General features: G+C 53.5%; 46 protein-coding genes and 1 pseudogene (2 of these 47 only partly in view). 28 read left to right on the top strand and 19 right to left on the bottom strand.

Going from position 1 to position 57,671, the window contains the following annotated elements:
- Positions 1 to 110, bottom strand: the 5' end (the start) of a protein-coding gene (locus ABV298_RS30625) for a two-component regulator propeller domain-containing protein (protein ID WP_353719915.1). The gene continues 562 nt to the left of window position 1, outside the view; 110 of the gene's 672 nt are visible here — the first part of the coding sequence; the start codon lies at positions 108 to 110; the stop codon falls past the left edge of the window.
- A gap of 303 nt (positions 111 to 413) precedes the next feature.
- On the opposite strand from ABV298_RS30625, the gene ABV298_RS30620 reads away from it, so the two are divergent.
- The 7 genes from ABV298_RS30620 (at position 414) to ABV298_RS30590 (ending at position 13,279) form a co-directional block, all read left to right on the top strand.
- Entirely contained in the window at positions 414 to 3,629 is a 3,216-nt protein-coding gene (locus ABV298_RS30620) for a TonB-dependent receptor (protein WP_353719914.1), read from the top strand.
- Between the two features lie 14 nt (positions 3,630 to 3,643).
- Complete coding sequence (locus ABV298_RS30615) at positions 3,644 to 5,458, top strand: RagB/SusD family nutrient uptake outer membrane protein (protein WP_353719913.1); 1,815 nt, start codon at positions 3,644 to 3,646, stop codon at positions 5,456 to 5,458.
- A 51-nt stretch (positions 5,459 to 5,509) separates the two neighbouring features.
- On the top strand, positions 5,510 to 6,520 hold the full coding sequence (locus ABV298_RS30610) for a glycoside hydrolase family 43 protein (RefSeq protein ID WP_353723275.1): 1,011 nt from the start codon (positions 5,510 to 5,512) through the stop codon (positions 6,518 to 6,520).
- Positions 6,521 to 6,634: 114 nt separating this feature from the next.
- Positions 6,635 to 7,723, top strand: coding sequence for a Gfo/Idh/MocA family oxidoreductase (locus tag ABV298_RS30605; RefSeq protein WP_353719912.1), 1,089 nt, complete (start codon positions 6,635 to 6,637; stop codon positions 7,721 to 7,723).
- A 93-nt stretch (positions 7,724 to 7,816) separates the two neighbouring features.
- A complete protein-coding gene (locus tag ABV298_RS30600) occupies positions 7,817 to 9,736 on the top strand; it encodes an alpha/beta hydrolase-fold protein (RefSeq protein ID WP_353719911.1) in 1,920 nt (639 codons plus the stop codon).
- 84 nt (positions 9,737 to 9,820) lie between these two features.
- On the top strand, positions 9,821 to 10,849 hold the full coding sequence (locus ABV298_RS30595; RefSeq protein WP_353723274.1) for an endo-1,4-beta-xylanase: 1,029 nt from the start codon (positions 9,821 to 9,823) through the stop codon (positions 10,847 to 10,849).
- Positions 10,850 to 11,284: 435 nt separating this feature from the next.
- Positions 11,285 to 13,279, top strand: a complete 1,995-nt coding sequence (locus tag ABV298_RS30590; protein WP_353719910.1) for a tetratricopeptide repeat-containing sensor histidine kinase — start codon at positions 11,285 to 11,287, stop codon at positions 13,277 to 13,279.
- Positions 13,280 to 13,306: 27 nt separating this feature from the next.
- Here the strand turns inward: ABV298_RS30590 and ABV298_RS30585 are convergent, their stop codons facing one another.
- Together ABV298_RS30585 and cphA are read right to left on the bottom strand one after the other, a co-directional pair.
- A complete protein-coding gene (locus ABV298_RS30585) occupies positions 13,307 to 14,173 on the bottom strand; it encodes a cyanophycinase (protein ID WP_353719909.1) in 867 nt (288 codons plus the stop codon).
- Position 14,174: 1 nt separating this feature from the next.
- Complete coding sequence (gene cphA / locus ABV298_RS30580) at positions 14,175 to 16,826, bottom strand: cyanophycin synthetase (protein WP_353719908.1); 2,652 nt, start codon at positions 16,824 to 16,826, stop codon at positions 14,175 to 14,177.
- Between the two features lie 331 nt (positions 16,827 to 17,157).
- Between cphA and ABV298_RS30575 the strand changes: the two genes are divergently transcribed.
- A complete protein-coding gene (locus tag ABV298_RS30575) occupies positions 17,158 to 18,072 on the top strand; it encodes an isoaspartyl peptidase/L-asparaginase (RefSeq protein ID WP_353719907.1) in 915 nt (304 codons plus the stop codon).
- 137 nt (positions 18,073 to 18,209) lie between these two features.
- Here the strand turns inward: ABV298_RS30575 and ABV298_RS30570 are convergent, their stop codons facing one another.
- The 3 genes from ABV298_RS30570 to ABV298_RS30560 all read right to left on the bottom strand — a co-directional run bounded on the left by ABV298_RS30570 (position 18,210) and on the right by ABV298_RS30560 (position 20,012).
- Positions 18,210 to 19,172 carry a manganese catalase family protein gene (locus tag ABV298_RS30570; protein WP_353719906.1) on the bottom strand — a complete coding sequence of 321 codons (963 nt, stop codon included), beginning with the start codon at positions 19,170 to 19,172 and terminating at the stop codon, positions 18,210 to 18,212.
- A 29-nt stretch (positions 19,173 to 19,201) separates the two neighbouring features.
- The gene (locus ABV298_RS30565; RefSeq protein WP_353719905.1) at positions 19,202 to 19,441 is read right to left on the bottom strand and encodes a hypothetical protein; all 240 of its coding nucleotides are present in this window, start codon (positions 19,439 to 19,441) and stop codon (positions 19,202 to 19,204) included.
- Between the two features lie 118 nt (positions 19,442 to 19,559).
- Positions 19,560 to 20,012, bottom strand: coding sequence for a hypothetical protein (locus ABV298_RS30560; protein ID WP_353719904.1), 453 nt, complete (start codon positions 20,010 to 20,012; stop codon positions 19,560 to 19,562).
- Positions 20,013 to 20,244: 232 nt separating this feature from the next.
- Between ABV298_RS30560 and ABV298_RS30555 the strand changes: the two genes are divergently transcribed.
- Genes ABV298_RS30555 through ABV298_RS30545 form a run of 3 tightly spaced genes read left to right on the top strand, consistent with a single transcriptional unit; the run spans position 20,245 to position 21,959 of the window.
- Positions 20,245 to 20,439: a hypothetical protein gene (locus ABV298_RS30555; protein WP_353719903.1), complete on the top strand. Its 195-nt coding sequence runs from the start codon at positions 20,245 to 20,247 to the stop codon at positions 20,437 to 20,439.
- Positions 20,440 to 20,449: 10 nt separating this feature from the next.
- The gene (locus tag ABV298_RS30550) at positions 20,450 to 21,280 is read left to right on the top strand and encodes a tetratricopeptide repeat protein (protein ID WP_353719902.1); all 831 of its coding nucleotides are present in this window, start codon (positions 20,450 to 20,452) and stop codon (positions 21,278 to 21,280) included.
- 19 nt (positions 21,281 to 21,299) lie between these two features.
- The gene (locus tag ABV298_RS30545) at positions 21,300 to 21,959 is read left to right on the top strand and encodes an OmpA family protein (RefSeq protein ID WP_353719901.1); all 660 of its coding nucleotides are present in this window, start codon (positions 21,300 to 21,302) and stop codon (positions 21,957 to 21,959) included.
- 121 nt (positions 21,960 to 22,080) lie between these two features.
- Here ABV298_RS30545 and ABV298_RS30540 read toward each other — a convergent pair whose 3' ends face one another.
- Complete coding sequence (locus ABV298_RS30540; RefSeq protein WP_353719900.1) at positions 22,081 to 22,869, bottom strand: SDR family oxidoreductase; 789 nt, start codon at positions 22,867 to 22,869, stop codon at positions 22,081 to 22,083.
- 128 nt (positions 22,870 to 22,997) lie between these two features.
- Between ABV298_RS30540 and ABV298_RS30535 the strand changes: the two genes are divergently transcribed.
- A complete protein-coding gene (locus tag ABV298_RS30535) occupies positions 22,998 to 23,372 on the top strand; it encodes a helix-turn-helix domain-containing protein (protein WP_353719899.1) in 375 nt (124 codons plus the stop codon).
- Between the two features lie 59 nt (positions 23,373 to 23,431).
- On the opposite strand, the gene ABV298_RS30530 is transcribed toward ABV298_RS30535, so the two are convergent.
- The 8 genes from ABV298_RS30530 to ABV298_RS30495 all read right to left on the bottom strand — a co-directional run bounded on the left by ABV298_RS30530 (position 23,432) and on the right by ABV298_RS30495 (position 36,104).
- Positions 23,432 to 24,664, bottom strand: a complete 1,233-nt coding sequence (locus tag ABV298_RS30530) for a polysaccharide deacetylase family protein (protein ID WP_353719898.1) — start codon at positions 24,662 to 24,664, stop codon at positions 23,432 to 23,434.
- 30 nt (positions 24,665 to 24,694) lie between these two features.
- Positions 24,695 to 26,047 (bottom strand): neutral/alkaline non-lysosomal ceramidase N-terminal domain-containing protein, encoded by a 1,353-nt coding sequence (locus ABV298_RS30525; protein ID WP_353719897.1) that lies wholly within the window; start codon positions 26,045 to 26,047, stop codon positions 24,695 to 24,697.
- 6 nt (positions 26,048 to 26,053) lie between these two features.
- Positions 26,054 to 29,065: a PVC-type heme-binding CxxCH protein gene (locus ABV298_RS30520; RefSeq protein WP_353719896.1), complete on the bottom strand. Its 3,012-nt coding sequence runs from the start codon at positions 29,063 to 29,065 to the stop codon at positions 26,054 to 26,056.
- A gap of 69 nt (positions 29,066 to 29,134) precedes the next feature.
- A complete protein-coding gene (locus ABV298_RS30515; RefSeq protein WP_353719895.1) occupies positions 29,135 to 30,781 on the bottom strand; it encodes a RagB/SusD family nutrient uptake outer membrane protein in 1,647 nt (548 codons plus the stop codon).
- 13 nt (positions 30,782 to 30,794) lie between these two features.
- Positions 30,795 to 32,225 (bottom strand): SusC/RagA family TonB-linked outer membrane protein, encoded by a 1,431-nt coding sequence (locus tag ABV298_RS30510; RefSeq protein WP_353723273.1) that lies wholly within the window; start codon positions 32,223 to 32,225, stop codon positions 30,795 to 30,797.
- Positions 32,222 to 34,138, bottom strand: coding sequence for a SusC/RagA family TonB-linked outer membrane protein (locus ABV298_RS30505; protein ID WP_353719894.1), 1,917 nt, complete (start codon positions 34,136 to 34,138; stop codon positions 32,222 to 32,224). Before ABV298_RS30505 ends, ABV298_RS30510 begins: the two co-directional genes overlap by 4 nt.
- A gap of 212 nt (positions 34,139 to 34,350) precedes the next feature.
- Entirely contained in the window at positions 34,351 to 35,454 is a 1,104-nt protein-coding gene (locus ABV298_RS30500; RefSeq protein ID WP_353719893.1) for a FecR domain-containing protein, read from the bottom strand.
- Between the two features lie 107 nt (positions 35,455 to 35,561).
- Complete coding sequence (locus tag ABV298_RS30495; protein ID WP_353719892.1) at positions 35,562 to 36,104, bottom strand: sigma-70 family RNA polymerase sigma factor; 543 nt, start codon at positions 36,102 to 36,104, stop codon at positions 35,562 to 35,564.
- Positions 36,105 to 36,390: 286 nt separating this feature from the next.
- On the opposite strand from ABV298_RS30495, the gene ABV298_RS30490 reads away from it, so the two are divergent.
- On the top strand, positions 36,391 to 37,152 hold the full coding sequence (locus ABV298_RS30490; protein ID WP_353719891.1) for an alpha/beta hydrolase: 762 nt from the start codon (positions 36,391 to 36,393) through the stop codon (positions 37,150 to 37,152).
- Between the two features lie 165 nt (positions 37,153 to 37,317).
- On the opposite strand, the gene ABV298_RS30485 is transcribed toward ABV298_RS30490, so the two are convergent.
- The gene (locus ABV298_RS30485; protein WP_353719890.1) at positions 37,318 to 37,830 is read right to left on the bottom strand and encodes an O-acetyl-ADP-ribose deacetylase; all 513 of its coding nucleotides are present in this window, start codon (positions 37,828 to 37,830) and stop codon (positions 37,318 to 37,320) included.
- A 634-nt stretch (positions 37,831 to 38,464) separates the two neighbouring features.
- Between ABV298_RS30485 and ABV298_RS30480 the strand changes: the two genes are divergently transcribed.
- The 4 genes from ABV298_RS30480 (at position 38,465) to ABV298_RS30465 (ending at position 41,176) form a co-directional block, all read left to right on the top strand.
- A complete protein-coding gene (locus ABV298_RS30480) occupies positions 38,465 to 39,391 on the top strand; it encodes a hypothetical protein (protein ID WP_353719889.1) in 927 nt (308 codons plus the stop codon).
- Complete coding sequence (locus ABV298_RS30475; RefSeq protein WP_353719888.1) at positions 39,318 to 40,112, top strand: AraC family transcriptional regulator; 795 nt, start codon at positions 39,318 to 39,320, stop codon at positions 40,110 to 40,112. Before ABV298_RS30480 ends, ABV298_RS30475 begins: the two co-directional genes overlap by 74 nt.
- 151 nt (positions 40,113 to 40,263) lie before the next feature.
- On the top strand, positions 40,264 to 40,560 hold the full coding sequence (locus ABV298_RS30470) for a hypothetical protein (RefSeq protein ID WP_353719887.1): 297 nt from the start codon (positions 40,264 to 40,266) through the stop codon (positions 40,558 to 40,560).
- A complete protein-coding gene (locus ABV298_RS30465) occupies positions 40,472 to 41,176 on the top strand; it encodes a S41 family peptidase (protein ID WP_353719886.1) in 705 nt (234 codons plus the stop codon). The genes ABV298_RS30470 and ABV298_RS30465 overlap by 89 nt, the downstream gene beginning before the upstream one ends.
- A 97-nt stretch (positions 41,177 to 41,273) precedes the next feature.
- Here ABV298_RS30465 and ABV298_RS30460 read toward each other — a convergent pair whose 3' ends face one another.
- Positions 41,274 to 41,840, bottom strand: coding sequence for a dihydrofolate reductase family protein (locus tag ABV298_RS30460; protein WP_353719885.1), 567 nt, complete (start codon positions 41,838 to 41,840; stop codon positions 41,274 to 41,276).
- A gap of 130 nt (positions 41,841 to 41,970) precedes the next feature.
- Between ABV298_RS30460 and ABV298_RS30455 the strand changes: the two genes are divergently transcribed.
- Positions 41,971 to 42,954 carry a helix-turn-helix domain-containing protein gene (locus ABV298_RS30455; protein ID WP_353719884.1) on the top strand — a complete coding sequence of 328 codons (984 nt, stop codon included), beginning with the start codon at positions 41,971 to 41,973 and terminating at the stop codon, positions 42,952 to 42,954.
- Positions 42,955 to 43,201: 247 nt separating this feature from the next.
- Complete coding sequence (locus ABV298_RS30450) at positions 43,202 to 44,062, top strand: hypothetical protein (protein ID WP_353719883.1); 861 nt, start codon at positions 43,202 to 43,204, stop codon at positions 44,060 to 44,062.
- A gap of 30 nt (positions 44,063 to 44,092) precedes the next feature.
- On the opposite strand, the gene ABV298_RS30445 is transcribed toward ABV298_RS30450, so the two are convergent.
- Together ABV298_RS30445 and ABV298_RS30440 are read right to left on the bottom strand one after the other, a co-directional pair.
- Complete coding sequence (locus tag ABV298_RS30445; protein ID WP_353719882.1) at positions 44,093 to 44,545, bottom strand: VOC family protein; 453 nt, start codon at positions 44,543 to 44,545, stop codon at positions 44,093 to 44,095.
- 364 nt (positions 44,546 to 44,909) lie between these two features.
- A complete protein-coding gene (locus ABV298_RS30440) occupies positions 44,910 to 45,479 on the bottom strand; it encodes a DUF4136 domain-containing protein (protein ID WP_353719881.1) in 570 nt (189 codons plus the stop codon).
- 306 nt (positions 45,480 to 45,785) lie between these two features.
- Between ABV298_RS30440 and ABV298_RS30435 the strand changes: the two genes are divergently transcribed.
- From ABV298_RS30435 to ABV298_RS30395, 9 genes and pseudogenes are all read left to right on the top strand, one after another.
- Positions 45,786 to 46,361 carry a dihydrofolate reductase family protein gene (locus tag ABV298_RS30435; protein ID WP_353719880.1) on the top strand — a complete coding sequence of 192 codons (576 nt, stop codon included), beginning with the start codon at positions 45,786 to 45,788 and terminating at the stop codon, positions 46,359 to 46,361.
- Positions 46,362 to 46,449: 88 nt separating this feature from the next.
- A complete protein-coding gene (locus tag ABV298_RS30430; protein ID WP_353719879.1) occupies positions 46,450 to 46,809 on the top strand; it encodes a nuclear transport factor 2 family protein in 360 nt (119 codons plus the stop codon).
- 170 nt (positions 46,810 to 46,979) lie between these two features.
- Complete coding sequence (locus tag ABV298_RS30425; protein ID WP_353719878.1) at positions 46,980 to 48,896, top strand: choice-of-anchor tandem repeat GloVer-containing protein; 1,917 nt, start codon at positions 46,980 to 46,982, stop codon at positions 48,894 to 48,896.
- A complete protein-coding gene (locus ABV298_RS30420) occupies positions 48,844 to 50,202 on the top strand; it encodes a T9SS type A sorting domain-containing protein (protein WP_353719877.1) in 1,359 nt (452 codons plus the stop codon). Before ABV298_RS30425 ends, ABV298_RS30420 begins: the two co-directional genes overlap by 53 nt.
- A 117-nt stretch (positions 50,203 to 50,319) precedes the next feature.
- Entirely contained in the window at positions 50,320 to 50,790 is a 471-nt protein-coding gene (locus tag ABV298_RS30415) for a hypothetical protein (RefSeq protein WP_353719876.1), read from the top strand.
- Between the two features lie 355 nt (positions 50,791 to 51,145).
- Positions 51,146 to 51,700, top strand: coding sequence for an RNA polymerase sigma-70 factor (locus tag ABV298_RS30410; protein WP_353719875.1), 555 nt, complete (start codon positions 51,146 to 51,148; stop codon positions 51,698 to 51,700).
- A gap of 183 nt (positions 51,701 to 51,883) precedes the next feature.
- A pseudogene (locus ABV298_RS30405) lies at positions 51,884 to 53,048 on the top strand (FecR domain-containing protein).
- Between the two features lie 120 nt (positions 53,049 to 53,168).
- Positions 53,169 to 56,645 (top strand): TonB-dependent receptor, encoded by a 3,477-nt coding sequence (locus ABV298_RS30400; protein ID WP_353719874.1) that lies wholly within the window; start codon positions 53,169 to 53,171, stop codon positions 56,643 to 56,645.
- 35 nt (positions 56,646 to 56,680) lie between these two features.
- Positions 56,681 to 57,671, top strand: the 5' portion of a protein-coding gene (locus tag ABV298_RS30395; protein WP_353719873.1) for a RagB/SusD family nutrient uptake outer membrane protein. 758 nt of this gene lie beyond the right edge of the window; the window shows 991 of its 1,749 coding nt (coding positions 1–991); it begins with the start codon at positions 56,681 to 56,683; its stop codon lies off the right edge, out of view.

Here is a 57,671-nt window from a genome sequence, read left to right as displayed (position 1 = left end):
ATGGCGGTAAACTTGGGCAGCTCGGTTTGAGCGCAACCTGCCCAGTACACGCACAGGAACATGAGCGTCAGGCAAACGGTCGGGAGGGAAAATGCGTTGATCTTTTTCAAGGTGATCCTTCGATTGGCATTGCGTTACTTACACGACGACGGAAATACATCTCTTACCGGTCCGGATTACCTGTTTAATCCAACTTCATCCCGAAATCCGGCACTTTTAAGGTGTTTTTGAACATTTGTCCCCATCATTTGAACAAACGTTCTCACAGCCTGGGCGGGCACTGCGCTACTTTTGCCAGCATTCAAGTACTAAAAATTATTAGAATCATCATGTTCTAAAAATATATTGTCAAAATGACAAATAAAAATTTTCAACAAAAACCCTGCAAGCCTATGCGCTACTTTCTACGAAACATGAGATCCGGCCCCGGAATACCAGGGACGGCCGGACGGAGCCTGATGCTGCTGCTGGCGCTCGCTTCGGCGGGCATTTACAACGCCGCCGGCCGGGACATAATGCCGGATACTACTGTATTGGTGGCCGATGTGGAAGTCACCGGAAAGGTTACCGGCGAAACCGGCGAAGGTCTGCCCGGCGCGAATGTCCTGATCAAAGGCTCCACCCGGGGCACGGTTACCGACGCGAATGGCAATTTTAAAATATTGCTTCCGGATAACGGGAACGCCACGCTGGTGTTTTCGCTGGTAGGATATGCTTCGAAAGAGGTATTGGTGGGAACGCAGAAGATCGTCAATGTGTCCCTGGCCGTCGACCATAAGGTGCTGGAAGAAGTGGTGGTAGTCGGCTATGGCACGCAGCGCAAGCGCGATGTAACGGGCTCGGTAGTGTCTGTCAGCGAGGCGACTCTCAAGGAAGTACCGGCACCGAACCTGATAAACCAGCTCAAAGGACGTGCGGCGGGCGTTTCTATCGTCAGCAACGGGTCTACGCCCGGCTCACAGGGACAGATCAGGGTCCGCGGCAACCGGACGCTGACTACCAGCTCGGGTTCCAGCGATGGCCTGGACGGCCCGCTTGTGGTGGTGGACGGCATCCCGTTCGGGGGACTGAACGACATCAACCCGGATGACATCGCGAACCTCGAAGTTCTGAAAGACGCTTCGGCTACGGCCATTTATGGTTCGCGAGGTGCGGGAGGGGTGATCCTGATCACCACCAAACGCGGGAAAACCGGCTTGCCGGTTTTCAGCTACGACGGGTATCACGGCCAGACGCGCATCATGGGCAAGTTCAACGTGATGAATGGCCAGGAATATGCCCAATTCAAACAGGATGCGGCCAAATACAACCGCAGCAGCCCGGGTACATCGGGTTACCTGCTTACGCCGAAAGAACAGGAGGCATTGGCCGCCGGTATTTCCACCGACTGGCAGGACCTGATTTACAAGCCGGGCTACATGTCCAATCACCAGCTGGGCATGCAGGGCGGAACCGAGAATACCCAGTATTCGCTGGGGTTGGGCTATTTCAACGAAACGGGGATTATTCCCGGCCAGAACTTCCAGCGCTTCAATATCCGGGCTACGATCGACCAGAAGATAGGCAAATTCGTTAAAATCGGCCTTAACACGCTGAATACATTAACCTACCAGAATACGCCGGGTGGCGGTGGTGTGCCGGGCGGGTTAGTACGGCTGACGCCCCTCGCCGCGCCTTACAATGCGGACGGCAGCGTGAATATGTTCCCGGCCGAAGGCTCCATCGATGCTGCCGGGGTGAGCCCGCTCACCATTTTGACAAAAAAGGACTCGTTTCTTGGACGGACGCGGTCGTTGAGGACCTTCAACAGCCTTTACGCTGAGGTGAACATTCTGCCCGGGCTTAAATACCGGTTCAATGCGGGGCTTAATTTTAGCCAGTCGAATTACAACGGGTATAATGGGCCGCTCACCTATTTCAATTCGGCCACGGTGCAGTCGTCGTCTACAGCCGAGATCAGCAATACCGAGTACTGGGACGTAAACCTGCAACACTTGTTGTATTTCGACAAGACTTTTGCAGATAAACACAAACTGGGCTTCACCGCGCTTTATGAAATTACGAAAAACCATTCGCTAGGAAGCCGCTTTACGGTAACGGGTGTCCCCGCGGATTATATCAAAACTTCCAACTTTTCGCTTGCGTCGGGTCAACCCGTCGCCAGCTCGGATTTTGGCAATTCATTTTCCGAAACAGGCCTGCTGTCCTATATGGGTAGACTGAATTACAGCTTCGCCGATAAGTACCTGGTAACGTTGACCCTGCGAAGGGACGGCTCCTCGACTTTGTCGCCGGGTAACCAGTATTTCAACTACCCGGCCATCGGCCTGGGCTGGAATGTCATCGAAGAAGGCTTTATGAAGGCGGTGCCGGTTATTTCAAACCTGAAAATCCGGGGCGGCTGGGGAATTTCGGGCAACCGGAACGTAGGCGCCTATTCGACGCTCGGCGCGTTGTCGCCGGGTTATTACAACTTCGGCACCGGCACCGCGGGCCAGCAGCTGGCTTACACCGTCACGAGCCTCCCCGCGACCAACCTGAGCTGGCAATCGACTGCTCAGGTGGATATCGGGATCGATTTCGGGCTTTTCAATAACCGCATTACCGGTTCGGTAGACTGGTACCACCAGAAAACGAAGGACATTCTGCTTTCGGTACCGCTTCCGCCGAGCAACGGTGCGGGCTCTACGCTGAAAAATTTGGGTAAAACAGAAGGGAAAGGGCTGGAAACCACTTTCACGTTCGAAGTGGTGCGAAAACCGAAGGGTTTCCATTGGAGCATCGATCTGACCTACTTCTTCAATCGCGAGAAAATCACCCAGCTCACCACGCCTGAAGAAAAAGCCAATCTGGGAGCGGGATGGTTTGTGGGACAGCCGCTTTCGGTGATTTACGATTATAAAAAACTGGGAATCTGGCAGCTCAGCGATGCCGAGGACGGTACGCTGGCAAAACAAACATCGCCCGTGCAGTTTCCGGGGCAGATCAGGGTGGAGGACGTGAATGGGGACGGGAAGATCGATGCAGGCGACCGCCAGATCCTGGGCAACTTTCAGCCGAAATGGGAGGGAGGGCTTACCAACCGGTTCAATTTTAAAAATTTCGATGCGTCGATTGTGACCTATGCACGGATGGGCATGAAAGTGGTCGTGCCGTACCTTACCGGGAACTCCACGGGTTCGGGCGGTTTCGCATTCTTTAACCAAAGCCGCGTAAACCAGGTGAAAGTGGATTACTGGACCGAAACGAACCCCACCAATGCGTTCCCCGCGCCGGACGCCAACAGCGCCGTGGCCAACTTCGGCTCGACACTGGGATATTACGACGGCTCTTTCATCAAATGCCGGAGCATTAACCTCGGCTACACATTTCCGGGCGATGTGGTTAAAAAGATCGGCGCTGCTTCGGCCAGGATTTACGTCAATGTGACCAACCCTTTTATTATCTATTCGCCGCTGGTGAAGGATAACCTGGCGATCGATCCGGAGGGAAACAGCTATGCGAGCGGACAGTCGACGCTGAACCCGCAAGGAGCTAGCGAGCGCGGAACGCCGGAGCGACAGATCGCCGTGAACCTCAACAATCCCCCGGTGCGGCAGTTTACATTGGGTGTCAACCTTAAATTCTAACCCTGAAAATGACTATGAAATTGATCAAAACGCTGGCGACCCTGTCGGTTCTGGCGATCAGCAGCACAGGCTGCGAAAAAATACTGGAAGAACATCCGCAGTCGCAGATTGTACCGTCCTATTTCAACAGCCCGGCAGGGGTGCTCGGAGGCATCGCAGGTGTGTACAACGATATCCGGAGCCAATGGGGCACCGAAGGATTTACCGTGGAAATGCAGGCGGGGACCGACGAATTTATCCAGGGACTGAGCGCCGGCACGCCTATTCCATATACCTACAATGGCTTGAACGGCAGTAATTTCGGCTCCGCGTGGGGCGTTGCGTTTCAGGATATCAACACGCTGAACGGCGTGCTTCAATACGGCCAAACCATCGAATTGCCCGAAGCTACACGCAAGCAATACCTGGCACAGGCTAAGTTTCTAAGGGCATTCTGGTATTTCTATCTGGTCCAAACCTGGGGGGACGTTCCGTTACATACTGAGTTTATTACGGAGCCCTCACAGGCGGCATCGCGCCAGCCGGCAGCGCAGGTATACGAGCTGATTATCAAAGACCTCACCGAGGCTGCGGCCGATTTGCCCAATCAGCCCACGGCCCCTTTCCTGGGCAAAGCCGCAACCAAGCCGGTGGCGCAATTCCTGCTGGCCAGGGCCTACCTGACCCGCGGATGGCTCAACAACACCGCTTCCGATTTCAAGCAGGCAGCCACTATTTGCGACGATATCATCGCCAACAAATCGGCCTATGGCCTCGACTTGTGGCAGGACTATGGCGATGCTTTTGTGCCTGCCAACGACTACGGCAAGGAAACCATGTTTGTCAGTGATCACGTGCTGGACCCGAAATACGGTTATTACAATGTGGGCGGGGCTGCCGGCGGAGGTGCGGCGCAAAACTTGACGCCCTGGTTCACCAATTGGAATTATCCCAACAACAGCGGTATCAACTCGTTTAAAAATGCGGCGGGCGCTTTTGTGAACAGCGGCACATCGGGCATGGTCCGCGATTCGTATTACGGCCGCCCGTACATCCGCATGCGCCCGAATTCCGACAAATGGCCCACAGGCCCGCATGCAGGCAAAAACTACTTTCTGGATCAGGCGTTTACCAACCGGGACGTCGATTCGCGTTTTGCCAATTCGTTCTACACGGTTTACATTTCCAATACGGTCGTTACCAATACGGCCAATGCGGCCAACAACAGCCGGGGCATCGGTTACACCATGGTACCAGGCGCCGACACGGCCGTATGGCTGCCGGATTACGAAGTGCCGGGCGCACCGCAATTTGTAGGTAAGCGGCCGTTCAAAGGGATTGTTGTGCCGCCGAGCCTTTGGAATAACGGTATTTTCCCGGCATTGAAAAAATTCATGGACCCCAGCCGCGGGGCCAATTTTAACGACCCTTCGACCCGCCCGTGCGTATTGTACCGATTTTCGGACGTGTATATGACCGGCGCCGAAGCGCATTTCAAAGCCGGTAATGCGGCCAGGGCGGCGGAGCTTATCAATGTCGTGCGGCAACGCGCGGCATTCCGGAAAACCAATACCACAGCCGAGAATGCGGTAGCGGCGAAGGCCATGACCATTACCGCCGCGGATGTCACGCTGGACTTCATTCTCGACGAGCGCAGCCGTGAGTTCTTTGGCGAATGGCAGCGGTGGCACGACCTCGTGCGTACGCGTTCGCTCGTGCGGCGCGTGAAGGAATGGAACCAGGAGGCGGCACCGTTTGTGAAGGATTTTAATATGCTGAGACCGATTCCCCAGTCGCAGATCGATAGAGTTGTCGAAGGACCTGCTTTTCCACAAAACGCCGGATATTGATCCGGATTAACTGATATGATGATGAACCGTAATTTTTTTTCGGGTGCGCTGATGACGCTTCTGGCGGCCGCCGGGCCGGGTTTCGGTCAGCAGCTCAAAGTAAAGCCGTTAGTCACCGACCTGTTTACCGCAGACCCTTCCGCGCACGTTTTCGACGGCAGGATTTATATCTATCCTTCGCACGACATCGAGGCCAATGTGCCACAGGACGACGAGGGCGGGCATTTCAATATGCGCGACTACCACGTGTACTCAATGGACAGCATCGGAGGGAAAGTCACCGACCACGGCGTGGCCCTCGATTTGAAAGACATTCCCTGGGCAGGCCGCCAGCTTTGGGCACCAGACGCCGCGTTCAGGAATGGTACTTACTATCTGTATTTCCCGGCCAAAGACAAGGACGACGTTTTCCGCATTGGTGTCGCTACTTCGCGGTCGCCGGCAGGGCCGTTCAAGGCGGAGCCGCAACCCATTCCCGGTAGTTACAGCATCGATCCCGCTGTTTTTACCGACACCGATGGCCAGGCATATCTCTATTTCGGAGGTATCTGGGGCGGTCAGCTGCAACGCTGGCATACGGGACGTTACGACAAGACGCTGTCGACCGACCTGGGGAAAGGCCGCGAACAGGAGCCCGCACTGAGTGCGAAAGTGGCGAAGCTGAGCGGCGACATGCTCACCTTCGCCGAGACGCCCCGCGATGTCCGGATAGTGGACGCAAATGGTAAACCGCTGCTGGCCGGCGACCATGACCGTCGGTTTTTCGAAGGCGCCTGGATGCATAAGTTCAATGGCAAATACTATTTTTCTTATTCTACCGGCGACACGCATTACCTGTGCTATGCCGAAAGCGATTCGCCTTATGGCCCGTTTACGTACAAAGGGGTGCTGATGAAACCAGTCGAAGGGTGGACCACGCACCACTCCATGGTCGAATTCAGGGGGAAATGGTATATTTTCTACCACGATGCGGAGCTGTCGGGCAAAACGCACCTTCGGAACATCAAGGTACGCGAGCTGGTACGAAACCAGGACGGATCAATCAAAACCATCGACCCCTGAATCGAACACGGAATGGGTTCTTCCGGTAAGTTGGGGCGCCGTGCGGCTTTTGGTAAATATCGTTCGTGCAAACCCAACCAGGAACTTCATTCACAACTTTCAATCTCACAGTTTATGCAAATCGAAAGACGCGAGTTTTTATCGACATTATCGCTGGCCGGGGCGGCCGCTTTGTTTTCGGGCAATCCGTTGCTTGCCGCTACTAGTCCGAAGAAGGACAAACTGGGTATCGCGCTGGTGGGGCTGGGTTATTATAGCACCGATCTGCTGGCGCCGGCGCTGCAACTCACCGAAAAATGCTACCTGGCGGGTATCGTTACGGGCACCCCGTCGAAAGCCGAGGCGTGGAAAGCCAAGTACAACATTCCCGAAAAGAACATCTATAATTACCAGAACTTCGACCAGATCGCCAACAACCCGGACATCGACATTGTGTACGTGGTGCTGCCGCCATCTATGCACCGCGAATACGTGGTACGGGCGGCGAAGGCAGGTAAGCACGTATTTTGCGAGAAGCCGATGGCCCCTTCGGTAGCCGACTGCGAGGCGATGATCAATGCCTGCAAAAGTAACAAGCGGAAACTGGCGATCGGGTACCGCTGCCAGCACGACCCGAATATCCAGGCATATATGCAGGTGGCCAAAGAACAGAAATTCGGAAAAGTGAAGATGATTAACAGCGCCGCGGGATATTTCGATGCCCGTACCGACCATTGGAAGCAAAAGAAATCGCTGGGAGGTGGGGTTATGGGCGATATGGGCGTGTATGCACTGCAAGGTGCGCGCCTGGCCACCGGCGAGGAGCCGGTCAGCGTGATCGCCCAGGCTTCGACGACCCGGCCGGAGATTTATAAGGAAGTGGAAGAAACGATGATGTTCATGCTGGAATTCCCCAGCGGCGCACGGGCTGCCTGCCAGACCAGCTTCGGCATCAACATGAACCACTTGCAGGTGAATTACGAAAAAGGCTGGCTTAAAATGGAGCCACAGTCGGGCTACAATGGCAACAAGGGCAGCATGTCGGATGGAACGATCATCAATTTCCCGATTAAAAGCCAGCAGGCCAAACAAATGGACGAGGATTGCCTCGCTATCATGAACGGCACCGACCTGATCGCGCCGGGGGAGGAGGGCTTGCGCGATATCCGAGTGGTGGAGGCCATTTATAAATCGGTGGCTTCCGGCAAAGCTGTTAAGATCTGACAATACCTCTTAATACTTTTCCTGCCAAAGCCGGGCATTGCCGCCCGGCACTTTTAAAACTTCCGTCAACTTACCACATTCATCACCGGACCGATGCTGAAATTTCTATTGTTTGTGATTCCCGTGTTGCTTGGCCCCTTGGCCCTGGCCCAGGGCGATAAGGAAATGCCGAAAGGCTTTGACACCGCGCGGCAAGGTATCCCTGCGGGCCGGATCGATACCGTCAGTTACGTTTCCAAAACCGTCGGGACGACGCGGAAAACGCTCGTCTACACGCCGCCCGGCTATTCTAAGAAGAACAAATATCCCGTATTGTACCTGCTGCACGGCATTGGCGGGGACGAAAAGGAATGGCTGAAAGGCGGTAACCCGCAGCTGATCCTGGACAATCTTTACGCCGACGGAAAAATCGTGCCGATGATCGTCGTGATGCCCAATGGCCGCGCAATGAAGGACGACCGCGCCACTGGCAACATCATGGCTCCCGACAAGGTAGCGGCATTCGCTACGTTCGAGCGGGACCTGCTCGACGACCTTATTCCCTTTGTCGAAAAAAAGTATTCCGTTCTCGCCGACCGGGAACACCGTGCGATCGCCGGACTGTCCATGGGCGGAGGACAGTCGCTCAATTTCGGGCTGGGTAACCTCGATAAATTTGCCTGGGTAGGAGGGTTTTCCTCCGCTCCCAACACCCGAAAGCCTACCGACCTTATTCCCGATCCGGCGGCTGCCCGGCAGAAACTCCGGCTGCTCTGGATTTCCTGCGGCGACGACGACCGCCTGATCTCATTCAGCAAACGCACGCACGACTATCTGTTTACGCATAGTGTACCCCATGTGTATTACATAGAGCCCGGCGTGCATGATTTCAAGGTTTGGAAAAACGGGTTGTATATGTTCTCCCAATTCCTGTTCAAACCCGTGAATGTGGGTGCATTAAACAAATACACCCTGCTAGGGACGCCCGCGGAAACCAACGTCCGTCCGGCAAAATACCCGCAAATTTTGCCCGATAACCGTGTGGTATTTCGCATCAAGGCTCCCGGCGCACAAAAGGTACAGATCGATCTGGGTAAAAAATATGATATGCAAAAGGATACAGCCGGCTTCTGGTCGGTTACCACCGATTCCGTGGGCGCCGGTTTCCATTACTATTCGCTCCTGATCGACGGCGTGGCGTTGGCGGACCCTGCCAGCGAAACTTTCTACGGCATGGGGCGGATGGCGAGCGGGATCGAGATTCCTTTCCGCGATGGCGACTATTATGCGCTCCGCGAGGTGCCGCACGGAGATATCCGCGTGAGAAAATACTTGTCCGGGGCAACGGGCACGTGGCGCGAGATGTACGTTTATACGCCACCGGGATACGACCAATCTACCGAAGCGCTGCCCGTGCTTTACCTGCTGCACGGAGGCGGGGAGGATCAGCGCGGCTGGGCGGCCCAGGGAAAGACGGGCCTCATCCTCGACAACCTCATCGCCGACGGTAAGGCAAAACCTATGCTGGTGGTAATGCTCGATGGCAATACGGGGGCAACGGGCGGTATCGCGGGTTTCAATGAAAATGTGCTGAAAATGTTCGAAAACGAATTGAAAAACGGTACGATTCCATTTGTCGAAAATAATTTCAGGGTCAAAAAAGATGCACAAAGCCGGGCGCTGGCGGGGCTGTCCATGGGTGGCCTGCAGACGCTCTACGCGGGGCTTAAAAACACCGGAATGTTTGCCTATCTGGGCGTGTTCAGTTCGGGCTGGTTTGCCAATAATCCGGCCCTCTCCGATCCGCATTACGCATTCGTGAAAGAAAACACGTCGATTATCAACCGGAACCTGAGACAATTCCGCATTTCGATGGGCGGGCAGGAGGATATCGCCTACCAAAATTGCAGGATCATGCGTTCGAAATACGACGAACTGGGTATTAAATACCAGTATAGCGAATATCCCGGAGGCCACACCTGGCCCGTATGGCGGCACGATTTGTTCGAGTTTTCACAGGTGATATTCAAGTGATTGGTTTAAAAATCGATACCAGATAGAATGAGAAATCCAACCTTGCCACCAGCCGCTCTCCGGCTATTGTTTTCGGGATTCCTGATGCTCGCGGCCGGCCAGGTTTTCGCGCAGAAGACATTAAAAGAGGCTTACAAAGACTATTTCCCGATAGGCGTCGCCGTGGCCCCGCGGAACCTGACCGGGCCCGAAGTGGAACTGATCGTCCGGCAGTTTAACAGCGTTACCCCCGAAAACGCGATGAAAATGGGACCGATTCATCCCGAGCCCGGACGGTATGCCTGGGAGGCTGCCGACGCGATCGTCGACTTTGCCCGAAGGAACGGTATGAAAGTCCGTGGCCACACGCTCTGCTGGCATAACCAGACGCCCCGGTGGTTTTTCACCGACTCCACCGGCAAGCGGGTAACGCGCGACGTGCTCCTGGCACGTCTAAAGCAACATATCAGCGACGTAGCGGGCCGTTACCGGGGGAAAGTTTACGCCTGGGATGTGGTGAACGAAGCGGTACCGGATACGGGTACGAGCATTTACAGAAATTCCGGGTTTTACGAGATAATAGGGGAAGATTATATCGAAAAGGCATTCGAATATGCCCACGCCGCCGATCCCGACGCCCTGCTTTTTTACAACGACTATAATACCGAAAACCACTCGAAACGCGAACGGATATTCCAACTTCTGAAAAAACTCAAAGCGAAGAATGTCCCCGTCCACGGCGTGGGCCTGCAAGGGCACTGGTCTGTTTACGAACCTTCCCGGGACGATCTCGAAAAATCCATCCGGCAATTTGCGGGCCTGGGACTGGCAGTACAAATTACCGAGCTCGATGTTTCGGTTTATCCCAAGGAGCACGAGCGACGCGACGGAGCGGCTGCCTCAAAGCAAAGCGTGTCACAGGAAACGCTCGCCAGGCAGGCCGATCATTACAAAATGCTTTTCGATGTATTGCGAAAAAACAAGGACGTCGTCACGGGGGTTACATTCTGGAATGTTTCCGACAAATCCAGCTGGCTGGACAATTTCCCCGTACGGGGCCGGAAAGATTACCCGCTTCTGTTTGACGAAAATTACGCGCCCAAACCGGCTTTTCATTCTGTGGTCGATTTTTGAGAGAAGCCGGGACTATCATCCCGCCGATCGTCGTGGGCATCGGGCTGCCGGAATCGCATTCAACGTAACCGGGATCTCAGTCTGTTCTGGGATTATTTAGATGTGGTAGTGAATGTTGGCCGAAGGGTTTTCTTCGGTCAAACTTTTTCCGGACCGGCGCAATCCTTCCAAAAAATTTCATTTACATCCGGATAAATTTTTCTACGTCTTCGAGGCGAAATGTATGTAGCTTTCTGCTAACTTTTCGATGCGTATTTGGGTGGTCTGCTTGCGGTATAACTGCTTAAATTATACACAACGTATATCCATCAGCGCCTCCGGTATCATTATAGGGCAGAAACGAATCTTGAAGCGATGAATAACCGATCCAGTCTGGCATTGCGCTGTTTTCAATGCAGGATTATTCTGATTGCTCTGGTCTTGACCGGAAGCTTCATGAGGTGCAAACAGACGCGGGAAAGCGACCATTACCCGCAGTTAAAGGCCTGGATAGACAGCCTCGACCGGAACTCGCGGAAAGCGGGCGTCCCACGGACGATCGCCAGGCTCGATTCGTTCATGGCTACGCTCGGCAACAGGGATATCCGCGACAGCATCGCCTACTATAAATTCATGAAGGTCTTGAGCCACCGCGATTCCACCATGGCGCGGAGCGCTCTCCAATATACCGACAGCCTCCTGGGGCTCTTCGCATCCGCGCGCGTCCGCGAGGCGAACGCCACCGATTATTCCAAAGCATTGCTTTTGAAAGGGGACGATCTGTTGAAGCAAAAGGAGTATTATCTGGCATACCGGAATTATTACAAGGGTAAATCGTTCTTGACATCCCTGGGCGAAACCTGTGAATGCGCGAGATACAGCAGCCGGATTGCCAACATTTCCTTCAAAGAAGAAAACTACTACCAGGCGATCGAATATTGGAAACAGGAATTGAAAGAACTGTCCGAATGCAGGGAGGCGGATAATTTTCAGTTGGAGTTCATCGAAAAGCAAGGCAGTATGCGGAATATAGGGATGGCCTACCTGCGCCTGAACCAGCCCGACAAGGCGCTTGATTATTTTAACCAGGCCAACCGGTTCATCAGCAGCAATGCGGCCCGGTTTCCCAAAGAGCAAAAATTCATCAGGTTTTCGCGGATCGTGATTTTGAGAAATCAGGCGGAAGCCTATGCATTGAAAGGGGATACCGGCACTGCGGAAAAACTCATCAAAAAATGCCTGAAACATGATCCCGACATCGATTGGTCTATCGAAGTGGAGCAGGAGTCTCGCCAGTTGTTGACCCAAATATACATCGGTAAGCGGGCGTACGATAAGGCGCAGGAGCAGCTGAATATCCTGAGGGGCCTACCCGGCGGCGCAACGGATGCGGCCACGGCCAGTTTGTACCAGACGCTCCAAGCTTCGATTTTACACGGACAGGGAAACTATAAAGCGGCCAGCAAGTTATTGATGGCCAACCTCGAAACGGACCGCGTCAGGAAACTAAAGAAAAACTCGGAAAACAAAGGTCACGTAGGCCAGCTTCTGCAGCAGATCCAGCGGGAACATGAAACAGAACTGGCTGCGGAGAAGGATTCCCGCGAAGCGCTGGTCCTGAAACTTTCCGTTCTTATTTCCGTTGCCCTGGGGGTAATTATTTACCTCATCTGGCGCGACGCGAGAAAGAATGCCATGAACCTACGTGCCGTAACAAAACTGAACAGCGTAATCACACAGAGCAATATCGCTCTTCAGGACACGGTCAATGCCTTGGAACAGGCGGAAGTTGAAAAGGAAGACGTGTTGAAGATCGTCGCGCACGATCTGAGGAACCCTATCGCCGCGATGATCTCAGGATCGGATATGCTGTTCTGGGACCACGCCCCCTCCGCGGAACAGGCGATGATTATCGACGCCATCCAGCAGTCGGGGCAACTTGCGTTTGGCTTGATCGGACAAATCCTGCAATCGAACCCCGAGCGGAAAAAGATCGTCAAAAACGAGGAGGACCTGGCCGAGATCGTACGGTCATGCATCGATATGCTGAGCTACAAGGGCCGGGAGAAGAAGCAGACGATCTATTACGATTATGAAAAAGCGATGGTGCCTGTCGACAGGGAAAAGATCTGGCGCGTATTTTCCAATTTGCTGAGTAATGCGGTTAAGTTCTCGCCCGCAGAAAGTGCCATTCAGGTGAACCTTCAAAAACGGACCGGTTCCATGCTGCTGACCGTCCGCGACAGCGGGATCGGTATTCCCGACGACCTTAAAGGGCAGATTTTCCTCCCATCGAACGGCGCCAGAAGAACGGGTACGGCCGGCGAGCAATCCTTCGGGATCGGCCTTTCGATTTGCAAGCAGATAGTCGAAGCACATGAGGGGAAAATCTGGTTTGAGTCGGTGGGCGGCGCCGGAACTACATTTTTTGTGGAATTGCCGGCTAATTAGCGCGTGGGGTCGCAAGGCCGGGACCGTTCATGCTTTCGGGGGCAGGAATTTCTTTTCAGAAAGCGAATACATAGCCCCTTGTGCCAGAATATGGATTTGTATATTCTCGACATAAATCGCCTGCCCTTTCTTCGCCTCGCGGAAGTTCGTGGTTTTGACATGGCCTGCTTCGAGCACCATCACCACTCCCGCGCCGATGACGCGCAGCAAGCCGCCCTCGCCGACGACCAGCGCCGTATTTTCGCAAATGCCCAGGGCGGTGTACCCTTCGTGCATGAGAATGGCCTCCGTAAGGCGGGAAAATCTTCCCCGGCTCATGAAATGCGTGTCGATAACCGCATCGGGCAGAAGGCCGAATCCTTTCGATAGCTCCACAATGCCTTTCAAGAGCGATTCGGTGCTTTCGCCTTCGCTGATCATAACGCCGGAGAGCGCCATTGCACCCGCGCTGGTACCTGCAATGGTAAAATTGTCGTTTTGGTAACGCTGTTCGATGGTTTTCAGAAATTCGCTGCCGCGAAGCTTTTCCATCAGCCGTGCCTGATCGCCGCCGGTGATGAACAGGCCGTCGGCAGCATACAGTCTTTCCAGTGCCTGTTTGCTGTCGACATTCCGGCCGTCGAGGTCCAGAATACCAACATCCGTGCACCCCAGTTTTTCAAATGCTTTAATATACATTTCCGCCATTTCCGAAGGCTGTTCCGAGGCGGTCGTTAAAATCTCGATCCTCGACTCCCGTCCGTTCATTTCGGCCAGCACATGGTTGAGTATGCTGCCACCATTGGAGGCCGCATTTTCACTGCTCCCTGCCAGCATGCCTTCGTCCGGACTCCTGGCTTCTTTGCCACCAATGGCGATCAGCTTTCCTTTTGGTTTTTTATCGTTTTTTGCCATGTTAATCAGCAGTAACAGCCAGCATTGGTTTGGCCCGGCGCGACCGGCCTTCCAGTTGCCTGAACTTTTTAATCAGCGCGATCGAATCCCTGAACTTGTCGCTCAGGAGCACGATGAGCTGTCCCGGGCGGGAATGTTTGATCGCGAAACGGACGGCTTTGAGCTCGTTGCCGATTACCCGGATCCTGCAAAACGGTTTGACCGACAGAATTCCCTGGCGCACCAGTCCCACCATTTCCTGTTCGTCGCGGCCGCGGAGATCGTCGTCGACACGGATGATGATTTCATCGAAATAGGTAGCTGCCACTTTGCCGAGCTCGCGGATGTCCTCGTCGCGGCGGTCGCCGACGCCGGTGATAATGCCTAGCTTGCCCGACGACTCTACGGTTTCCAGGTATTGCCCCAACGCATGCAGCCCGTGCGGGTTGTGGGCATAATCGACGACCATTTCAAAATTGCTGAAATGAAAGTGGTTGAGTCGGCCCGGCGTGGATTGGTCGGAGATTTGAAAGGTAACCAGGCCTTTTTTGATATTCGAAAGCCGCGCACCCTGGCAATAAGCCGCCAGTACGGCGGCAAGGATATTCTCGATCATAAATCGGCATTTTCCCCCGAATGCCGCCGGAATGTTCGCAATCGGCTCGACCCGAATGGTTTCGTTGGCATCGATGATAGTGATATAGCCGTCCTGATACACACATGCCAGGCATCCCTCGCAGGTGTGCGCAAGCACGTGCTCGTTGGAAGGATTGATACTAAAATATGCGACGTTGCAATCCAGTTCGCCGGCCACAGCTACGCATTGTTCGTTCTCCGCATTCAGCACGGCATAACCGCCGGGCCTTACCGCGTGCGCAACCACACTTTTCACGCGCCTCATGTCTTCCAGCGTTTGTATGCCATTCATTCCCAGATGGTCGGAGGCGATGTTGGTAATTACCCCCACGTCGCATTGATCGAAGCCCAGACCGGAACGCAATATCCCGCCGCGGGCAGTTTCCAGTACAGCCACATCGACTGTCGGGTTGGTCAGAATCTTATGCGCGCTTTCCGGGCCTGTGCAATCGCCCTGTTCTATCAGCCGCCCGTCGATATAAACGCCGTCGGTAGTAGTGTAGCCTACACAATCCCCCTGCTGGCCCATGAGGTGCGCCGTAAGCCGGGTCGTGGTCGTTTTGCCGTTCGTTCCTGTGATGGCGATCACTGGGATCCGGGCATTGGCGCCCGCCGGAAACAGCATGTCCACGACGTCGGCCCCGACATTACGCGGCTTGCCGGCCAGCGGACTGAGATGCATCCTGAAACCGGGGCTCGCATTGACCTCGATCACCGTCGTTCCGGAGTGTTCCAGGGGTTGCGTAACGTCCGTTGCCATGATGTCCACGCCGCATATGTCGAGCCCGACGATCCTGGATATATGTTCGGCCATCCGGGCAATTTCCGGGTGAAGCGCATCGGTTACATCCTCGGATGTTCCGCCTTTGCTCAGGTTGGCTGCATCGCTGACGATCACCTGCTGATCCGATGGCACTACCGAATCCAGCGTCAGTCCCAAACTCCCGAGATGCGTATCCAGGGCGGTGTCGATGGCAATACTGGTGAGCAGGTTCTGGTGCCCTTCCCCGCGCCTGGGGTCCAGGTTGGTCTGGTGAATGAGCTCGCGGATCGTGGACACACCGTCGCCGAATACGGAGGCGGGTATACGTCTCGCAGCCGCTTTCAGCCGGTGACCGATTACCAGCAGCCGGTAGTCGGCCCCCTGTACGTATCTTTCTACTACAACTTTGCCGGAGAAGAGCATAGCCCAGTTGTAAGCTTCGAGCGCCGCGTGGGTATCTTTGATGTTGGTAGTAACGCCTTTTCCATGATTGCTGTCCAGCGGCTTCACAACCAATGGAAATCCGAGTTCTTCAACGGCGGCGAGGAGCGCCTCTTCGCTGGCTACCTCAGCACCTTCCGGCACTGGTATTCCCGCCGACGACAGGGCCTTTTTGCAGGCAAACTTGTTTCCTGCCAGCTCTACGGCCATATAACTGGTGCGCTGGGTCAGCGTGGCTTCGATGCGCTGCTGCCTGCTGCCGTAGCCCAGCTGCACCAGGCTGTCGTCGTTGAGCTGGATAACAGGAATATTTCTTGCGCGGGCGGCGCTGACGATCGAGTCGGTGCTGGGGCCGAATTTGTCCTGGTAAAATATCGTCCGCAGCTCGTTGACCGTGTGCTGCACATTGAAACGTTGCCCTTCGGCGAGCGCAACGACCATAGCTACCGCCCTTTCCGCAGCCAGAATACCGGCCCGCTCGCATTGGTATTGGAATACGACCTGGTATACGCCGTACTGGCCTGTTCCGCGTGTACGGCCGAAGCCGCAGTCCATACCGGCCAGTGTCTGCAACTCGAGGGCGATGTGTTCCACCACATGGCCCATCCAGGTCCCGTCTTTGACGCGCTCGAAGAAGCCACCCTCATGGCCTTCCGAGCAGTGATGGCTATGCAAACTCGGCATGGCCATTTTCAGGCGCTCATAAAATCCGTCGATTTGGTTGGTAGGAAGCTCTTCATAGGCTTCCAGGTCCAGCGTCGCGACCACTAACTTGTACTTACGGGTCGACCAGACGTTTGGTCCCCGCAGGCAACGTATCTCAACTATTTCCATTGTGTGGTTTGCTCTTGGAGCATTGGGTAAATCAGGTTTTTTGAGACGGGATTAAAAATTTCGCGTCACCATAGTAATAATTGTGCCAGAGACTTTTTACGCCCGGTGGGAAAGGGCAGCCGGCGCCATGCGGAACGAAGGGAATTGTCGCATTCTTTTGATTATTAATGAATTGTCTTAAAACAAGAATTTGTATTAAAATAAAAAACAGTCGCACTTTGAGGAGCGGTTTACACGGGGCGACCGGGCGTACGGGGCGGAGCGCATCTGGTAAGTAATTTGCTGGTTACCGCCTCATTTGACGAAATGCGTTTTTTATTCAGTCATGTCTATGTATTGTATAGCTATTCACGGTGGCGCCGGGTCGCTGGATGCCTCCGCGCTGACGCCCGAGCTGGAAAAATTATATCATGAGGGGTTGAACAGGGCATTGAATGCAGGGTATTCGGTTTTGCGTCACTGCGGAAGCGCATTGGACGCCGTCCGGAATGCGGTGATGGCGCTGGAAGACGATCCGTTATTCAATGCGGGTAAGGGTGCCGTTTTTAACTTCGACGGCGTCCATGAACTGGATGCGGCGATCATGTGCGGAAAAACGCACGAAGCGGGTGCAGTGGCGGCCGTCCGGCACGTTCGCAATCCCGTTTTACTGGCACATAACGTCATGAATGGGTCGGAATATGTGCTCCTCTCGGGCGAGGGGGCGCTGGACTATGCCCGCCGGGCAGGCGTTGCCCTTGAAGAAATGTCCTACTTTTCGACTCCCGGAAAATACCGTCAGCTGCTGGATGCGAAAATGCAGCGTTTTGCCCGACCGTCGGATACCGTAGGCGCCGTTGCGCGCGATATGCACGGAAATCTGGCGGCCGCCAGTTCCACCGGCGGTTTGACGAACAAGCGATTCGGACGGGTAGGGGACAGCCCGGTGATCGGGGCCGGTACCTATGCCGACAATGCGACTTGTGCAGTTTGTTGCACCGGCGACGGCGAATACTTCATACGGCTTGTCAGCGCTTACGACGTTTCGGCCATGCTTCGTTACCGGGGCATTTCTCTGGAAGAAGCCTGCCGGATTGCAATCAACGAAAAACTGACCGCTCTCGGAGGCGAGGGCGGCATGATCGCCATCGACCGTACGGGAAAAATCGAAATGACCGCCAATTGTGCAACAATGCCCAGAGGCTGGATGCAGAGCGACGGCCGCCGCGGCACGGCTATTACTTTTCCTGAGGCGACTATCGGTTAGGCCGGCCGGTCGGCGACTCCCCCCGAAGGCGGCCCGTATGCGGAGGCTAGTCGGTTTACGGGTTGGCACGTTTAAAATAAAACAGGCTTCGGAAGGTGCCGAAGCCTGTTCAACCGGACGGATATCGCGGCTATTCCTCACATTTCATCGACAATGGTACCTCCGTTTTTGGTGTAGGTGCTCCATTGCATGTCGATCTCCCGGGTCGCGCTCGCGATCTCTTCACTCCGTTGCTTGCCGAGCGTTTCGTTAAGCCTTGTTACTTCCTCTTCGGTACGGAAAGTACCGGTAGGGGACAGTTCGGTTAGGCCGTTGGAGTCGCGTACCTGCTGGACGGGGTCTTCGATGTATTGCCAGGTTTCGCCGAGTTGCGTGCTGCTGCCTTCGTTCCACGGGCCACGCACCTGCGAACCGTTCGACATATTGTAATACAGGTTGCTGTACCTCGGGTCGCCCTGCAATACGCCCGGCGGAAAATTTGGCTGTATGGTGGCCAGCGCCGCCTCGAACATCTGGTAATGGGCGATTTCCCTCGTCATCAGAAAACGCAGCGTTTCCTTCACAGCCGGGTCGTCCGTAAACTTCATCAGATATTCATAAACGATTTTTGCCCTCGACTCGGCCGCGATATTCGATCTCATGTCGACGGTCAGATCGCCGTTGGCGTTTACATAGGCGGCCGTCCAAGGCGTGCCGTTACTATCGGTGAGGGTGGGGCCTCCGCCCGAGAGTACGCCGAACTGCGGATTGACGATCGCTTCATGGATGAAATCCTCTTTCGCCGCTTTGCCGTCGAGCAACTTCATGATTTCCGATTCGTCGGCATTGTCTTTCAGTTCGCCGTTGACGCCGCTGAGCAGCATTTGTATGGTAGCACCTACGATTTCAAGGTGGCTGAACTCCTCGGTGGCGATGTCCATCAGGAGGTCGTACTTGTCGGGATAGGGATACCGGCAGCTGAATGCCTGCACAAAATATTGCATAGCGGCTTTAAGTTCGCCGTTACTGCCGCCGAACTGTTCGAGCAGCAGGCGGGCGAATTTGGGGTCGGGCCGTGAGACTCTCGCATTGAACTGAAGTTCTTTTACGTGATGGAACATGGGATTTGGTTTTTAGGTGGATAAAAGGATTAATCGTGTCCCTGCGTCTTGACGATCTTGTTATAAATCCCCAGCAGGAGAAATGGCGCGGCCCACTGGCCGATGAAGAGCGCGGTATGCTTGTGGCCCGCCAGTTTGAATGCGAGCGAGACGCCCATGGATGCGACCGATGTCCACAGGAATGCGTCCGAGGGGATTTTTGCGGTTTGTGATTCGATGGCCTTCGCCACGTCCCCTTCCTGATGGCCGGTATTTTTGGTAATGTCCATAAAAAAACTGTTTGAAGTGAAAGAAAAATTTCGGCCGCTTGTAAAAAGCCGTTCCAGAAGCGCTGCCGCATTGTCCGTTGATGAAGCATGGGCGTAGGAACCCGGCGCGTAGATTTAATTACACAGACTTGGGGACGGGGCATTTCGGCTTCACATATTCGAGTGCCAGCGCATACACCACATGTGCGGGAACGAGTTGGAGAAAAAACGACGGCTCGACGCGTTGCGACGTTCGGGGGCTCCTGCCGAGCGCCAGCTTCCACGCCGCGACGGCGATGATGCCGCTGCCAAGTCCGAAAACCACACTTTTGCCCGATTTGTTGCGGTTACCGACGGCAGTTTCATACAGCAGCGACCAGAAAATTCCCATCAGATAATGAGCCATCCAGCCCCGTCGCTTTTGCTGCGGCGCGCTTGCGGATGGCGTTTCTTCGCTGAAAATGCCGGAAAGAAGCTCCGGCTCGCGATAATTCGCCTTACAAACCTTTGAAAGGGCATAACTGAATACCGTCATGGCCGAGGTGGCAACCGCCGACGCGCAGGTTAACCGGATAATGCGATGCAGACACACGTGATTACAGGTTTTAAAAGTTGCACAAAATCGCCGCCTCCCGCACAAAATTATGCCAGCGGGGTTCGCCGGCACAGTTAGTAACCAGCGCCCCCGGTTCCGGGCTTGCAATCGGCATTTATGAACCCCCAAAATCTTTCCGGCTACGGCGCAGATGATCAATGACTTCGGAACATGCGGCCACCTGCAAGGCGTCCGGTGCGATAAGCAAGGAAGAGTGAACGCTTCCGACATGAAAAACGAAACCACGCCGATCGTAAACAGCATTGCCGGTAAGCTAAATCCGCTATCACATCGGGCAGTCCGGCGGCGTATCGGCCGGTTTTCGCTATCTTCGCGGCTGAACCCGGTTCCGGCGACTTCGAAGGCAGACGAAAGAATTGCCGGGGAACTGCCGGCGTTTCCGGTTTCCGGTTTACGGATATAGTATGTTTCAGATGAAGATCATAAACACGAAGAACATTATCCTTTGCATCATGCTCGCCCCGGCCACGTTGCGGGCCCAGCAGCTTATAACCATGTCGAACAAATGCTTCCGGCAGGTCGAGGCCGGGAACAAGCAGAACGATCAGGGGCAATACCGGGAGGCACGGGACACTTTTACAAATGTTCTCAAAAATTGCTCTACAAAAGACGCCAAAGAAGAAGGGAACGTGGGGCTGGCCATCGCTTCGAACGGGTTGAAACAATATGATTCGGCGATAACAGCGGCCAACAATGCGATCAAAGCAAGCAAGAAAACGAATGTGATGGCCTATTACGCAAGGAGTTATGCGTACAGCAACCTGGGACAGGCCGAAAATGCGAAGGCCGACCTGCAAAAGATTATCGAGCTCACAGGAAAGAATAAGGATATCAAGGCCAGGGCCACAATATTCGCACGACTGGCACATCTGGATTTTCAGCTCAACATGCTCGCCGCGGCTGACACGAACCTGACCAAAGCGATCGAACTCGATCCGGATAATCCTGCATTCTATATTCAGAAGGGCGATATGATGGTCAAAACGGGCAATTACGACGATGCTTTTGCGGCTTATGACAAGGCCCTGGACCTGGGTAAAAATGATCTTGAAATCTACCAGATCAGGACCGAGGCCCGGTTGAAGCAGATTCAGCAGAAGTACGGAACGACCGACATCAAGGAGTTGTCGGGAAAAATGACAAAACAGGAGAAACATACCCTTTGCGCGGATATGAAGAAAGCGCTGGAATTAGGGTTAAGAAATTTACAGCTCGACTTGTTGTCCAGCATGATTTGCGAATAAAAGAATAAACCGACCGAAAGTGAGAAAGAATATAGTAATAGTAGCATTGGCATTTTTAACGGGTTGCAAGAGCCTGAACAGTACTCAGAAAGGAACCGGCATCGGGGTCGCGGGCGGTGCGGCAGCCGGCGCTGCCATCGGCAAACTTACGGGAAATAATACGGCCATAGGCGCATTGATCGGAGCGGCGGTGGGTGGTTCGGCTGGCTACCTTATTGGAAGGCATATGGATAAACAGGCCGAAGAACTCAAACAAGCCATTCCCGATGCAACCGTCGAAAGGGTGGGTGAAGGCATTAACCTGACATTCAACTCCGGCCTTCTTTTCAAACTCAATTCGGCCGAGCTGAGTAACGAAGCAAAGCAGGAGCTCGACAAAGTCGCAGGTATTTTGAGCAAATACGACGATACCCAGATCCTGCTCGAAGGGCATACGGACGATACCGGTTCTGACGAATATAATATGAAACTGTCGGAGCGCCGGGCCAGGGCGGTATCTTCCTACCTCGAATCGCGGAATCTTCCTGCGTCTCGGCTCAATACCAAATGGTACGGCGAGTCGCAACCGAAATTTCCGAACGACAGCGAGGCAAACAGGGAGAAAAACCGGCGGGTGGAGCTCGCGATCTACGCCAACGAAGAGATGAAAAAGGATGCCGAAAAGGGGGAACTAAAATAGTTCCGTCCTAACCGGCATCGCAACAATGATCCTTCCTGCAATTTTCCGTGATATCAGGGTAAAAGCCGTTTTTGCAGACGTGCGTTAACCAAGTTCGGTCTTTGCTGAGGGGAAATATGGCCTAGATTGTGGGAATCGTGCCGCCGTCTATCACGTATTCCGTACCCGTGAGGTAGGCGGCGCGCGGCGAAACCAGGAAGCCAACAAGCTCGGCCACGTCCTCCGGTCGGGCAGGTCGGCCGACGGGAATGCCTCCGAGGGCGTCCATTACGCCATGCGTAGCCTGTTCGACGGAGCTTCCGGAGCTTTCGGCGAGGCGTTCCATCATTCGGGTCGCCGCTGTGGTCATGATCCAGCCGGGCGAAACGGTGAGCACCCGTACACCTTTCGGCGAGACCTCCTTGGAGAGCCCCTTGCTGTAATTGACGAGGCCGGCTTTGGCCGCCGCGTAAGGCAGCGTGGAATCGTAAAGCGGTAATGTCGCCTGAATGGAGGCAATATGGATGATAACCCCATGGCCGCGTTCCAGCATGCCGGGCAAAAAGCCGCGGTCCAATCGCACCGGCGCCAGCAGGTTGGTTTGAATGGTCGACTCCCAATGCTGGTCGGTGAGTGCCGCAAAACCGCCTCCGGGTGTATCGGAGCCGCCCATGTTGTTGACCAGTATGTCCAGCCTGCCGAACCTTCGCGATACCTCATCGGCGACCTTTGCGGCGCCCTCTGGCTCACTCAGATCAGCGGCAATAAACACTGTACCCGTAACCTCTTCTTCCGGCTTATTTCTTGCGGTAATAATCACCACCGCACCGGCGCTGACCAATCGTTCGGCAATGGCTTTGCCCGTGCCTTTGCTGCCTCCGGTCACGAGGGCTATTTTACCCTCCAACTCATTTTCAAAATTGAAAGCCATTGTAATGCTGATTTGTTCGGGCAAAATTCCGGACGATTGGGCTGGCCGGCAAGTACGGAATTACGATTCGGATAGGGATAAATTTATCCCGTATTGAACCGGGCCGCACATAGCGCTACTTTTATACTATGTATGAAAGAAAAATATTGCCCGATTTAAATTGCGGGCTCGACCTGGTTGGAGAAGCGCTTTATGGCAAGTGGAAAATGCGGCTACTGTGGTTTATCAGCGAGGGCTTCCGGCGTCCAAGCGAACTGCAACGAAAGATCCCCGGTGCATCGAGGCGCGTGCTGAACGTTCAGTTGAAGGAGCTGGAAGGTCACGAAATGGTGAGAAAGGTTATTTACCCGGTAGTCCCGCCCAGGGTTGAATATTACCTGACGGATTTCGGCGAGACCCTGATACCGTTGATAGCGGCGATCGGGCAATGGGGCGACCAGCACCAGGACCGCCTGCGCTCGCTGATAGCGAAGGGCATTAACGCACCGGCGGGACCGGCGTGATTTGACCAGGGGCAGGCGAACCTGCCCCTGAAAGCAACGAAAGCGCGATGACGCCATTGCTAGTCGACAGGCGTAAGTACGATTTTCCGCAGATCCGCAAGTGCGCCATTGTTAAACACTTTGTCGGGCCGGAACTTGATCTTTTGTATGCCTGCGTCCAGACGGACCTTTCCGACGGACTTGCTTTTGAAACGCTCCCAGCCGCCGCTTTTCTCTACCTGCCCCCGAAGCGAAGTGCCTGAGGCTTCCAGAACGAACGCCTTACCCGCCTCCTTGTCGTCGACGGACCATTCCAGGTTTACGTCGTAGTTGCCGGTTTTAGCAACCTCGATTTCCCATTCGACCATATCGGCCGACGTGAACCATCCGAAGGCCTTCCACCGGGGCATGTACTCGATCCTGGGGCCGACGCCCTTGCCGTTTTCCGCTGTCAGATATAATGTACCGCTGCCATCGGGAGCGACGAGCTCGGGGATATTGATCGTGTCGCGGACGGATTTTACATATGCGGCGATTTCACTTACCGGGGCGATCCAAATGCCGTTGGCGGGGTCTTTGGCATAAGCGCAGAGTTTACGAAGCATGGTCAGACGGGTGGTTTGCGGGCCCGAATCGGCCATTTCATGTCCGGCCAGTACGAGCCATTGCCCTGCTTTTCGCGCTGCGTCGATGATCGGAAGTATTTGTTCGAAGTCCTTGCCGTCGGTTTCCATACCCGTCAATTGTGCGAAATCGCAATACGAAGGGTCTACCGGAGCTTCGTCGAGCCAGCCGCGGCCGCTGACGAACATTTCAGATATAAGCGGCACGAAGCTCCGGGTCCCGCGTCCGCGACCGATGAAGGTATGCCCGCACGGGTATGCGTATGACACGGGCGTCACGCCGAGCAGGTTGCGGATCTGGCGGTTGGTCTCCGTCAGCTCGGTGCGCATTTTGTCGAGGGTGTAGGTTTCCAGCGCCTTTTCCCGCGACCAGACGAAGTTGCCGCTGCACGGGTGGTGCAGCGAATGGTTGCCCATTTCGTGCCCCGCTGCAACTGCTTTTTTCCAGCCTTCCAGCTGCGTTTTGACAGCCGACGGCACAAGATAGAACGTTCCTTTGACGCCATACTCGTTGAGCAGCGGAACGCCGGCGGTTGCCTGGCTGCCGCGTGCATCGTCGAAGGTGAGACTGATGGCCATCTTCTTTCCCTCGGGCCATTTGAAGTGTTGGGAAACAGCCGTTTGTACGGTGACCCCACCCAAAATCAGGTAGGGAAGAACAAGGTTTCGGATCAGTAGTTTGCGTGTCATAGAGGTAAAATTAAATGTCAGTTTTTTCAGCTATTTCGCCGAACGCAGCCAGCCGTGGAGATGGTTGACGACGGCGTCGGTCAGGTTTTTGGCAGCACCGGGCGCATAGGGGGACACGGTGGTTTCATACCCGCCATATTTGATTTCGTCCTCGGCGAGGAGGTAGCCCAGCCAGCCGTTGGTATAGCCAAAGTAAAAAGTGTAGGGGAAGGGCGATTGGCTGCGGACGTCGTTTGAGATCTCGCAGAACAATTCCAACGGCGCACTCCAGATCGCAATGTCTTCATTGATTTTCAAAAAACGAACGGGCAGTTTCACGAGGTTTTCGCCGGTTTTCGTAGTCCGGGTATACTTTTCCAGATCAGCCGGCCAGCCGAGGTCCTTTTTGCGCGGTGTCTCGACGGTGATGCCGCCGAATCGCAGCGTCACTTCCGCGGTACCGGCAGCGATGGTTTTATTCGCATCGATGATCTTTTCCCCAAGCATGGCCTTGAACTGGTTCAGCCGCCCCGCCTGAGGATTGGGGTAAACGCTGTAAATCGGTGCGATGTTACCGGCAGCCCCATTGATAAACAGCAGCGGAGCTCCTGTTTTCTGTTCGACATATTCGGATACGACACCCGGCGCATCACCGCTGATTTCCAGATTTTGTCCGCTCATGACAGTTCCGTGTATGGCATAGTTGGCTATGAGCGCCATGAGGCTTCCGTCGGTTCTTTCCAGCCGGAGCAGGCCAATGGCGCGGTCGACAGGGCCGTCGGGGTTCATTCCCAGACTGGTTTTGCCATCCACTTCCCTGGCCCTGCGATTAATATTGGCATTCGAATGGCCCCAACCGGCCGCAATGCGGGCCGGGGCGAGCTTGCGCCGGGCTTCGGCTATGCCGTCAACGATCCGCTGTTCCACGAGGTTGGTATAAGGCACGTCGAAATCATGCTTGTACCGTTCGCCCAGAAATACCGCCGGGAGGCCGGGAGGGCCCACTTCCGGCGCGGAATGCGTATGCGTGGCCGACCACCAAACCTGCATGGGATCGATTTTGAACTCTTTTTGAAGCCTCTCGGCGAGTTTATCGTATTGGGATGGCGAAATCAGGCAGATGTCCGTCGATATAATAAAAAACTGGCTGCGCCCGTCGTCCATCGCAACGATGCGGTGATAGATTTTGTCGTGGACGCCGGTTGATTTCCGCGCCTGGTAACCGAGCAGCATTTGCGGCGTGCCGGGTGTAATGTCGATTTTAACGACCGAGGCTTTGAAGCCCTGCGCCGGGACGCGGGCATTCATCATCAGCAAAAACAAAATGATTATGGCCGAAAGGCGGACAGGAAGAAATGTGACAATGGATTGGGCGGCGCCGGCTGCCTGGTTATGCTTTTTCATCGCTGGTTATTTTGCGTTTTTAATGAAGGCAAGTAAATCGGCCATTTGCTGCTGATCGATCGACGCTTCGAGCCCTACCGGCATGCTCGACATGCCCAGTGTTTTCAGTGATTTGATGTCCTTGCGGGCGATTACCCGTTTTTGCCCGCCATAGTTGGAAAGTGTAAGGGCGGAGGGTGTTTCGCTCGATATCAGTCCCTGTACCGATTCGCCGGAGCTGAGTTCGACCTGCCAGAGGTCGTAACCGTCGGCAATGGAAAAATTCGGGTCGAGGATGTCGCCCATGATCGATTCGGGGCGGCGGTTGCGGATCGTACCGAGGTCGGGGCCGAATGCCACGCCACCGGTACCACCGATCTGGTGGCACACTGAGCAATTTTGATCGAAAACGGTTTTGCCTGCCTGAGCGTTTCCCGACAGGGCCATAACGCCTTTGTAGGCTTGTTTTACCGTTTCGCGCTGACCTTCTTTTTGCGTCAGCAGCTGTCGGGCGCGGTTGCGGAGCGCCTCGTTATGCTGTGCCATCAGCGAAACGCTGCGGGGCCATCCAATGCTCGCACGGTCTATCTTGCCTTGTTCGAGGCCATCGAGCAGGAGCGTAATGCGTTTTTCGCCGGCAGTAAAGAACCCGATCGCCGATTCCCGTACATCGGGCGTCAGCGACGGCCATCTTTCCAGAAGCAGCAGGCATACGGTTTCGTCGGGTATCGCGCCCAGGGTTTTCAACGCAGCCATTTGTACAGGGCGCGGTTCGCTCGGTACCACCAGTTTTTTCAGCATTTCCGTATGTTCGGCAGGATTTTCGAAGGAAAGAAACTGAATGGCTTCCGTCCGTTTTTCGATGGCTGCGTTTTTGTTCGACGCCGTTTGCAGGGCGGTCTTAATGGCCGCCCGGGTTTCGGGACCGGCAGGGAGGCCGGTTTTTCGCAGCAGAAGCATGCTTGCTTGCCTTACGTCCGCCTTCGGGTTTTTAAATGCCGCATCGAGCAATAGCGCCTTTTCGGCTGTGAGTGCGCTAAGGTCTGTTTTTTTGTTCAGACTTTCGGCTAATCCGCGTAATACCGGTGCCTGCCAGCCATGAACCGCCGCGGGCCCCAATGCCTTCCGTATAAACGAGCGTATCGCCGCGGCGTCGCCACGCACGCCCGTCAATGTGCTCAGGCGCTGCACGAGGGAGGCATAAGCTTCGTTTCCGGCTTTGTAGCGTTTCAAAGTTTCTGCAAACAGGGCATCGTTCCCGTAGCTGGAAGTGAGTGCCGCAACCTGTACCCAAGGGTCGTGCAGGTCTTTGAAAAGAATGGTTTCACGGGCTTTCAACGCATCTTCCGACTGGATTTCCCCCAATGCCAGCAGTGCCTGGAAACGGACTTTCGGATTCGGATGGGTGGCGAGTGCCGTCAGTGCCGGTTTCAGCCGGGGGGAACGCGGCAGATGAAGCTCCGCAACTCTTACAGCGTTTTCGATTACGCCCGCCTCGGGATCTTTAAGCGCGCCCGCCAGATCGTCGGCATTCAGCGCTCCGAAGCCTTCGAGGGTCCATAACGCATGCAACCGCCCCTTTGGGTCGCCACCGGCGAGCATCGCCCGCAGCAGCGGCACCGCGGCCTGGTTACGACGGTCGAGCAGCAGGCGCTGTGCATTACGGCGCCACCAGATGTTCCCGTCGGCCAGCTTCGCGATCAGCCCGGCGTCGGTCATCGCATCGAGGCCGACGTTTTCGGACCATGTCGCCCGGGGTGTACCTTTGGGCGCAACGCGGTAAATGCGGCCCATGTCGCGGCCATTGTAAAGCGCTCCCGATTTTATCACATTGTCGGCCATCCATTCGGGGTGTTCGATAATCTGTCGGTAATAGTCCACGACATACAAGGCGCCATCGGGGCCGATATACATATTTACCGGCCTGAACCAGGAATCGGTCGAAGCGAGAAATTCTTTCTTGTCAAATAGGCGGCTCGCCGTAAAACTCGCGCCTTTGTCCCGGATAACGTCGGCATGTACCAGATTGCTGACCGGTTCGGCCACAAATGCCACGCTGTCGTAGGGAGCCGGAAACAATCCGCCCTGGTAGCTGGTTATACCGCAGGCGGAAGTAAAAACGCCGACATCGGTGAGTAGCTGGTGGAGCGGGTTTTTAGTAATGGGAAATACCTCCGGGGAATGGTCCGACAACGTTTGCGTCACCTGTGAAACCAGCAGATCGGGGTTTCGCAGAAGGTAACGGTTGGCGATTACTTCGTGATAACCCGGATTCGCATTGCTTACGAGCAGGTAACGTCCCCATCGATCGAACGTGTGGCCAAACTGCGTGTAGCTGCTCAATACTTCCAGCCCCTTTGTGTCGGGACGGAAACGTACGCCTCGCCCCAGGCCATTTTCAGGTAACCGGGGGCTATCCGCCATTTTTGGGTATAAGATTTCCCCGCCGCGATCGCCGAATTCCTTTTGAAACGTTTTGGTGGTCACAGCAGGCTCATGGCCGAGATATATCCAGTTATCGATACCCAGGATCGGGTTGTTGAAGTTGTGCTGCGGGTTTGACATCGCGAAGCCCGTCAGGAGTGTGTCACGGGTATCCGCCCGGCCGTCGCCGTCTTTGTCTTCCAGATAAAGCACATTGGGCGGATCGGTGACGAGCACGCCTTTCTTCCAGCGCATAATGCCCGTCGGAAGCACCAGATTCTCGGCGAAAACGACGGATTTGTCCATTTTTCCGTCACCATCGGCATCGCGCAGGATGCGGACTTTGCCGGTACCGCTTTTGTCGAGCGGATAGCCGTGCATTTCGACCACGTACATGAGCCCGTTCTCGTCGATTTCCATTGCTACCGGGTCCGAGATCATCGGTTCGCTTGCAACCATTTCAATCTGGAAACCTTCGGGAAGCTCGAAAGTGGCAAGCGCGTCTTCCGGCTTCACCTCGCGGGAATATTCATTTGTCCGCTCTGTCGCCGCAACGAAAATGCCGCAGCAAATCGCCACACCCGCCAAAATGCGTATCAGTTTGGTATTTTTCATTGGTAAATACTCGCTTGTTTTTGAGCCATGCGTCCGACCATCCGATCGGACGCATGAGGGTTCGGAATGTCAGTAATTCGGGTTCTGGGTAAGCTTTGTATTCTGGTTCAAGGCCGACTGCGGGATCGGGAAAAGGTAATTTTTCTCGGGATAAAATGTGCGTGAACCGTCGGGCGCGGCAATTACCGTATACACCCACTTGCCGCCAACCTGATCGATGCGTATGCCATGCAGCGTTCCGTTCAGGTTTTTTTCGGCCGCTTTCAGCCTGATCAGGTCATACCACCGCTTTTCCTCGAATGCGAGCTCGACCCTCCGTTCGCGCTGGATCGCGACACGCATCTGCGCCTGCGAGAGGCCTGCTTTCAATGCGGGTAGCTCGGAACGTGCCCTTACCTTGTTGACGGCTTCATATACCGACGCGTCCGGCCCGGATGCCTCGTTCCGGGCTTCCGCATAGCTGAGCAGGACCTCGGCGTAACGGAAAATGATAAAGTTGGCGCTACTCAGCATGTGATTGCCGTTCACCGCATATTTCGGGTCCAGCCCTTTGCGAAGATAATAGCCGGTGTTCGTAGCTTCGTTGGTATTACTTAAATCCGTTGCATTCCGGCTACCAACCCCTTGTTTCATTACCATTTCACTACCCAGCCATGTCGAACCATCATAGATAATAGACTGGTAAAACCGCTTTTCCCGGTTTACATAAGGCTTTTGAAGGTCGTAGCCCGATTGCGGATCGGAGATAGGCAGGCCATTGGCCATGGCATATTCGTCGACGAGCTCCTGCGTGGGATCCACACCGCCGTAAGCACGCTGCACGCCGCCGACGATCCAGGGGCCCTGCAAGCCCTCTCTGCCTGCGCCCAAAGCCGTTCCGCCCAGGTACTGTTTCGCAAAAATGACCTCCTGATTATTATTATTGCCCTCATAAAACATCGTTTCGTAATCGGGGAAAAGGCTGTGGGAACCGAGATCGATCACCTGTTTGTTGGTAGCGGCGGCGGCTTCCCACCGGACTTTTTCATTCGACGGGTTCTTCAACGGACTGGCATGGAACAGCTCGCACCAGCCTTTGAGCGTCAGCGCAGCAACCCTGGAAACTCTGCCGGCTTCGGCTTTCAGCGGGAGGTCGGGCGCAATGGCGGCGCATTCGTCGACAATGAATTTGTAGGTCTCTTCATCGGTGTTTCGGGGCCTGAAAATGTTTTCACCCTGCGTGTTCTGGTTGAGGGTATTGGTAATGATCGGTACGCCGCCGTGATAAGTCCATAACAACTGGTAGTAGTAAGCCCGCAGGAAGCGGGCTTCCGCCAGCCGCAGTTTTTTCCAGGTCTCGTCCAGGGCGGATGCGGTTACCTTTTCGATGAAGAGGTTGGCTTTGCGGATATTTGCATACTGTGCCCAGTTGTTGGGAGTGTTGCTGGCAGTGTACACCGAATTGGCATACAACACCCGGCTCGGCTGTCCGTTTACGCCGTTCATGGCGTTGTCGGTGAAGTTTTCGACCGGATCGAATGTGTTGAATGGACCGGGAAGGCCGGAATAGACGTTGTTCAGGAACAGATCGGCAGTCCTGGTGTCGGCCCACACGCCCTCGTCCGGGATCTGGTCGGTGGGGGTCACATCGAGGAATTTGTTGCATGCAAGACAGCATCCCGTCAAAATCATCATCAGCAGGTGCCGTGTCAGGATAGAAGCGATTTTCGGTTTCATTTCGGGATAGGTGTTAGAATGTAACATTGACGCCGATTGCCATTACTTTTTGCTGCGGATAATTGCGGCCGTTGACCTCGCTCACTTCCGGGTCGAAATTGCGCATTTTCGTCCAGGTCAGAATGTTTTGCCCGGATACATAAATGCGGGCATCTTTCATCCGGATCTTCTCACAAACCGGCTGCGGCAATCTGAACGCGAGCGTGGCACTTTTCAGGCGCAGGTACGAGGCATTGCCCATCCAGAAGGACGACCGCTGCGTGTTGTTAGTCGTCGGGGCGGCGGTGATCCTCGGATTGCGCGCGTTGGGGTTTTCGGGCGTCCAGTAATCCAGGTTGTCTTCCAATGCACCCATACCATTGAAAAATGCCCAGGCGGCGTCGTTCTGGTAATAAAAGTTCGTTTTGGCCGCGCCCTGGAAAAGGAGGTCGAGCGAAAAGGACCTGTATTGTGCGGCCGGGGCAATGCCATAAATGATCCTCGGTGTCGCCACGGCATCGCCGATGCGCGTCAGGTCGTCGTCATTGATCTTCCCGTCACGGTTGATGTCCTCGTAACGGATGTCGCCCGGCTGGACTTTGCCCCACGGCTGTATCGCAATACCGGGTTTAAGGTTGCCGCTCTCGTCAAAATCGCTCAACTGAAAGAATCCCAGCGATTTAAACCCGAATTGCGTTCCCAATGGCTTTCCGGTAAGCCTGCGGTTCGGATTATCGTAAGTGGCCGATGCCTCAAATACCTGCAGCAGCGAATTGACGGCATAGGTGAAGCTCCCGGAGAGTGAAACGCGCAGGTCTTTGGAAATGCGCCGCGAAGATCCCACCGACAGGTCGACCCCCTTGTTTTGCATAATGCCCGCATTGACCTGACTGAGCCCGATGCCATATTCCGCAGGCACGATCACGTCGGGGTTTACCAGCATATTGGAGCGTTTTTCGTAAAAGAAGTCCGCCTCTACATTCAGCAAGCCTCTCCACAGGCTGGCTTCGATACCGACGTCGGTCTTTTTGGCCCTTTCCCAGGTAATGTTCGGGTTGGGCTCGTTGCGCTCCCGTACCGCCTGCACGGCCGATCCGCCCAGCACATATGCGGGGCCGGCAACGCCGTAAGTGCTCATATACTGGAATGCGCTTCCCGCCAATGCGCCCACCTCGCCATACGAGCCGCGCAATTTCAGGTTGTCGATCCAGTTGAAGTTGTTTTTGATAAACCCTTCTTCCGATAAGCGCCAGCCGAGCGAGAAGGCGGGGAAAAAACCGAAACGGTTCTCCGGGGCGAAATAGTAGCTTCCATCGTAGCGCCCGCTGGCTTCGACAAGGTATTTGTCCGCATAATCGTACGTGGCCCGGTATACGAGCCCCACCTGCCTGGCCTGGGCCGACGAGCCGCTCGTAGTCATATCGGCCTGACTAGAACTGCCCATGTTGATCTCGTCGATATTCAGATTATAGTTGCGCCGTGAGGCTCCGAGCAGGGAAGAAGAGTTGGCTTTGGCCTCAAAAACGCCGAGCAGACTGATCCCGTTTTACCGAACGTTTTCTGGTAATTAAGGCTGGCCTGGTAGGTAAGCTGCTGGTTGAGGTTGTAAACCTGGTTGAGGGACGACTGGGTTTGCCCGAAAATACCGTCGGTGATCACATAGGGCCTCGTAGCGGTATTGATGGTGGCCAAATGTACGGGCGTGGTCCAGGTTTTGTCCATCACCTGGCTGGGATCGTAGGCGATGGTTCCCTTGGCTTTCAGGCCGGGCAGGAATGGAAGTTCCTGTTCTACCGATATTTGGGAGAAAAGACTGCTGGTATTGACGCGCTGGTAGCCGCTGTTGTAAATGCTTCCGGTAACGTAAGTGCCGTTCATACCATTGCTGAAAAGCAGCGGCCCGTTAGCCGGGTGCGCATAGCCGATCAGCTCGAAAATCCGGGAAGTGCCAATGGAAGGATAGCTCGATTTCTGAATGCGGCCGTTGACGCTGAAAAACAGTCTGGTGGTCCTGGTAGCCTGTGCTTCGAGATTGATCGCCAGGTTGAAACGGCGGTTGTTGGTCGACGGCCACATTCCCGCCTGTGACTGGTAGCCGAGGGCCGTATAATAGCGGATCCGCTCGGCACCTCCGGATACCTCGATATTGTGGGTGGTCAAAACGGCATTCCTGTTTACCAGCTCGTCCACGACGTTTTCGGTCGGATAGGCGTCGTTATCGGACCGGTCGCGAAACTTTTGCAGGGCTTCGTCGGAATAGGGCAACGGCAGTCCGGCGTATCGGGCCGCTGCGTTTTTGAGGGTTGCAAAATCGTAGCCGTAAAGGTATTTGGGCATAGCCGTAGGGTTTTGAAAGCCAACGTAGCCGTTATACGTTAACGACGGCGCGCCTGTTTTGCCACTTTTAGTCGTAACCAGTACAACCCCGTTGGCACCGGCTACACCATAGGGCGCTACCGCCGCGGCGTCTTTCAATACCGTGAAGCTTTCGATGGTGTTGGGATCGAGCTGCTGAAAGCTGCGGGGAATCCCGTCGACGATCAGCAACGGCTGGTTTCCGCCGGTAGACGACACTCCCCGGATGTAAATGTTGGAGCCATCGCGCCCGGGTTCACCGGAGCCCTGTTTAACGATAACCCCCGCCACGCGCCCGGCCAGCCCGTTGCTGAGGTTGGTAATCGGTACGGCGGCGATTTCCTCTCCCTTCAACGTCGAAACGGCTGCTGTAACGGATGTTTTCTTTTGTGTGCCATACCCGATTACTACCACTTCTCCCAGCGCTTTCGAATCGGTTTTAAGGGAAACGGTAAGCCTGGTTTCCGAACCGATCGTAACCTCCTGGCTCTGATAGCCTACGAAGCTGAATACCAATGTAGTATGTTCGTCTCCCAAAGTAAGGCTGAATGCGCCCGAGTCGTTGGCAATGGCACCCTGGCTCGTTCCTTTGATCATAATGCTGACGCCGGGCAGCGGACTGCCTTTGTCGTCGGTCACGGTACCCTCGATCCGGCGGTCGGCCGGAAAGCCGGCTTTTTCCGATCGTTCAGGGACAGGTTTCACAACCTGGTTCAGGATAATCTGACGACCCGAGACATCGTAGCCGATGTCCAGCGGCTCGAACAGCTGTTTCAAAACAAGCGCCAGCGTCGCGTTTTCCACCGAGATGGAAACCGGGCGGCTGGCCTGTATCAGATGCGGACTGTAAGAAAAGCGTACGTCGGTCGCATCCTCGATTTCTTTCAGCACCGACTTGATTTTTTTGTCCTTCACGTGCAGGGTAAGCCGGCGGCTTAGCAGCTCCTGTGCGGACAAATCATTCGCCCAGCTGACACCGAGAAAGGCGCATGACAGAAAGATCTGAACCAACGATATTTTCATACATTGGAATAGTAAAACTCTGGGTTGTTTCATACTTTTGAGCGTTTTTGTTCGTGTTGGTAAAAATTCGGGCAAAAATTTCCCGGCGGTCCGGCGGACCGTTCATCGGGACAACCGGCCAACGATGGAGCAAGCATCGTTGGCTTTTTTTGCAGAGAAGCAGGTATTTTATTTATGCATAGGCCGGGTTCGGGTTATGTTTTATAATGGGTTCAGTTGATTTTGCATCCGGCGGAATTAATGATGATCTGCGCTTCCACGATCTCATAATCCGCATTGATGGACCGGCAGATAATATCCAGTTTTTCCTGAAGAGTTTCCCGCGCCAGATCGGCCGTGAGGTAACAGTGTTCCAGAATTTCCCGGCTGTAAACGATTTCGACGCCGTAGGCCCGGGCAATGTCGTCGAGTACCTGCGCGACACGCTGCTCGTCGTAGATGAAACTGGCCGTGCCGGAAGCAATGACCGACGGGTTGCTGACAAGCGCCTTGTTGAACTGGCCCGTCCGGCGCACGAACACCACCTGCTGGTTTGGTGCCAGCAATACTCCCGAATGCGTGGCGGCGGTCGGTTTGCTGGCCGCTTTTCGTTCATATACAGATACTTGTCCGCTGATCACGCTTACCGTTACATCACGGTCATGATCAAACGCGCTGACCTCGAACTTCGTCCCGAGCACTTTGGTCACCACCTCTCCGGAATATACGAGAAACGGTTTACGGGGATTCCGCGACACATCGAAGACCGCGTGGCCGGAGAGCCAGGTGGGGCGGTTGGCGAGACCGTAGTTTTTCGGAAAGCTGATCCGGCTGCCAGGTGAGAGCGTTACTTTGCTGCTGTCGGGCAGCGTGAACGTTTCGGGGCTACCGCCGCGGTTCGCCCATTCCTTCATCCCGCGGGGCATTCCGCCGACCTTTTCCGCATATGATCCCCGACGGACGGACGATGTTTTCAAAAACCAGAAACTCCCGCCGACCAACGCGATCACGATGGACGCGGCGACGGCTACCCGGGTTAAGGAGCGCGTTCCTAAAAAACGAGGCCGGTTGTGCATACGGTTCGTAGCCTGAATCCGGGCGAGAAGCTCCGCTTCGGCTTCCTCGGATAGGTAGGTGCGCGCATAGTCGCTTAGCCCGAGCACCACGGCTTCGACCAGGCGGCGAGCCTCCTGCCACTCGGATTCCTTGTCGGGATGCGCGGCCAGCCAGGCGTCCCAGAATTGCCGCGAAGCGCTGTCGGGTTTGAAATAATATGACAAAAACCGGTCGTCTACGGCAAAGTCGACGGTCCCGAACGCTGTGTAATCTGGATTCACAAGTTTTTGGCGATTGTTTGCCAGTAGATAACATTGTCTGGCGAATCATACTCAGAAGCGGATGAAAATTTTTTTAGGTAGTCGAATGACGATATAAAAGTTGCCCGTTACAGCCAGCCACGCAGCTTTTCCAATGCCCGGAAAACCAGGTTCCGGGCCGATTGCCGGTTTACCGAAAGCATTTCCCCGATTTCACCGTAGTCGAGATTTTCGACGAAGCGAAGGCGAATGGCCTCCTGCTGGCGGTGGGGCAGGAGGTCAACCAGCCTGCCGAGACGTTCCGTCCGGCTTCTGGATTCTTCCCCCAGAATAAGGATGTCCTCCGCCGAAGGCTCCGGCCACAGGTCGTCAAATTCGCTTTCAGAAAAGCCCGTATAAGACTTCTCCTTCCTGTTCAGTAAATGTAATATCCTTATTTTGAGTGCTTTCAAGAGGTAATGCCGGACATTGTCGGGAATAGAAAGCCGCGTCCGGCGGATCCATATTTCGGTGAAAACATCGTGGATACAGTCCAGGACAAATGCCTCCGAAACAGACACCAGGCTAAGCCCGTACCGGTACATTGCCCGCACATGGCGGTGATAAAGGCTGGTATACGCGTCTTCGTCTCCATCCTGAAAAGCCCTCCAAAGTTCCTGTTCGCTGTTCATGTTGTGGCACGGTAGCTGGTAATACTGCTCAAAGATGCGGATTGACTATGTTCTGCAAGGGTGAAGTGAAATTTAACAAAATTCATGAAAATCCGGAGGTAATCCCGGAGCCGCTAATTGCTCCGCCGTGACACGCAGTGGCGGTAAATTCGGACAGTGACGGTACGATGATCCGCTTTGGCAGGATTCATCCCTTAAATTGTCGTTTTCACACCGTCTCAAATCCTGACGCAGCCTGCAATTTTGTATTGTCATTAAAATTCAAAACTAAAATCCAGACAGCGTTATGAAAAATTTATTCGAAACACCTCATTTCCTTAAATCATTTTTAGTGGTTGTTATACTGTTCGCCGCGTTCAGGGCAAACGGGCAACAATCCAAACCAGCCGACAGTGGCTACGCGCCCGTTAACGGCGTTAAAGTTTATTACGAAGTATATGGCCAGGGCAAGCCTTTGGTTTTACTGCATGGTGCTTTCATGACAATCGATCTCAACTGGGGACAATTGATTCCCGAACTATCGAAAACCAGAAAAGTAATTGCCATCGAATTGCAAGGCCACGGACACACACCGTTTTCGGACCGGAAATTATCGCACGCTGTTTTGGCAAGCGATGTGGAAGGAGTAATGGATTATTTAAAAGTTGACAGCGCCGATGTAGCTGGATACAGTTTTGGCGGTTCCGTGGCTTATCAGTTCGCGATACAAAGCCCCAGGCGGGTAAGAAAATTGGTTATCATTTCTGCTGCCTACAAAAGTGAAGGCTGGTTGCCGGAAGTCAACAACGGGTTTAAAACAATGAAGCCCGAGCTCTTTGCGAATACGCCAATGAAAACTGCATACGATGCGGTGGCGCCCGACAAAACAAAATGGACGAATTTCCTTGAACAAATGATCGCTTACGCGGTGGTACCATTTAACCTCGGCGATTCCAATGTCTCGAAAATTTCCGCTCCCGTATTAATCATATCCGGCGATAACGACGGGCTGGACAAAATCGAGCTGGCAAAAACATATCAGCTGCTGGGAGGGGGGCGTATGTGCTGATTTCGGGGTGATGCCGAAATCGCAGCTGGCTGTGGTTCCGTCGCAAGGGCATGTCAGCCTGATGATGCAGACAACAACGATTTTGGACTATCTGAACAGCTTTTTGAAGTAACCTGCCGGGGCGTATCCATTGGGAAAGCGTTGTCCGGGCCGTCGTGTCACACATTAGCGGGAGAGGTAAGCGTTGTAAATGTCGTAATTCTCGGTGTCGAAGCATACAAAAACGACTTTTTCGATGGTGCGGGCAGTTTCCAGAAAATCGGACACAGTGTCAATGGCGATTCGGGCAGCGGCAGGCTTGGGAAACCTGTAAACGCCTGTGCTGATATTCGGGAATGAAATCGTGCGGATATTGTTCTCTACGGCCAGTTCGAGGCTGTTGCGGTAAGCGGATGCCAGTAAGACATGCTCGTTGTTGTCGCCGCCTTTCCACACAGGCCCGACCGTATGAATTACAAACCTGGCCGGCAAATTGCCGGCGGTGGTTATCACCGCTTCGCCGACTTTACAACCGCCTTGCCTGTCCCTGATCTTCCGGCATTCTTCCAGTATCGCGCTGCCGCCGGCGCGATGGATGGCACCATCGACCCCGCCTCCGCCCAGCAACGATGTATTTGCCGCATTGACGATGGCATCGACTTGAATTTTGGTGATATCGCCTTGTATTACTTCTATCATGGGTTTTGTGAGTTTAGGTAGGGCTGGACCGCCGGGTCCAATGCATGGTTATTAACTTTTTTTACATTAGCCGATCGGATGATGTGAATGTAAAAAGATATTTAAAAATTATTCGTGCGAAATGCCGCTTGCCGATCGGCAAGCGGCATTTCGCCATTTTATGGAATTGTATCCCGTTAAACGATGAAATTCCTTTTGGTTACAACCGGGCATTTTCATTATGTTTGGAATTGAATGTCCACCTCTATATGAAAAAACTCTGCCTTCTCTTTGTATTAACTTTTAGTTCCTGTTTTTCTCTTTTAGCTCAGTCCCCGTCCATCGCGATTACTTATCCGGAAACGGCCTGCCTGAATGCGGTTCAAAAAATACAGGTAAGGATTAACGGCAAATATAATGCCGACAATAAGTTTACGGTTCAAATCAGAAAAGGCGATAACCTGCCTGTGGTTTCGGAAATCCCCGGGCAACTGGTGGATGGCAAAATCGAAGTAATGCATTCCGATTCCAGCCTTTCGATTCGATCCTGGCGCCGGGCAAGTTTGGTGCGGATAACGAATTTCAAATCCAGGGCTACGCGGATTGCTGCAATTTCACAACACTGAGAACCGTGCGTGCGGGCGGGACATATAAAGTGAAAATTCCCGCAAGCAGGAATGGCAATATCTATTTGTCGGCTATGAAAGTGGTGTCTAAGAACCCGTTTCTGACGAGTGAAACCTACGAGTTCGGCGTGGATTCACCGCTGACGGACTTTGCGGTTACCCCCGCGGGTACGAAGGAGCAGCCGGTCATGCTGGCCGACAATGGGGAATGGTCCGTGAACTTCACGGCCAAAGGCGGCGGGGCATCGTCGCTGGTTTACTCCGACGGCACCACCGACCATACCCTTGTTTTCGAAGAGCCCCATCAAGCCGTTATCCCCATCAACGGCTTGCCTGGTACTACCACGGTTTATACGCTCGAATCCATGATCAATAGCTGCGGGACGCAGCCGGCAAATCTGTCGACCTACATCACAGTACTGCCGTACAAGATCAACGTTATGAGTTTCGACTTTACGACCAACCGGTTTTGTGCCGGTAACCAGATCCGCGTACCATTCTCCATTTCCAATGGAAGTGCCGGTAATGCCACATTCAGCATGGAACTGTCGCGTGCCGATGAGCTCAATTTCCGGACGATCGCAAACGGCGGGCGTTCCAATGTCATTAGTGGTACGCTCCCCGCAGATCTCAACGATGGAAATTATAAAATTCGCATCGTGTCCTCCGACGGTGTCATTTCCAATACCGCCGACTTTTTCGTAGGTGTGTTGCCGGGCGCTAGCATTTCGAGCGATTTACCACAGCCGATCACCATTCCGGAGAGTGGCTACGTCGAACTCGACGTAAGTTTTACGGGGACTTATACGAGGTCACTACCCGCGACTCGTTATGTTGAAACCGTTATATTTGACTACTCCCGAACACCTGGAAAAGCCGAACATGGAAATCCTGCCGACTGCCGCCTACTTAGGGACCAGCTCAACAAGGTGCCTGTCGAATGGCATCTGGATTAGTCTTACTTCCTATACAGAGGAAAATCTTCCCAATGTGGCCCTGCATGCGCATGCCAACCCGCATATAACGATGCTGCTGGCGGGTGCGACACTCGAAAAAAGGCAGGGAAGCGAATGCTATCGCAAGGCGGGGGAGGCGGTATTCTTTCATGCCGGTGAACCGCACCAAAACAGCAAGACTGTGCCCGGGTCGCGTAATTTCAACATCGAATTTGCGCCGGAGTTTTTTGAAACATATGATGTCAAAGAGGAAAACATCGACGACGCCATTAACAACAATCCCCTTGCCGAACTGGAATTGCTGAGGGCTTACCGGCAATCGCTGCACCCTGAACACTTTACGGGCGATTCGATTACAACGGTAATTTTCGGCCTGCTCGATGCCGGCGTGAAGGTTTGCACCCGGCCGCCGGGATGGATCCTGCAAATCACCGAACTGTTGCACGACCGCTGGAACGAACATTTGGGCCTGCTAGCGCTGTCCAGGGAAATAGGGGTCCATCCGGTAACGATATCCCGATATTTTCCGAGGTATTTCGGTTGTACATTAAGCGACTACATGTTGAAGCTCAGGGTTAAGAAAACGCTCGCGATGATCAAAAACACACCCTATCAGCTGACGCACATCGCGCACGAATCCGGGTTTGCCGACCAGGCGCATTTTACCCGCGCTTTCAAGCAAATCACAGGATTTTTACCCAAGGAATACCGGGCAATGTAGCAGGCTAATCTGATTCAATTTTGCTGGTCGAAACGGGAGGAACTTTGCTTTCAAACCAATCGACCAGCATATGTTACGAATCACGTCAGTCCGGGTTTATGTTAGCATAATAGTTTCCATCCTATGCTTTCAACCGGCATTACCGCAAAGCTTGCCACCGAAGGAAGTGGAAGCGGCCATCAGCGTTATGGCCGAAACCATCGATACCGCCTATGTTTTTTCCGAAAAGGGGCGAAAAATAGCACAACATCTCAAAACGGTTCACGGCCAGGGCAGGTTTAACAACGCTAAAAGCTGGAATGAGCTGGCCGAGGCCATCTCAAAGAGCCTGCAACAGTTTAGCAACGACGGACACTTGTATGTCCGGTACGACCCGAAGACCGTTAAGGGCTTGCAAAACCCCCCGGCAAAATCGCTCCGATTCTACGACTCCAAACAGCAGATATAATCCCTTTTTCGACTCGAAGGAAGCCGTTGAACGGAATTTCGGCTTTCGTGAAGTAAAAGTCCTGGAAGACAACATCGGCTACCTTAAAATTTCGGAAATCAATATCTCGGCCAAAAGTCTGCCCATCTTGTTTGCAGCAATGCGTTTTGTAGCCAACAGCAAGGCGCTGGTTATCGATTTGCAAAACAATGGGGGCGGGGGCAGCGCCGTCGGCAGCGTTCTCGAAAGCTTCTTTCTTCCTGCACAGACATCTTTGCTGGAATTCAAAACGAGAAACGGAAGCAGTCGCAGCGATATGACGGTCGACTGGCTGCTGGAACCCCGCTATGAAAAACCTTTGTACATATTAGTTAACCGGCACACCGCCTCGGCCGCGGAGGCATTTGCGTTTGCATTGCAAAAACATGGTCGTGCAAAAATCGTCGGACAGCGTTCCGCCGGCGCCGCATTTATGAACTCGTGGTACCCGGTCAATCAGCACCTGTTTATTTCCGTTTCCACCGGCGCACCCACACGTCCCGGTACAGGCGAGACCTGGGAAGGGACCGGCATTCAGCCTGATTACGTCGTCGCCGAAGGTGCCGGGCTGGACACCGTTGCGGGGTTATTGAAGTAAGAAGAAAGGCGATCCGGGCCGGCCGGTCAAAAATTTGCCCGGTACCAATAATCTGGCACCGCGGAAATCGCCGACTGGCCGGACTTCGAATAGCCGGTCAGCGATTCGTGTAATGCAATGTAACGACGCCGGAGCCAAGCGTTTTCGACTCCTGCAATTTCAATTTGCTCATCTGCGTATTGCTGTCGAACAAACTGATCCCTTTTCCCAATATCACCGGGTGAAGGCTCAGTTTGTACTCGTCTATCAGTCCGAGATTCATCAGGCTTTTGGCAAGCCCCGGGCTCCCGAATATCACGAGGTCTTTGCCGGGCTGTTGTTTCAGCTTGTTTACCTCCTCCTCCACGTTGCTTTTGATCAATGTGGTATTATTCCAGTAGGCACTGGTCAGGGTTGTCGAGAAAACTATTTTGGGGATATCCTGCACCCATCGCGCATGCTGAAGTGCGTGCCTGCTTGCGTTCGGGTTGTTCAGGACGGTAGGCCAGTAGCCTTCCATTAAATGGTAGGTGTTTTTGCCATATACCGGAGCACCGACGGTTTTGACCAGCTCCTCGGCGAATTGTTGCAGCTCATCGTTGTAAGACAGGAAATCGAGGCCACCATTTATGTCACCGGCAAAACCGTCGAGGGACATGTGCGCAAATAAAACCAGCTTTCTCATTTTGATAGTATTTTGTTTGTTTTGAATTATAATTTCCAATGTACAAAACTATCGCCGGCACAAAGGACTATTTATAGGGTTTAGTGACAATCAAAGGGGGGGTATGATGCCAACTATTTGAAAACTTGTTATGAAGCATATTTCGATCATCGTACCGTTGGGGCAAAGCAGCCTCGTCAACATCGAGGGCAGTCTGCAGATTTTATCGGAGGTCAATGTAATCAGGCAGAAAAAAGGGCAGGGCCCGCTCTTCCGGATCCAGCTGGTAGGATTGGCACATCAGGTACCGCAGCGGAATGGCCTGTTCACCATCGCACCCGACGTACTGATAACGGACGTCGGCAAAACCGACCTGATCATCATTCCTTCCATGCAAGGCGACCAGGCGGAAGCGGCCGAAATGAATAAGGATTTCATTCCATGGATAATCCGGCAGTACAACCAGGGTGCGGAAGTCGCCGGCCTCTGTATCGGGGCTTTCCTGCTCGCGGCCACCGGCTTACTGGACGGGAAGCCCTGCACCACCCATTGGATGCTGGCCGACGAATTCAAAAGAACGTATCCCAAAGCCAATCTGATCCCTTCAAAGATTATCTCGGACCAGGACGGCTTGTACACCAGCGGAGGCGCATTCTCGTACCTGAACCTGCTGGTACACCTGATCGAGAAATATGCGGGCCGCGAAATGGCCGTCCGGATTGCCAAGAGTTTTGTGATCGATATCGATAAGCCGAGCCAGTCGCCCTTTATTATTTTCGAAGGGCAAAAAGACCATATCGACGAAGACGTTAAAAATGCACAGAATTTCATCGAGCAGAATTACCTCGATAAAATCACCATCGACCAACTGGCCGACAGGTTCGCGATCAGCAGGCGGAGCCTTCAACGCCGTTTCCTGAAATTCACCAACAATACCGTGAATGAATATGTACAGCGGGTGAAAGTAGAAGCCGCGAAAAGAAAGCTGGAATCCGGCAAGATGAATGTGAGCGAAGTGATGTACGAAGTGGGCTATACCGACACAAAAACTTTCCGCGATGTATTCAAAAAGATCACAGGCCTCACGCCCGCCGACTATCGTAACAAATACAACAGGCAAGCGGTCCTGGATTAGAAGGGGACTGAATGTGGGTGAATTTTAGCGGGATTGACTCACCGTACCGGAATCGACTAGAGTGAGGCAATGTCGAATAATGGCAAGTGCCCGACGATGCGCGGCATGAAAATCGGGCTTGCCGTTCGTCTTCTGAAATGTGCTGTCTGTCTCCAAAAGTTGACACATCTGTGGCAAACGAATATACTTGCCGGTACTTTCAGCGTCGCATCCCGTTCGTTCTTACTTCAACTCCATTTTTCACGCCATGAAAATCGTGTACGAACGCGTGCTTACTGCTTTGATGCAGGTCGCTTTACTTTTTCTGATCGCCTGTTCCAAAGACAGGCGGCCCGATCCCGAGCCTCAGCCTGTGCCGGATCAAACGGTGCGGAAATCCGGGCATTTGATCCGGGAAATCCATTGGGAGACATTTGACTACAAAGCCTCGATTAACTATCGGGCCGACAGCGCCATAGACTACATCCGTTATTCGGCCTCCAACGGCCGAACCGAACTGAAAACGCACCAATATGAGGGGCTAATACTCTCCGGCATCGATGTGGCAGGTTCTTTGTCGAAGAAGGTCTATGCGTATGACAGTAAAGGCAGGCTTAAAACGGTCCAACTGGTGAAAAAGAATGCGGGACCCTATGACAACGCGCAGAAGCTCGTTTTCCTTTACGACGATGCGGGCGTCGTCCAGAAGCTGGAACGCTACCAGATCACGCCCGCGGGCACCCGGCTGGACGTCGTGCACCACTATGAATATGACAAAGCCGGCGAGCTCGTTCAAATACGCACGGAGCAATCGAACGGTTATCAGACGCTTACTACTCTTAAAGCCTATTCTGCGGAGTTCGACTACGATCCCTGGATTTTTATCGACGACTTTGCGAACCCGGATTACGCCGTATACAATTTTCCCGTATTGTATGCTATGAAGGGGCGGCTGCCACTCAGGCTCACTTACAAAGTGCCCGGCAAGGAGGGTACATTCAAAACGGACCGGATCACAACGCAGGAGTTTCAGATAAAAGACAAAAAATTACAACGATTGAAAATAACCGTCCGCTATCCCGAATATCCCCAGGCAGGCAACGAGTCTGAAATCAGTTTCAGGTATTGAGGTTCAGCCGGAGGCGCTGTGAATCAAATTTTAATGCTTGCCGATTTCCTCCGCCAGCCCGATAAGAATGCCTTCCACACCCCTGATATAGCAGAGCTTGTACGAGTTCTCATATTGAACTATTTCGCCAACCAACCGGGCGCCATGCCTGGAAAGCCTGGCCACCATTTCATCGATGTCCGCCACGGCGAACATGACCCGGAGGTACCCGAACGCATTCACCGGTGCGTTCCGATGATCCGATGCTATGGGAGGAGCGAGGAATTTCGATAATTCGAGCCGGCTGTGACCATCCGGGGTAACCATCATGGCGATTTCTACACGCTGTGAGGTCAGACCCGTCACACGTCCGGACCATTCCCCTTCGATTGTTGCCCGTCCTTCGAGATTCATTCCAAGTTCTGTAAAAAACGAAATGGCATCGTCCAGGGACTCCACGACGATGCCGATATTGTCCATTCTCAGTAGTTTGTTGCCGGTCATGTGTTTATCTGTTTAATTCAGAAACTTTTGTAGCCAAACCAGGTCAAAATATCCGCCATTTTTATACCCGGTGAAATATTGACTAAGATATTTGATATTTTCAAACTTCTAAGCGGCAAGCAGTGCGGTTCGTAAGCCGGGCTTGTAATCTGATGCGAATTCTTTAAAGCTTTCTGGTAAACGAATTGTCCCGATCGATTGCTGAGGCTTTTTGAATATCAGCCGTGTCTCTTTTGCCGTGAGCTAATTTGTTGCAGCTGTTATGTGAAAACAAAGCCTGACATTGCTGCCAGGCTTTGTTTTAATCTTCGCTTCCCGATGATTTCAGCTTTGACGGTGTTGCCGGGATAAGCGCCCGACGATGTTAAATATGTCCGATCGCGCCGGCCGACTCGGGGAAGGATCGCAGGATTTCGGCTACGAGACTCTTTGCATTCTCGTCGGGAGAATCCTTTTTGCGTGCTTGTTTTACCTCGCCGGAAAGCCATCCCTGCCAGATCATCCGGTCGGTATCGGCCTGGTAGATGTTCACGATCAGCCTGCCTTCCTGATAATTGTAAGTGCTCACGTCGTACATCGGAGGAAACCACCACCAGCGATAGTAAGGATAATTGCTTCGGATTTCCTGACGGTCGCGTACATCCATTTTGAATCTCACGACAATCTGCGGCCGTTTCTCGTCGAGCACGTATCCCTTGGCTTTCATCGCGTCGATTACGGCGTTAGCCATTCTCCGTTGATTGAGTTCGCTGCCCAGTACCGGGTCGTTAGCAACTCCTTTTTCGGCCTCTACCTTAAAGGTGCTGAAATTTTTGAGGTTGACGGAAGGATCACGGTCAAAACCAACCTGTGGTCCGCGACTGCAGGCCGCGATCGTTAGCGCTATAAAAAACGTCGCTGCCCACAACTGCCATTTCAAGAACTCGGTTTTCATAACACTATTAACGGTTTTATCCGGCCCGGTCAGGACCGGGGTGAATTCATAGTTTGTTATGGCTGAAATTTGCCGTCAGCAAGAACGCAAAATGAGGAAATTTAGTTGCAATTTTCGCAAAAATGAAGGTGTTAAAACGCGCGTGGCGTAGTACTGCGGCCGACCGGCTAATGGCAACATTCTTCACCGCCGCCGTGCCCGGTTTTCGGGCAGGGAGACGGTGAAAAACACCCGCATATTGTCGCACTTACACCGCATGGGTGCGCTTCGTCGTGCCTAATTTGACAAAAATTAAACGACAAAAAAATGAGGAAGATCAGAATTTTCGAGCATATCTCGCTTGACGGTGTGATAGAACACGACGGAGACTATGCTTATGGCGCCTGGACAACGCCGTACAGAAGCCCCGCCGGGGCGGCAATGCTATTGGAGGCCTACGGGCCGAACTTCGACCTGCTGCTTGCCCGGCACACGTACGATATATTTAGTGGTTTTTGGCCCAATGCCGGAGATTTTCCAATGGCAAATGCTATCAACGCGGCAACGAAATACATCGTCACCCATAGGCCCGGCAGTCTCGAATGGGGGCCGGTGGCGAGTTTGAGCGGGGACGTTACGGAGGCCATTCGCAAACTTAAGTCTACGGAAGGCCCCGACCTCATCGTGGTAGGAAGTTCGACGCTGACGCCGGTGTTGCTCGATCAGGAACTGGCCGACGAGGTGGTGCTCATTACCTACCCGGTTTTGCTGGGCAAGGGAAAACGCCTGTTGTCCGACAGTGTCGACGCCCGCGAGCTGGCTTTTGTTGATTCCAGGACCACGCCCACGGGTCTGCTGATCAATACCTACAAGCACCTTGGCTCCCTGAAGAAATCATCCTGAGAGATACCTGTCGCCGGTTGACGATTGCACAACGATTTATAAAAAGCGCGTTAATATCAATGTTATTTATCTCCAAATCCAGATAGTTATGACAATCGAGCAAATTGCAACTCGTTTGGCGGATTATTGCCGTAAAGAACAATTTACCCAGGCCCTGGAAGAGTTGTATGCGGATAACGCAGTGAGCACCGAACCATTCGAATTTCCCGGCTTCGATAAAGAAACCAAAGGCCTGAAAGCCATGACGGCTAAGGACAGGAAGTTTAGCGCCATGGTGGAATCCCGGCATGGCACCACCGTTTCCGAGCCCTTAATTGCCGGCAATTCGTTTTGCTTCGTCCTGACGATGGACATGAAAATGAAAAACCGGGATCGTGAGAAACTAACCGAACTCTGCGTGTACACCGTGGCGGACGGAAAAATTATCTCGGAGCAATTCTTCATATAATAGGCCTCCGCCGGAATTCGGGCCGGCGTGCATTCTGAGGGAGTGCACGCCGACGGAATCTTCACGAGATTTCCTTCAAATCCCTGCGTACAATATTTGCGTTTAATCTGTGACTGCCGTTTTACAAATTAGGCCTATATTTACGCAAACTCAACGTTATTCTACAATTCATGAAAACTTACTACATGAAAGGCATACCCTTTGCCTTCTTATGCGTCATTGCCGTTCTTTACGCACATGCACAAGGAATTAATCAGCTATGGGGCGTAAGTACGTCGGCCGGAAGCGACAACCTGGGTACTATTTTCAATACGGCGACAGACGGTACCAAACCGCTCGCGCAATTCAATTTCAGTGTGCCGCGTAAAGCCGTTTCAATGGGGCAATTTACCGAATACAACGGTGAACTATATGCGACGGCGTTGGAGGCCGATGTGGGCAATGCGGTATTCAAGGGCATCCTGTTCAAGTGGAACCCGGTGACTGATGAGTATACCATTTTGCACAATTTCAGGCGCGAAACGGGCAACAACCCTGGCGGGACGATGGTCATCATCGACGATAAGCTTTACGGGACTACCTCCGAGGGCGGAATCAATGAGCAAGGGGTTATTTTCGAGTACGATCTCATCAATAAGGTTTATTCGAAACGGAGCGATTTCGCCAACCTTGCGAAAGACCGCCTGCTGTGGGGCACGTCGCGGATTACCGGATTCGGCGGAAAGCTGTACGGCGTTGCCTTGGCAGACAACGGGTACCTTAGCGATGCGCTGTACGAGTGGGACCCGGAGACCTTTCTGTTTTCAAAAGTCGAGAATGTAAATGGTCCCTTACAGCCCGGTCCTCACGTACCAGCTGGCCCGTTGGAGCCGTTTCAGGGCAAATTTTACGGCATAACCAAATCGGACGGTGCCAACTACGGGGAGCTGGTAGTATGGGACCCTGTTGCAGGTACCTTCACTTCGCAGGCCGCTTTTTCGCCGGAGACAGGCTACAATTGCCTTGCCAAAATGACTTCGAAAGACGGCAAACTCTACGGCGCGACCACGGCCGGGGGAGCATCAGGGGCCGGCACATTGTTCGAATGGGACCCGGCAACGAATGCCATTACGAAAAAGATTGATTTTCCTTACGCCGGAACCGCTCCGTTCAACGCTTTTGCACCACTCCTGGTGGGCGACAAGTTTTACGGGATTACGAAAGGAGGGGAAACCCGTACAGGGCTCTTGTACGAATGGGACCCCGCTACGAATGGGTTCAGCATCCGGTCTGCTATTCTGAGCAAAGGTAACGGCATGTTTCAGGGAAAGTTTACGCTCTGGCAGGGGAAGTTGTATTCAAGCGTGCAGGTAGCCAATCCGGCCAACGGTTTCATATCGATCGAAGTGTTCAACTGGGATATTGCGACCAACGTTTTTACCAGACAATACACCACCAATGTGGCCACCGGGCGTGCGGCTATGGGGAGCCTCACATTTGCCGACGGCAAGTTCTATGGCATGACTTCCCAGGGTGGCCAGCACGACCTGGGCGTAATTTTTGAATTCGACCCGGAGACAAAGGTTTACAAAATAATGCAGGAGCTTAACGTAGAAACGGGAACCAAGCCGTTCGGTAAAATGGTATTGCGGAACGGAAAACTGTACGGTATGACTTGGGCCGGAGGAGCGGATGGATCAGGTACCTTGTTCGAACTGGACTACAAGACTAACGTATTCACTAAGAAGCTGGATTTTGAGTACAGCAACGGTAGTCGGCCTTATGCCAATCTGGTCGAAAAAAATGGTAAGTTCTTTGGGATGACCCCTACCGGCGGTGCTTCCAACCGCGGCGTGATCTTCGAATGGGACCCGGAAACCAATATCTACACAAAGCGATACGATTTTGAGCTCCTTACTGGTGCAAACCCGTTTGGAAACCTTTGCTGGAAGGATGGTAAATTCTACGGTATGACCATGGGGGGCGGCGTTTTTTTACACCGGCACGGTTTTCCAGTGGGATCCTGCTACGAACGTTTATACGAAATTACGGGATTTGAGGGCAAGTACGGGGCTGAATCCGTATGGTTCGTTTACAGTTTACGGTGATAAACTGTACGGGCTCACACAATCGACGCTGCTGGAAGTAGACCCGGCAACCCAGGATGTAACCGTGCTGGCTGACATCGGCAATGGTCTCATGGCCGACATCACGGTCAACAATGACAAGCTGTATTTCATGAGAAATTATGAAGGAGGCTGGGTTTACGAATGGGACCCCGCAACTAAAACCTTGAAGACAAAAGCCCGGCTTTCAACTGAAAGCGGGATAAACCCTTTCTACATGACACTCACACCCGTACCGGCGCCTGTATCGGCCGGTAAGCCGGGCACGTGTATGACGCTGGCGAATTCCACGGTCGACACCGGTAATTTCAACGAATGGCTCGCAATTACCGACGCTTCCAACGAAGCGGTGGCCGAGATCAAAGCGAATGGCAACAACCTGGGCACTGTCAAAAGCTGGTTATACACGCACAGCGGCGCGGTTAGGAAACGGGACGGGCGTTATTTCCTGGGCAGGGATTTTACAATGACGCCTTCGGGTAGCATAACTTCCGGTCAGGTGGATGTCAGGATTTATGTGAAACAGGAGGAATACGATGCGCTCGTGGCCGCCAACAATGCCGATATGGAGGTTGAGCCGATCAAAGACGTAACGCAAATCGGGGTATTTACAACCGGTGCCAACAGTTGCAGCGGCGGTATCTCAGGATCAGCCCGCGCCATCGCGACGACCGTCGAGCCCTGGGCCGGCGGCGGGTATGTTTTCAGTTTTAAAACGGATGCCTTTTCTACCTTTTACCTGGCGAATACAAACAAGCCTTTCCCGGTCAGATTAGTCGATTTCAAGGCACAGCTATTAGAAAACGATGCCCTGCTGAGTTGGCAAACGGTCGAAGAAGTCAATTTTTCGCACTTCGAACTGCAGCGCAGCGAAGACGGCCGGAACTACCATACGATAGCCACCGTGAAACCCTCAGCCGGATCGCTCCCGGGCCGTTACAGCTTCACCGACACACAATTGGACGAAGTACTGGCACCAAACGTGTACTACCGTCTGAAAATGACTGACACGGATGGCACGTTCGCTTATTCGACCATTCGCGAACTGGCAACACCGGACGCAACCGCGGTGCTGTATCCCAATCCGGTTGCAGATGTTGTGGAAGTAAAACTGCCGAAAGGGGCGGGCAAGTGGCAGCTCATCAACTCGGCGGGAACCCAAATGCTGGGCGGGCAATCCGAAGGCGAAAGTTTCAAACTCAACGTTGCCAAACTGCGCACAGGCACCTACTTCCTGAAATTCACGACCGTTCGGGGCGTTAAGACTTTGACCATGGTCAAGAAATGATGGACTGCGGGTGGAACCGGGTTAGCAAATGGGCTGCCGGAAGAGACGGCAAGTGATTTCACCAATGCCTGCAACGATATCTCATTTCATTGTGTCTGACATCGAAAAATTATGCAAATGAACGTACGCTTTGATAAATACCTGATATCGCTTGCCGCTGTACTCGGTTTCACCCTTTCTGCGTGCGACGATTGTTCGGATATGGATATGCGCGCAACAGCGCCGATCTCGTTTTCCATTGTCGATGATGACGGAAACGACCTGCTTGCTTCATCAAAAGCACGTTATTCGGTTGATTCCATCCGGCTTTTTGACAACGATAGTCAGAAAAGCATCGTTGTCACAAACGTGTACTTTCCCGGATTGAAATCCTATGTATTCTATGCGGATTGTGACAAAAATGGGCAGGGGAAGTCGTCTTTGAGGTTGCAATTCAACAGTGTGGATTCCGATACATTGGAAGTATGGTACGAGCAGGAAAAAAATGCATGTGCCAATGTTTATAAATACACCCAATTCCGGCATAATGGTGAGTCCGTAAAGAAATCGCCCCTGACTTCCGCCCTGCTTATCGTTAAAGCGAAATAGTTTATTACGGGCAATTAGATTTACAAATTAACCCGGACTTCGTTTGATTAACACGACCGGCATGGGTCTGCCGGCTGATCGGGCGATTTAGACGAGTAAGCATCCGGCTCGCTTTTCGGGCTTCCGGGCCAACGTTTCAAACTGACGTTCCGGGATTCGGATGCCCTGGGCACGATAATCCGATTGCAATGGCACTTTGCGGGGTAAATTTTGGAAGCTGGCAGTAAATCCGGGACCGATAAGGCTTACAAACCTTGATGGCAAACCAACCGTTCGCATGCCAGAACAGCAGTTATTATTGCTATAATTGGGTTTACCGATGCACTCAGGCCCTTCTAAAGATGAAAAGGAACTTTTGGCGAAAATCTCGTCGGGCGATCCGCATGCATTTGCCGCTCTTTTTCATGATTATCAGGGACTGGTGTATTCTTTTGCCAAACGGCTGACTCGCTCGGAAACCCTGGCCGAAGATATCGTCCAGGAAATTTTCCTTAAAATATGGCTCGGACGGGCCGCGTTGGGATCGGTCGATAACTTTGGTGCTTACCTGAACCGAACCGTGCGCAACCATTCACTGAATGTATTGCGGCAGATCGCCCGGCAGGCCAGGGCGTCACAGGAATTGGGACTGGTTACACCACAGGAGATCCGCGAAACGGAGGCTTACCTGGATTTGAAGGAATCTGAAACGATCCTCGCGCAGGCACTGAAATCGCTCACTCCCCAGCAGCGCCAGGTGTTTTTGCTTTGCCGCGAAGACGGCCTGAAATACGAAGAAGTAGCAGCCCGGCTGCAAATATCTCCCCTTACGGTGCATTCGCACATGAAACAGGCCCTTAAAACGATCCGAAGCTATTTTAAGGATAACCTGGGCGTTTACCCGATTTTGCTCTTTTATCTCTTCAGGTAGGTCGCCAATTCCCGGTTTCTCCGGCCATCGGGGCTTCATTTGAAGCCGACGGGGCTGATTTCCGGGAACAATAAAAAAAAATATAAAAATTTTTCATTTTTATCTACCCGTATTTCCGGGCTGGCGTGTCAACACCGAAAACAGCTCCATTTGTCGGAGGTCTGGATAATCATTGCGCCGCCCATGAACAGCCGCCTGGCCGAATTGTTATCGAAGTATCTGAACCGGAACGGCTCGGATAGTGAAATGCAGGAATTTTTTGCATTAGTGGAAGACCCTTCTCACGCCGACGAGCTAAGGGCGTTGCTGGGCGATGCGTTCTCGGCGCAGCAGGTTTACGAGTCTCTTCCGGGAGACACGGCCTCCCGAATGATAGCGCATATTACCGGGCAGGAGGAGGAAACGGCCTACGAAGATCGGAAGCATATTTATCCGCTTTGGAAAAAATGGGTGGCTGCTGCCTCGGTGCTTGTCATCGTATCGGTCGGCGTGTACCGTTACTACCGGCCATCGGGTGCGGAAACGGCTGTACCGGCGGCGCACCCCGCGGGAATCGGGCCGGGCGGCGAAAAGGCCATGCTCACCCTTGCCGACGGCACCCGGATCGAACTCGATAGCGCCGGCCGGGGCGAAATAGCCACCCAGTCCGGCATCAGCATCCGGAAAACAAGTGACGGACAGATCACCTACGCCATTCACGGAAAACCAAATGACCCGGATGCTTCGCCGGCCATGAACGCCATATCGACTCCCATCGGCGGCCAATACCAGCTGGTTCTGCCCGACGGCAGCAGGGTTTGGTTAAATGCAGCGTCGTCACTTCGCTACCCAACATTCTTTATCGGCGCCGAAAGGCTCGTGGAGCTGGTCGGGGAAGCATATTTCGAAGTTGCACCCGATAAGAAGATGCCTTTTCTGGTCAAATCCCGGAGGCAGACTGTGAAGGTGTTAGGCACGCATTTCAATATCAACGCCTATGAAGATGAGCCAGGTGTTAAAACGACGCTGCTGGAAGGCTCCGTTCGGGTGAATGCGCAGCGGCTGGTGCCGGGGCAGCAGGCATTGCTTACCGAAAGAGGAATAGCGGTAAAAGAGGTCGATCCGGATGCGGAGATCGCCTGGAAAAACGGGGAGTTCGTGTTTAACGGGGAAGACCTGCAAACGATCATGCGCATGATTGCCCGGTGGTATAACATAGAGGTCGTTTACGAAAACCCGCCGGGGGGATCTACGCTACGGCGGGGAAGTTTCACGGTCGAAGAATCTATCCGACATTCTCAAAATGCTGGAAGCGACCGGGGACGTCAGGTTTAAAGTAGAAGGAAGGAGGGTGACTGTGATCAAATAAAATTACTTCCGCCGGAAGGCTTCAAAAAATGCCGGGAGTGCGGCTAACACGCCCGGCCACCGATTGAAGCTGACCTGATAAAGTGTTTCGAGCATTTACCAATCAAAACAATCTGTTCAAATGTACAAAAAATCTACCGAGGACATCGGTATAAGCATTTGCTATGCCCACAAATTGCTGCTTATGATGAAATTGATTTTCGTTTTGTCTGTGCTGACGATGCTGCATGCGGTGGCAGACGACGGCTATGCGCAAAACATCAATATCCGCCAGCAGAATGTTTCGCTGGAAAAGATATTCCGCCAGATCCGCAGGCAGTCGGGCTACGATTTCTTTTTTAATCAACAGCTGCTGAAAGATGCCAGACCGGCCACGCTGAACATCAGCAACGGAACGGTCGAAGAGGCGCTCCGTCAATGCCTCGCAGGACAGCAGCTGGATTTTTCGATTGAAAACAGGATTATTATCATCAAACGAAGGGCGGCCGAAAAGCCTTCCGCGATGAAAACTCCCCCTGTCGGGGAACCTGTCCGGGTCCTGACGGGCCGGGTTACCGACGAAAAGGGCGAAGCATTGCCGGGCGTCAGCATTCTGATCAAAGGCACGCAGCAGGGAACTACCACGAGTGCGGCCGGGACTTTCGAGCTCAGTGTTCCCGACCAGGACGCGGTCCTGATTTTCAGTTTTGTCGGCTTTGTAAAAAAGGAGATCGCGGTGGGCAGCCAGGTAAACCTTGTGGTGAGCCTGTCGCCGGAGGAAAAGGCCTTTGAGGAGGTTGTGGTAGTCGGATATGGAGTGGAAAAGAAAGAGAATCTGACCGGGGCCGTGTCGACGATCAGCTCCAAAGTGATCGAAAACCGCCCTGTTACCAACGCGGTGGCGGCTTTGCAGGGAGCCGCACCGGGGCTCGTGGTCACCCGGAGCAGTGGACAGCCGGGCAACGAAGGCTACAACCTGAATATCCGCGGCTTTTCGTCGCTGAACGGCACCAACAGTCCTTTGGTCATTGTGGACGGCGTGGAAGGGGATATGTCGATCCTGAATCCGAATGATATCGAGAATATTTCGGTGCTTAAAGACGCTTCGGCAGCTGCGATCTATGGAGCCAAGGCGGCGAGCGGGGTGATTATCGTCACCACCAAGAAAGGACTTGCGGGCCGGCCGAAGCTGGAATACAGCATGCTCTACACGGTTAATAAACCCTACCGGATGCCCGAGCTGCTCAATTCATGGGAGCAGGCGGAAATCGAGCGGACCGCCAACCTGAATGCCGGTCTGGCGCCGGGTTTCAGCGACCAGCAGATCGAATGGATGCGCACAGGCAAGGACACTGTTTTGCGCGCCGACGGCAACCTGGATTACTATTTTAATACAGACATCCTGGGCATGGTCATGCGGAAGACCACTTCCAGCCAGAACCATAACCTGGCGCTCAGCGGAGGTAACGACAAAACGCAGTATTTGATCGGTCTCGGTTATTTTTCCCAAAACGGGATTTTTAAATTCGGCCCCGATAATTTCAAGCGTTATAATGTCCGGTTCAATTTCAACCAGAAGTTATCCAGGATTTTTACCATCGATTCCCGTATCAGCTACGGGTATACCGATGCGAATTATCCGAATGGCAACAAAATTTCCGGCCAGTACGGATATATGTACAACTTCTATACCCAGCGCAGGAGGTTCCCGATCTACCTGCCCGGCTCGAACAATACGAAGTTTGCGCAAGGATCGGGATATGAGTATTTCCTCAGATTGAAAGAAGGAGGATATGACAGGCAGGATAACCACAATCTGAATGGCGTCTTTACGCTTTCGGCTAATGTTGCCAAAGGATTGGTACTGAAAGCCGTCTACGGGCCCGGACTTGTATTCAACAAAGGCGAGAGCTTCAACCGGCCTGTGGCGCGCTGGAACTATAACAATCCGGTAAGCCCGTCGAGCTACACTTTCCCCGCCGCCAGCCTGAACAAAACCCGGTTTACGCAGGTACAGCACAATGTTCAGGCATTGGCCGATTATACCTGGAAGTCGGGCGAAAACCACAACTTCCACGTGCTGGGAGGTTATGAATACAAAAGCTATAATTTCGACCAGATCGGCATATCGGTGACAGGCTTGATTTCCAACGACATTCCTTCCCTGAATGCCTATGCGCCTACTTCGTCGTTCGTTCCGTCGGATAATGTCCAGACAAACGTTTGGCTTTCATACTTTGGCCGGTTGAACTACAATTACAAAGACAAATACCTGTTCGAGGCCAACCTGCGCAACGACGCATCGTCCAGACTTGCGCCGGGGCACCGGAGCCAGACATTTCCTGCGTTCTCGGCAGGCTGGGCAATCGATAAGGAGGGGTTTTTCGAACCTGCCTCACGTGTGGTGAATATGTTAAAACTGCGGGCAAGCTGGGGTAAGCTCGGCAATGCGCAGCTGGGCGCGCTCAATGCGCGAAACTACGATTATATCGCCCAGCTGGACGGAGGGCCGGCCTATCCGTTCAACAATCTGATCAACAAATCCTACTATCAGGCCGACTTGCCTTCCTCGGGGCTAGGCTGGGAGACGGTTCAGACAGTGAATGCGGGTTTGGATTTTGCCCTTTTCAAAAACAAGCTGACGGGTAGTTTCGAGTATTTCATCCGCGATAACAATGATATGCTCATAACGATCAACTACCCTTCGACCCTGGGCGTAAATCCGAGAACTACCAATGGGGCATCCATGCGCACAAAAGGATGGGAGCTAACCCTGGGCTGGCGCGACAAGATCGCCACCGCCAATTATTTTGTAAACTTCAACCTGGGGGACAATACCAACAAGATCACCGCTTATAAAGGCCAGACTACCTATGCCGAAGGGGTGAACCGGGCGATCGAGGGTTATCCGATCAATTCGATATTCGGTTTCCGCAGCGAAGGCTATTTTACCGATGAGGCCGATGTCCGGGGCCACGCTTTCCAGCACGCCAAAAATGCGGCGGGGGATATCAAATACCAGGATGTGAATGGCGACGGGCGGATCGATATCGGATCGGGTACCCAGCAGAACCACGGCGACCTGATTTACCTGGGTAACACCAGTCCCCGGTTCAGTTTCGGGCTCAACCTGGGTGCCGATTGGAAAGGTTTCGATTTGGGGATGATGTGGCAGGGAGTGGGCAAGATCAACCAGTTTCTCGCACCTAACCTGGTGGTGCCCAAGGCGGCTGCCTGGATACAGCCTTTCCGCGCGCAGACCGATACCTGGACACCCACGAATACCGACGCGAGGTATCCGCGCCTTTTCAACTTCAATACCGACAATGTGTATGGCAATCCCGACTTTTTCAATGGCCGCATTTCCTCGCACTGGATCCAGGATGCCGCTTATATCCGGTTGAAAAACCTGCAACTGGGCTACACCCTGCCGGTAAAAGTGACCAGCCGTATCAAGGTGCAGCGCCTCCGGGTCTATTTCACGGGACAGGACCTTTGGGAAGCGACGAAGATGTGGTTTCCCTATGTCGACCCTGAGACACCCTCGGACCCTACGAGGGCGGCCTGGGCGTACCCGCTGTTCCGTTCGTACGCATTCGGCCTGAATGTCACCTTTTAACCGGTAAAGCAATGATTTGTCAAATTTTAGCACATATGACATCGATATCGACAAAAAAATATACGGGTTTCCGCTGGGTGATGCTCCTGACTGCATTCATGGCGGGCGCTTGTTCCGGCGAACTGGATCAGAAGCCCTCTACCAGCATTACCGACGCCAATTTCTGGAAAAGCACCAGCGACCTCGCTTTGGCGTGCAATTATCTTTACAGCTACCTGCCGGGGCACAACCAGGCTTCCACCAATGTAATATTTTATCAGGCAGCCCCATTTCAGGACTTCTACGCCGATGACTTTTTCGGAAACGGCGGCAACAGCGTGAGCAACGGCACGCAGCTGGTCCCGGCCAGCTCGCCGGAATGGACTGGCTACTACAAACTGATCGCGGCGACGAACAATATCATTGAAAAGGCACCGCTGGTTAATGGCGACAGCGCCGCGGTCAATAAGTATGTCGGCGAAGCCCGTTTCTTTCGCGGCTTTGCGTATTTCGAGCTGGTCAAGCGTTTTGGAGATGTACCGCTTATCCTGAAAACCATCACCGAATCCGACCCCGAGTTGCTCACGCCCCGGACTGACCGGGAGGTGGTTTTGGAGCAAATTTATGCCGATCTGAACTACGCAGCCGCTAAATGTCCGTCGCCGGACAAGCAGGCCGCGGCTGAATACGGGCGGATTACCAGCACCGCCGCGCTGGGCCTTTTGAGCCGGGTAGGGCTTTTTGAAGGCACGCGGCAGAAATATCACAGCTACGGCAGCCCCGGGAAGCATTTGACGATTGCGCTCGGTGCGGCGAAAGCCATCATCGACGGCGGAAAGCATGGTCTTTATATCAATGCTGCTTCGAAAGACAGCAGTTACTATTACCTGTTCCAGTATCAGGCCCAGGGAACTTCCCGTCTGTCGGCGGGTACGCCTACGTCCGTAGGGTCGTACGCGGTGAACAAGGAAGGTATTTTGCCTAAACTGTATTTTGGCGGAGGAGGCGTAAATGTGCTTTCGCAATTTATTTCAAACAGCCTGGCGA

This window comes from Dyadobacter sp. 676 (assembly GCF_040448675.1).
Lineage (GTDB): Bacteria > Bacteroidota > Bacteroidia > Cytophagales > Spirosomataceae > Dyadobacter.
This window is presented reverse-complemented; position numbering and strand designations above follow the sequence as displayed.

Coding starts and splice junctions, on each gene's coding strand:
- ABV298_RS30505 (WP_353719894.1), bottom strand. CDS start 34,138: ATGAAAATATCGTTGGTTCAGATCTTTCTGTCATGCGCCTTTCTCGGT.
- ABV298_RS30600 (WP_353719911.1), top strand. CDS start 7,817: ATGCTGAAATTTCTATTGTTTGTGATTCCCGTGTTGCTTGGCCCCTTG.
- ABV298_RS30425 (WP_353719878.1), top strand. CDS start 46,980: ATGAAAACTTACTACATGAAAGGCATACCCTTTGCCTTCTTATGCGTC.
- ABV298_RS30550 (WP_353719902.1), top strand. CDS start 20,450: ATGAAGATCATAAACACGAAGAACATTATCCTTTGCATCATGCTCGCC.
- ABV298_RS30535 (WP_353719899.1), top strand. CDS start 22,998: ATGTATGAAAGAAAAATATTGCCCGATTTAAATTGCGGGCTCGACCTG.
- ABV298_RS30440 (WP_353719881.1), bottom strand. CDS start 45,479: ATGAAAACCGAGTTCTTGAAATGGCAGTTGTGGGCAGCGACGTTTTTT.
- ABV298_RS30515 (WP_353719895.1), bottom strand. CDS start 30,781: ATGAAACCGAAAATCGCTTCTATCCTGACACGGCACCTGCTGATGATG.
- ABV298_RS30615 (WP_353719913.1), top strand. CDS start 3,644: ATGAAATTGATCAAAACGCTGGCGACCCTGTCGGTTCTGGCGATCAGC.
- ABV298_RS30570 (WP_353719906.1), bottom strand. CDS start 19,172: ATGTTCCATCACGTAAAAGAACTTCAGTTCAATGCGAGAGTCTCACGG.
- ABV298_RS30485 (WP_353719890.1), bottom strand. CDS start 37,830: ATGATAGAAGTAATACAAGGCGATATCACCAAAATTCAAGTCGATGCC.
- ABV298_RS30465 (WP_353719886.1), top strand. CDS start 40,472: ATGTCCGGTACGACCCGAAGACCGTTAAGGGCTTGCAAAACCCCCCGG.
- ABV298_RS30610 (WP_353723275.1), top strand. CDS start 5,510: ATGACGCTTCTGGCGGCCGCCGGGCCGGGTTTCGGTCAGCAGCTCAAA.
- ABV298_RS30400 (WP_353719874.1), top strand. CDS start 53,169: ATGTACAAAAAATCTACCGAGGACATCGGTATAAGCATTTGCTATGCC.
- ABV298_RS30430 (WP_353719879.1), top strand. CDS start 46,450: ATGACAATCGAGCAAATTGCAACTCGTTTGGCGGATTATTGCCGTAAA.
- ABV298_RS30605 (WP_353719912.1), top strand. CDS start 6,635: ATGCAAATCGAAAGACGCGAGTTTTTATCGACATTATCGCTGGCCGGG.
- ABV298_RS30620 (WP_353719914.1), top strand. CDS start 414: ATGAGATCCGGCCCCGGAATACCAGGGACGGCCGGACGGAGCCTGATG.
- cphA (WP_353719908.1), bottom strand. CDS start 16,826: ATGGAAATAGTTGAGATACGTTGCCTGCGGGGACCAAACGTCTGGTCG.
- ABV298_RS30565 (WP_353719905.1), bottom strand. CDS start 19,441: ATGGACATTACCAAAAATACCGGCCATCAGGAAGGGGACGTGGCGAAG.
- ABV298_RS30590 (WP_353719910.1), top strand. CDS start 11,285: ATGAGGTGCAAACAGACGCGGGAAAGCGACCATTACCCGCAGTTAAAG.
- ABV298_RS30585 (WP_353719909.1), bottom strand. CDS start 14,173: ATGGCAAAAAACGATAAAAAACCAAAAGGAAAGCTGATCGCCATTGGT.
- ABV298_RS30575 (WP_353719907.1), top strand. CDS start 17,158: ATGTATTGTATAGCTATTCACGGTGGCGCCGGGTCGCTGGATGCCTCC.
- ABV298_RS30540 (WP_353719900.1), bottom strand. CDS start 22,869: ATGGCTTTCAATTTTGAAAATGAGTTGGAGGGTAAAATAGCCCTCGTG.
- ABV298_RS30595 (WP_353723274.1), top strand. CDS start 9,821: ATGCTCGCGGCCGGCCAGGTTTTCGCGCAGAAGACATTAAAAGAGGCT.
- ABV298_RS30525 (WP_353719897.1), bottom strand. CDS start 26,047: ATGAAAAAGCATAACCAGGCAGCCGGCGCCGCCCAATCCATTGTCACA.
- ABV298_RS30415 (WP_353719876.1), top strand. CDS start 50,320: ATGAACGTACGCTTTGATAAATACCTGATATCGCTTGCCGCTGTACTC.
- ABV298_RS30495 (WP_353719892.1), bottom strand. CDS start 36,104: ATGAACAGCGAACAGGAACTTTGGAGGGCTTTTCAGGATGGAGACGAA.
- ABV298_RS30490 (WP_353719891.1), top strand. CDS start 36,391: ATGAAAAATTTATTCGAAACACCTCATTTCCTTAAATCATTTTTAGTG.
- ABV298_RS30455 (WP_353719884.1), top strand. CDS start 41,971: ATGAAGCATATTTCGATCATCGTACCGTTGGGGCAAAGCAGCCTCGTC.
- ABV298_RS30450 (WP_353719883.1), top strand. CDS start 43,202: ATGAAAATCGTGTACGAACGCGTGCTTACTGCTTTGATGCAGGTCGCT.
- ABV298_RS30520 (WP_353719896.1), bottom strand. CDS start 29,065: ATGAAAAATACCAAACTGATACGCATTTTGGCGGGTGTGGCGATTTGC.
- ABV298_RS30555 (WP_353719903.1), top strand. CDS start 20,245: ATGAAAAACGAAACCACGCCGATCGTAAACAGCATTGCCGGTAAGCTA.
- ABV298_RS30460 (WP_353719885.1), bottom strand. CDS start 41,840: ATGAGAAAGCTGGTTTTATTTGCGCACATGTCCCTCGACGGTTTTGCC.
- ABV298_RS30530 (WP_353719898.1), bottom strand. CDS start 24,664: ATGACACGCAAACTACTGATCCGAAACCTTGTTCTTCCCTACCTGATT.
- ABV298_RS30445 (WP_353719882.1), bottom strand. CDS start 44,545: ATGACCGGCAACAAACTACTGAGAATGGACAATATCGGCATCGTCGTG.
- ABV298_RS30475 (WP_353719888.1), top strand. CDS start 39,318: ATGGAAATCCTGCCGACTGCCGCCTACTTAGGGACCAGCTCAACAAGG.
- ABV298_RS30435 (WP_353719880.1), top strand. CDS start 45,786: ATGAGGAAGATCAGAATTTTCGAGCATATCTCGCTTGACGGTGTGATA.